Genomic DNA, 55111 nt, shown 5'->3' with positions numbered 1-55111 from the left:
GCCAGCGAAGGGCAGAAAGTCCAGGCACTGGATGGCGGTGCCAACGATTACGTGACCAAACCGTTTGGCATCCAGGAGTTTCTCGCCCGGGTGCGCGCCTTGTTGCGTCAGGCCCCAGTCGGCGAGGCTCAGCAGGCGGCGCTGACGTTTGGCCCGTTGACGGTGGACCTGGCGTATCGCCGGGTGCTGCTCGACGGCAGCGAGGTCGCGTTGACCCGCAAGGAATACGCGGTGCTGGCGCAACTGGCGCGGCATCCTGGACGGGTGATTACGCAGCAGCAATTGCTGAAGGATATCTGGGGGCCGACCCATACCGACGACAGCCATTATTTGCGGATTGTGGTGGGTCATTTGCGGCAGAAACTGGCGGATGATCCGACCCAGCCGCGGTTTATTGTGACCGAAGCCGGGGTTGGGTACCGGTTGCTTGATACATGATCGTTCCCACGCTCTGCGTGGGAATGCAGCCCGGGACGCTCCGCGTCCCAGAAGCGGACGCAGAGCGTCCCATTGAGGCATTCCCACGCAGAGCATGGGAACGATCATCAAACCTCAGGAATCGCGCTCGTTCTCATACCGGTCCAGCGTGTCCCGCGCAATTTCGCGCCCCAGCGCGATCAGCTCCGGCGCCTTGTAAAACTCGAAAAACCGGCACACTCGCTTCGGCACGTTGATCAGGATGTCCGGTGGATACCCGGCAATCTTGTACTGGGCCAACGACGTCTGCATTACCTCGAAACTCTGGTTGATCAGGTCCAGCAAGGACGCCGGTCCGACGTTGTCGATGATGAACGAGCCTGTGGCAGACTTCGGCGCGCCGTCGCGTTCCGGGGCGGCGGCCGGTTGTTGGGCTTCGGGTTCGGCGGATTCGATCCAGGGGTTGATCTCGGCCGCTTCTGCCATCAACGCTTCCTTTTCCAGTAGCAGCAATTGTTCTGCCTGTTTACGCCGGAACGGTAATTTTGACCCCAGGGAATTGATCAAGCTGTCGAAGCGGGTCTTGAACGCGGCGGGGCGCTGGATCACCGGCAGTTGATAGTGGCGCTGGTTGGTGGAGTTGAGGTTGACGGCGATGATCAGGTCGCAATGGCTCGACACCACGGGCACGATCGGCAAAGGGTTGAGGATGCCACCGTCAACCAGCATCCGGTTACCTTGCATCACTGGCGTAAACAGGCTGGGAATCGCCGCCGAGGCGCGCATGGCCTGGTGCAGGCAGCCTTCCTGGAACCAGATTTCCTGCTGGTTGGTCAGATCGGTGGCCACCGCCGTGTAGGGGATGCGCAGGTCCTCGATGTTGATTTCACCGACGATCTTGCGGATCTGCCCGAAGACCTTTTCCCCGCGAATCGCCCCTAGACGAAAACTGACGTCCACCAGGCGCAGGACGTCTAGGTAGTCCAGGCTCTCGATCCAGTTGCGATAATCGTCGAGTTTGCCGGCGGCGTAGATTCCTCCGACCACCGCGCCCATCGAACAACCGGCGATGCAGGCGATGTCATAACCCCGCCGTTCGATCTCTTCGATGACCCCGATATGGGCATAACCCCGTGCTCCACCCGAGCCCAGTACCAGCGCGACACGCTTTTTCATGAATCGCCCTCGTCTGACAAGGTTCAACAATGCACCCATCAAGGGGCGCGCTTCAATCGCCAAGGTCGCTCGATCGGCCGAGGGTGTCGTTTTTTCGACACTGCTGGGCGGCACATGGGTATTCTCACGAGCGCTATAGTTTCCCGAGGCGATCAAAGGCACTTTTCACGCGCCGGACCGTCTTACCTGCACGACTGTTCCCCTGACATGAGGTGTTATTGATGAAAGCCTGGATATGTGTGCCCTTGATCGCTCTGGCGCTGGCCGGTTGCGCGGGCAAAACGGCGTACCGCGATACCTGCGGTAGTCAGATCGATGCCGCCTGGCATGAGCTGGACCTGGCCAAGGCTGAAGGTTTTGCAGGGACTGTCAGTTACTCCAAAGCCTTGTCGCTGCTGACCGGTGCCAAGACCCAGCAGCAGTTTGAAGCCTATGAAGGCTGCGCCAGCAAAGCCGAGAAGGCTCGTTTCTACATTCGCGAGTCGCGCGCCGGTCGTTGAGGCATGATGTAGGCGTCAGCGTCCATTCGATTTCAAGGAGCTAGCGATGTCCGCGATGGTTGACCGATTGGTTGCACAGGTTCTGGGGCTGGAGGTTCGCTTGCTGGCCTGTCAGGCGCGCTTGAGTGCCCGTACCGACCCCGAAGCATTGCACGACCTGCGCACCACGGTTCGCCGTCTACGCAGCCTGTTGCGGCCGTTGGGCGGTCTTCCTGGCGTCGAGCAGGTGGAAGCGGCAGCGTCCCGCGTGGGCGAGCTGACCACGCCGTTGCGTGATCGCGAAGTGCTGGCGGCGTACCTGCTCCAGCACGATCAACCCGAGGCCGCGCAACGGCGCATGGTGCAGATGGCGGAGGCCTACCCGGCGGTGGCGGGCAGTCCCGAGTTGGCGCATTTGTTGATGATCCTTGACGCGTTTCCGCGTTTTTTGCGGGCTTCACAGCGCCAGGGCTTACTCAAGAGTTTGCGCAAACGCATCGAAAAGCGCCTGGCCAAGCAGTGGAAAAAGCTCGACGTCGCACTGCACGATCCCGCGCACGACCGCCATCGCCTGCGACTTCTGATCAAACGCGTGCGCTATGGCATCGAAGCTTATCCCGAGCTTGATCGCCTGCCGAAGGCGGCGTTGCCGCGTCTGAAGTCGGCGCAGGGGGCATTGGGAGATTGGCATGATTGCTTCCAATGGCTGGCCAGGGCCGAACAGGAAGCCGATTTGCGGCCCTGCGTCGCGGCCTGGAAAACCACCATGACCAACGCCGAAGAGCGTGCCGACCGCGTCCTCGACAAACTCAGCGCTACTTGCTTCAAATCCTGAAACCACCTCATTACCCTGTGGGAGCAAGCAGGCTTGCTCCCACAGGAGGGCACGGCCTATCTGTCAGTCAATTTGGCCAGAACAGGCGCTGTGCCGGTCCCGCTGGGTGGTTAAGATCCCATCTTCTTTTTCCACTCTTTGAGGTCCCCATGCGTTTTTCCGATCTGCTCGACGCTGTCCGCAGTCAGCCGCTGGAACTGTCTATTCCGGCCGAATGGGCGCAGGGCCGTGCCAGTTTCGGAGGCCTTGTAGCCGCGTTGCAATACGAAGCCATGCGCGCAAAGGTCCCGGCGGACCGGCCCGTGCGTTCGCTGGCGATCACCTTTGTCGGCCCGGTCGAACCCGAAGTGCCGGTCAGTTTTGAAGTCGACGTGTTGCGCGAGGGCAAAGCCGTCAGCCAGGTGCTCGGTCGTGCGATGCAAAAGGGCCAGGTGGTGACGTTGATCCAGGGCAGCTTCGGTGCCTCGCGTCCTTCCGAAGTCACGGTCGCGGCTGAGCCCGCGCCTGAAATGAAGCACTGGGACGAGTGTCAGGAGCTGCCGTACATCAAGGGCGTGACCCCGGAATTCATGCGGCATCTGGCGATGCGTTGGGCTGTGGGCGGCATGCCGTTCACCGGCAACAAGTCCCGCGAGATGGGCGGTTGGGTGCGCTTGCGTGGGGACGTGAAGGAAGAGGCGGTCAGCGAGTCGCATATCCTGGCATTGGTAGACGCCTGGCCACCGGCGCTGTTGCCGCACCTGAACAAACCCGCGATGGGCAGCACGCTGACTTGGACCATCGAATTTGTCCAGCCGTTGCTGGCGTTGAGCACGCTGGACTGGTGCAAGTACCAGGTTGAAACCGAGTATGCCGTCGACGGCTACGGTCACGCGGCGGCGAAGCTGTGGAGCGCGGACGGTCAGTTGATCGCCATGAGCCGGCAGACGGTAACGATATTCGCCTGATCAGTGGCGACGGTGGCGCTCACGCCAGGCGCGCCACCAGCCACCGCTCAGGAAGAACCGTGGAAAGGTCAGGAACTGCTCGACCAGCAAACGCGATATCGCATCTTTGCGATCACTGAACGGCTCGGAGGCTTGCGCCTCCAGGCTGTGGCCGTGACGTTGCAAACCCAGCGCGGCGAGCAGACCGATGACGCCAACGGCGATGTTGACGAAGCTCAGACTGAACACGCCGGAAACAATCAGCAGAAAGGCCACGATGAACAGCGGCACGGCAATCAGGTGCAGGACCAGGTTGGTCGGGTGCTGGTGATTGCCGGGGTACGCGCGCCATTGCCAGGCGGGAAGGTTGGGGTGACGTTTGCCCATGATGCTGATCCTCGATCCATGTTGAACACATGATTTAAGAATAGGCGGGGCGGTGGCGGGCGGCGAATCGAGGTTGGCTATCGGTGTGATAGGGGGCATGGTCGAGATTGATGTTGACTGAGCTGATGCCTTCGCGGGCAAGCCCGCTCCTACCCGTGATCTTGTGCACAACACACATTCACTGTGGGAGCGAGCTTGCTCGCGATGAGGACTTCAAAGTTTGAGCTGCCCGATAGCCTTGCTCAGTTCCCCCGCCAACGCCGCCAACTCATTGCTGGTGGTCGCCGAATCCACGGTCTGCTGCACCGTGTTTTCGGTCACATCGCGAATACTCACCACCGCCCGATTCATCTCTTCCGCGACCTGACTTTGCTGCTCGGCCGCCACGGCAATCTGCGTATTGCTTTCGCGCATCTGCGCCACTGCGCTGGTGATTTGCCCCAACGCTACACCGGCTTCCTGAGCCTGCTGGACGCAATCGTCGGCCTTGAGCGAGCTTTCCTGCATGAAGTCCACAGCGTCCCGCGTCCCGGCTTGCAATGCAGAAACCATCAGCGTGATTTCATCGGTGGAAGTCTGCACACGCTTGGCCAGGTTACGCACTTCATCGGCGACAACGGCAAAGCCACGCCCCATTTCACCGGCCCGGGCGGCCTCAATCGCGGCATTGAGCGCCAGCAGATTGGTCTGCTCGGCAATGCTGTGAATCACGCTGACCACGCCGTTGATTTTCTGGCTGTCCTCGGCGAGTCGCTGGATCATCTCGGCGGTCTGTTGCACCCCGCTGGACAACCCGGCAATCGATTTCTGCACCCGACTGACCACTTCCTGGCCACTACCGGCCAAGGTGTCAGCGCTCTGCGAGAGGTCGCGGGTGGCGCCAGCGTGCTGGGCGATATGGTAAACGGTGGCGGTCATTTCATTGATCGCCGTGGCGGCCTGATCGGTTTCGCTTTGCTGGCCGAGCATGCCGTGGCGCACCTCGTTCATGCTCGACGCCAGTCGTGCGGCACCGACATCCAGTTGCCGGGCGGTGCTGGCGACGGTGTTGACCACGCGCTGGTAACCGGCCTGCATCGCGTTGAACGCGTTGGCCATCTGCCCGACTTCATCCTTGCCCGCCAGCGGCACGCGCGCCGACAGGTCGCCGGTTTTCTCGACGTGGAGCATGACGTCTTTCAAGGTATTGAGCTGGCTGAGCAGGAAGCGGATCAGCAGCTGCGAAGCGCCAAGCATGGCCAGCATCAGGATGAACACCGCCGCCGCGTAGTTGGAAAAGCGTTCGGCAAACACCTGGCTCAGGCTCGGGCCATAGGCAATCACCGCGACGTGCTGGCCGTCATTGCGGGTAAATACCTCGGCACCGCTCAACGGGTTGTCACCCAGCAGCGGCATTGAATTGATTTCGACCCAGCCATTGGCATCGGCCAGCTCCGGCAGCGGTTGTCCGTTCAGCAACGGCGCCTGGTTGCGACTGAAGGTCAGCAGATGATCGGCCTTGGGCAGCGGTTGCCCCGCAGGCCACGCATTGAGCAAGCGCGCCTGAGCCTGGGCCGACGCTTGAGCGGCATGGCTGCGCGCCTGTTGTTCGAGCTGTACGGCGTACAGCACCAGCAGGAGGGTGGTGAAGAAGGCGACCGCATTGACCGCCCAGAATTTGTATTTCAGCGAGATATTGCTAAGCCAGGCACCCATGGAGGTCTTCTCTGATAGCGGAAACAGCATTGGCAAGGTGCCAGCATTGTGCCGCTATGCAGGGATTCAGAACTTGATGTGGATCAAGGGTCACCACCAATCAAAATGTGGGAGCGAGCCTGCTCGCGATAGCGGTGTATCAGTCGATATCAGCATTGACTGTTTCACCGCTATCGCGAGCAGGCTCGCTCCCACAGGGATTTGCGGTTACTGGGGGATTGAGGGCAGGCCGTAGAACGCCCGTGCGCAGGCAGTCGTGTGAGCGGCCAGGTCCTCCTCCGTTTCCCCACGATGCAACGCCACCTCGCGCAGCACTTCGGTCAGGTATGCCGGTTCATTGCGACCGTTCTTTGGCTTGGGGCGCAAGCTGCGCGGCAGCAAATACGGCGCATCGCTCTCGAGCATCAGGCGCCCGCGCTTGATCTCCTTCACCAATGGATGCAGGTGAGTGCCGCGGCGTTCGTCGCAGATCCAGCCAGTGATGCCGATGTGCAAATCCAGGTCCAGGTAACTGAACAGCGCTTTCTTTTCGCCGGTAAAGCAATGCACCACCGCTGCCGGCAATTGATCACGGTAATCACGCAGCATTTCCAGCAAGCGCTGACTGGCATCGCGCTCGTGGAGGAACACGGGCAATTGCAAATCAACCGCCATCGCCAGGTGTTCTTCGAGGACCTTTTCCTGCTGCGGGCGAGGTGAGAAATCGCGATTGAAATCCAGCCCGCATTCACCCACGGCGACCATGTTGGCCTCCTTGAGCAAACTGCGCAGACGCTGAGCGCTGTCGGCATTCCAGTCGCTGGCCGAATGGGGGTGAATACCCGCGGTGGCAAACAGCCGTTGCGCGGTTTCATCCAGTTGCCGGCACAGTTCCAGCGCCTGTTCACTGCCCTCGACACTGGTGCCGGTCAGTACCAATTGGCAGACCCCGGCGGCATACGCGCGATCGAGTACGGCCTGGTGCTTGTCGTCGAAACTGGGGTTGGTCAGGTTGACGCCGATATCGATGAGTTGCATGGTGCTACCTCGGACCAAAGGCCGGAAAGCATATCAGAGCTGTAGATTTATAAGAAAAGCCAAGAACTACAACGGGTTAAAGCTGTCTGTTGATGCCGCGAGGCCGTCGTGATGGTCAATATGCCATCACTGTGCCAGTCTTTCGCGTCTTGCCAGCGCTCAAAGCGCTCTGTTTCTGTCGTTCGTTTTCAAGAAATTTCTTGAGATCGGCCCAGTATTCTTTCCGGAGAGTGGATGACACGTCCCTCGATTCTGCTGTTGCTGTGCTGTTCGTTGCTGCTGCCGTTGCCGGCGGTTGCACGCCTGGCTGGGCCGTTGCAAGCCGTGCCGGCGGCCAAGGTTCGCGACCTGGCAGACATCCGCAGCAGCCGGGTATTACGCGTGCTGGTCAACCAGAGCCGCAACAGCTCCGGCGAAGTCCAGGGACAAGCCATCGGCGTCGAATATCACCGCTTGCGTGCGTTCGAGCAATACCTCAATAGTCACGCCCGTGACGGTCAGGAAATCACCCTCAAAATAATCCCCAAGTCCAAGGATCAACTGCTCGGCGCGTTGCAGCGTGGGGAAGGGGATCTGGTCGCGCCGGGAGAGCTGCTCGATTTGCAACCGGGCCATGCTGTCAGCAGCAGCGAGCCGATTGCCAGCAACATCCCGTTGGTACTGGTAGGCATCAAGGGTGAGCGCCGCTACACACGGGTCGAACAACTCTCGGGGAAAACCCTGGCATTGCCCACAGGCAGTGCGGCGGGGGACGTGGTCAGTCAGATCAATTCAAAGCTTGCGCTGCACAAACTGGCACCGGTGAAAGTCGAATGGGTCGATCCCAGTCTTGCCGTCGAGGATGTGCTGGAGATGGTCCAGGGCGGGATCTTTCACCTGACGATCGTCGAGCAACCCATAGCCGAACGCTGGGGCAAGATCCTGCCCAAACTGCGAGTGGACAAACAGGTGTCGATCAGTGCCCCCGGCGAAGAGTTCTGGTTTGTCCGCCGCGACGCCTCGATGCTTCGTGCGAGCATCGACCGATTCCTGACCACCTACAAAAAACCGTCGGACCAGGACGCAGCGTTCCTGCGAATCTATCGACGCCTGTATCAAGTGCACTATCCATTGGCCAAGGCTGATCGACAGCGCCTGGAAAAACTTCGCCCGGTGCTGCAAAAGCACGCAGACGCTCAAGGCATGGACTGGCTGAACCTCGCGGCGCTGGCCTTCAAGGAATCGGCGCTGCAACCCGGCACCCGCAGCGGCGGCGGTCCCACCGGGCTGATGCAGATCACTCCGACCGCGGCCCAGCGCGTGGGTGTCAATAACATTCAGGACCTGGACGCCAATGTGCAGGCGGGGGCCAAATACCTGGCGATGATTCGCCGCAAGTTCTTCGCCAGTCCCAAACTCAATGAGCGCGAGCGCATGGCATTTGTGCTGGCGGCCTACAACATAGGGCCCGAAAGGGTCCAGGGCATGCGCGCCGAGGCCCGGCGCCGCGGTTTGAATCCCAATCAGTGGTTCTTCCAGGTCGAACGAATTGCCATGGAGCAGGTGGGAATGGGTCCCGTCAGCTATGTTAATAGCGTGAACAAGTATTTCCTGGCGTTCGATCGTGAGCGGGAGTCGTTGGAGCCCCAGGGGCAGAAACTTGCCTTACGGAAATGATCGACTAAATTGATTGTTATGTCGCAATTATTGCGCTTTTAACATTACATTTATTGATTAATATAGCGGCCAACCACACACACTCACAATGAATGGATGACACAGCATGAGCTCACTGATCAACAAGGTAATGTTCACCCGCGCCAGCTACGGCCTGACCGTCTTGCGCGTCTTCGTCGGCATTATCTTCGCCGCTCACGGTTCACAAAAACTGTTTGGCATGTTCGGTGGCTACGGCATTGCCGGTACCGCGCAATACATGGAAAGCCTTGGCCTGGCACCGGGTCATCTGATGGCGATTCTGTCGGGTGGCACCGAGTTCTTCGGCGGCCTGGCACTGATCATCGGTCTGCTGGTACGTCCGGCAGCGCTGGGGCTGACCTTCCTCTCGCTGGTCGCCATTTTCACCGTGCACATCAGCCACGGTCTGTTCATGTCCAACAACGGTTATGAGTTCGCCCTGGCGCTGCTCGGCGGCAGCATCGCCGTACTGATCGAAGGCGCCGGCAAGCTGTCGGTGGACCGCGCCATCGCTGGCTGACCGCTCTGCCTCAACGAAAAGGCCCGCATTGCGCGGGCCTTTTTTGTTGCGCGTCATTCTTGACACTGTCCGGTCAGCTTCTCTAGGATGCTGCTTATGCGCCGATTTAAACAGCTACTTGCGGGGCGCCAGGTGACTCATCCAGTTGCCGATAGAAGCCTGGAACAGGCTTCGAAATACCGCTAAAGCGCTGGTTCGGTGTTGCCTCTCACCTGCCATGCAGACTTTTGAGGCAGAGATACGACACGATGAATGCACTAAGCCCCGTTGTACGCCCCGCGCCGATTACGGCACACCTTACCCAGCGCAATCCAAAAATCCTGCTTGGCGGTAATCATCAGCCGACACTGTTGCGTTATCTCGATGGCTGGCCACGTCGCACCGGCGGACCTGCCGCGTTTCTGATCCAGTTTGTCGAGGACGGTGAATCACTGGCTCGTTTCGCCAACGACAGTTTTGATCTGGCGGTGATTCAATCGCCCTGCGCCGAGGATGCCTTTGAGGTGATCCAGCAACTGACACGCGTTGCTCGACAAGGTCTGATTACCCGCCGCTAAGCGTCGGGGCGCAGCGACTCACAGGTACTCGATCGCCACGATATACACGCATTGCTCACCGGTCGGTGTCTGGACCCGAACTTCGGCGTCCAGCGCCTTGCCGATCAAGGCGCGTGCCAGCGGCGAGTCGATGCTGATCAAGCCCAGTTTGAGGTCCAGTTCGTCGGGGCCGACGATGCGGTAGCGCGACTCTTTGCCGTCTTCGTCTTCGATGGTCACCCAGGCGCCGAAGTAGACCTTGTTCGGATCGCTGGGCTTCTCGCTGACCACCTTCAACGCTTCAAGCCGCTTGGTGAGAAAGCGCACGCGACTGTCAATTTCGCGCAGCATTTTTTTGCCATAGGTGTATTCAGCGTTCTCGGAGCGATCGCCTTGTGCAGCAGCCTCGCTGACCGATTGCGTGACCTGAGGCCGCCGTACATGCCAGAGTTCATGAAACTCGGCGCGCATCCGCGCTTCACCTTCGGGGGTGATCAGCGCGGTGCCGGCGGTGCGGGGAGGGCGATAACGGCTCATGGCACATTCTTTTGATTGAGAGTGTTTGAGTCTATCAACCCTCGCGCAAGACTGTCAGGGGGCTGGCATTCAGTGCACGACGTGTGCCGAATACGCCAGCACCGCCGATCAGTACCGCACCGATCAGCGGCAGCACCAATAACCACGGATGCGGGTGCCACGGCAGGTCGAAGGCGTAACGGTAAAGCACCAGGCTCACCAGTTCCGATCCCAAGGCCGCCAGCAAACCGCTGACCGCACCCAACAGGCCGAATTCGATCCGCCGCGCCTTGACCAGTAATTGTCGTTCGGCCCCCAATGCTCTGAGCAGTGCGCCTTGACGAATGCGCTCATCGAGCGTCGCCTGCAAGCCGGAGAACAGCACCGCCATCCCCGCCGCCAATACAAACAACAGCACATACTCCACCGCCAGGGTGACCTGGGCGAGGATGCTGCGCAGTTGTTCCAGCAGGGCCTCGACTTGCAGGATGGTCACCGCCGGGAAGCTGCGCGACAGGTCGACAATCTGCTGATCGTGACCCGCCGCCAGATAGAAGCTGGTCAGGTAAGTCGCAGGCAAGTCCTTCAAGGTGCCGGGCTGGAAGATCATGAAGAAGTTGGGTTGGAAGTTGTCCCAGTTGATGTCCCGCAGGCTGGTGACCTTCGCTTCGCGATTGACCCCGCCGACACTGAACACCAGGTGATCGCCGAGCTTGAGCTTCAGGCTTTCGGCGACTTTGCCTTCCACCGACACGCCGGGAATCTCATCGGCAGGCTGTTCGCTCCACCAGTTGCCTGCGGTCAGTTTGTTGCCGGCCGGCAGGTCTGCCGCCCAGGTCAGGCTCAGGTCGCGCTGGATCGCCCGGTCTCCGGCTGAATCCTTGCTGACGATTTGCTGCACCGGTTCGCCATTGATGCTGATCAGGCGTCCCGGCACCACCGGGTACATTGGCGCCGATTGGGCTGAAAGCTGGATCAGGCGATCGGTGAAGGCTTGTTTGTCGGCAGGCAGAATATTCAGTGCGAAATAATTCGGCGCGTTTTTCGGCAATTGGTTTTGCCAGGTGTCCAGCAGTTCACCGCGCAACAATGCAATCAATGTCATCGACAACAGGATCAAGCCGAAGGCCAGGGCTTGTCCGGCGGCTGCCAGCGGATGACGCAGCAACTGGCCCAGCCCCAGGCGCCAAGGCAGTGAAGCGCGCGCCAGCATCCGACGCAGGCTTTGGAGCAGTAGAAGTAGCAGGCCACCGAGCAGCAGCGCGGCAATCACGCCACCTCCGAGCAGGGCGAAAGTCAGCAGCAGATCAAGGCTCAAGCGCCACATGATCAGGCCGAGGGCACCCAGCGCTGCGCCGTAGACCATCCAGGTGCTTGAAGGAATCGGCAGCATGTCTCGACGCAACACGCGCAATGGTGGTACCCGACCAAGCGCCGCCAGCGGTGGCAGGGCGAAACCGGCTAACGCGACCAACCCGGTGCCGATCCCGGCAATGGCCGGAAACAGACCGCCCGGTGGTACGTCGGTCGGCAACAGGTCATGCAGCAACGCAAACAGTCCAAGCTGGGCCAGCCAGCCGAGGAGGGCGCCGCTGACGCTGGCGAGCAGACCGAGTACCGTCAGCTGCAAACTGAACAACACCATGGTGTCCCGTCGCGATAAACCCAGACAACGCAGCAGTGCGCTGGCATCGAATCGGCGTGTGGCAAAGCGCGTCGCCGACAGCGCCACGGCCACACCGGACAGCAGCACCGCGACCAGACTGGCCATGTTCAAGTAACGCTCGGCCTTGCCCAAGGCGCCGCCGATCTGCCGGTTGCCGTCGCGGGCATCCTGAATGCGCTGGTTGGCGGCCAGTCCGGGTTTGATCAGTTGACGATACGTTTCCAGCGCCTCGGGTGTGCCGCGCCAGAGTTCGCGGTAACTGACCCGACTTCCGGGTTGCACCACGCCGGTGGCGGCAAGGTCGCTGAGGTTGATCAGCACTCGAGGTGTGAGGCTGTAGAAATTGCCCGCGCGGTCGGGCTCGTAAGTGAGGACGCGCGTCAGTTTCAGGGTCCGCATGCCGACATCGATGCTGTCACCGATCTTCAAGTTCAGCGCCGTCAGCAGACGCCCTTCGACCCAGGCTTCACCGGGTTTTGGTCCGCCGCCGGATTCTTCCGGGGCAAACGGGGCCGGGGCACTTTTCAGTTCGCCACGCAGCGGATAAATGTCGTCGGCCGCCTTGATGCTGGACAGCTGAATGCCGCTGTCAGTGGCGATGACGCTGGAGAACTCCACCACTTGAGCGTGCTCAAGTCCCAGTTCCATGCCACTTTTGAGCTGTTCGGGGCGAGCGGGAGAACTGCCCTCAAGCAGCAAGTCCGCGCCCAGGAATTCGGTGGCGCGCAACATCATGGCGCCATTCAGGCGGGCGCCAAAGTAACCGATGGCGGTGCTCGCCGCCACGGCGACCACCAAGGCAAAGAACAATACGCGCAACTCCCCGGCGCGGGCATCACGCAGGAGTTGGCGGATGGCAAGACTGAACAGGCGCAGTAGCGGCAGGCGTGCCATCAAGGCTCCAGAGGGGCGACCAGCAGGCCGGCTTCAAGGCGAATCATACGTCGGCAGCGATGTGCCAGGCGTTCGTCGTGGGTCACCAGCACCAGGGTCGTGCCGCGCTCCTGGTTGAGTTCGAATAACAAATCGCTGATGCGCTCGCCGGTGTGGCTGTCGAGGTTGCCGGTGGGTTCATCGGCGAACAGCACATCGGGCTCGGCGGCAAACGCACGGGCAATTGCCACGCGTTGCTGTTCGCCCCCGGAGAGCTGGCGCGGTGAATGGGTCAGGCGTTGCCCCAGGCCAACTCGTTGCAACAGCTCGGTGGCGCGCTCACGGGCGTCTTTGCGGCCGTCGAGTTCGAGCGGCAGCATGACGTTTTCCAGCGCATTGAGACTGTCCAGCAACTGAAATGACTGGAACACAAAACCAACGTGCTCGGCGCGGATGCGCGCACGCTGGTCCTCATCGAGATTGCTCAGGCCTTGCCCGGCGAGGGTGACTTCGCCGCTGCTCGGCAGGTCGAGGCCGGCGAGCAGGCCAAGCAGGGTCGATTTGCCGGAACCGGAGGCGCCAACGATGGCCAGGCTGTCGCCCTTGTTCAGTTCCAGACTGAGTTCGTGCAGGATAGTCAGTTCACCTTCCGCGCTGGGAACCACTTTGCTGAGGTTCTTCGCGGTGAGAATGCTTGCGCCCATGGAGAATCCGATGCGTGTGTGGTTTTTGAGTGCTGGCCTGGCCTTGATGTGCATGGCCCAGAACGCAGCGGCGGGTACTGTCCTGATCGTTGGCGATAGTATCAGCGCCGGTTTCGGACTGGATACCCGCTTGGGGTGGGTCTCGTTGCTCGAGCAACGGCTCAAGCGCGAAGGTTTCGACGATAAAGTGATCAATGCCTCCATCAGCGGCGACACCAGTGCCGGAGGCCAGGCGCGCCTGCCTGCGCTGCTTGCAGAGCATAAACCGGAGCTGGTAATCCTTGAGTTGGGCGGCAACGACGGGCTGCGCGGAATGCCCCCGGCTAATTTGCAACAAAACCTTGCATCGATGATCGACAGCTCCAAAGCGAGCGGTGCGAAGGTGTTGCTGCTGGGCATGCAGTTGCCACCCAACTATGGCAAGCGCTATACCGACGCGTTTGCCGAGGTCTACGGCAAACTGGCCGAGGAAAAAAAGATCCCGCTGGTGCCCTTTTTTCTCGACGGTGTGGGCGGTCATCCAGACCTGATGCAGGCCGACGGATTGCACCCGGCTGCCGGGGCTCAGGACAAGTTGCTGGAAAATGTCTGGCCTACACTGAAACCGCTGCTTTGACGCTTTTCTAGCGGCGGTGTTTCGGCTAAGGTGGCGCCCCCGATTTGGAGCCCCCGATGCCGCGTCCCGCCTGGTCCCTTTTTGCCTACCAACTGATCGAGCCTGACGAACAGCTGGATCTGTTCGCCTGCCAGGAAGTACGGGTACATCTGGTGACCCGTCAGCTGGAACTGGGCGGCTCGGCTGATCGAACCTTGTGCGGCAGCCTGCTGCCCGCGCAACCGCGCTGGTCGAGTGTTGACCGGCGCGTGTTCCAGGACCAGCGCCTGTGCTCGCTGTGCCGGGCCATCCTGGAGTCGCAAAAACGCGGCACCTCGCCAATCTGGCCTGAGTTGCGGTTCGAGCTGTAAAGCATCAAAGATAGCGTGCTATCGGCCAACTCCCCGAAGTTCCGGATGCCGGTGTACAATCCCGTTTTTATACCCTTGTCGATCATGCGAAGGACTTTCCGGATGTTGCCGCGTTTTCCTGCCGTCACCCGCTGCCTGTCTCTTGCCGCCCTTTGCGTGGCGGGTCCGGTAGCCGCATTGGAGCTGCCCCTGCCACCACCTGGTGAAGACATCATCGGTCAGGTGCAGGTCATCAAGGCCAAGTACGAAGACACCTTCGCCGACCTTGGCACCACCTACGACCTGGGCTATCTGGAAATGGTCGCGGCCAACCCGGGCGTCGATCCGTGGTTGCCGGGCGCTGGCACTGAAGTCATCCTGCCAACGCGCTTCATCCTGCCGCCGGGCCCGCGTGAAGGCATCGTCATCAACCTGGCTGAATACCGCCTCTACTACTACCCAAAAGGCCGGAACGTGGTGTACACCTTCCCGCTGGGTATCGGTCGTGAAGGCTGGGGCTCGCCGATCGCCCACACCAGCATCATCGCCAAAACGCCGAACCCGACCTGGACGCCTCCAGCCTCGATCAAGGCCGAACACGCTGCTGACGGTGATCCGCTGCCAAACGTGGTGCCGGCCGGTCCGGACAACCCGTTGGGGCCGTTCAAGTTCACCCTGGGCACACCGGGCTACCTGATCCACGGCTCGAACAAGAAGTTCGGCATCGGCATGCGCACCAGCCACGGCTGCTTCCGCATGTTCAACAACAACGTGCTGGAGATGGCCGGCATGGTGCCGGTGGGTACGTCGGTCCGTATTCTCAATGATCCGTACAAGTTCGGCGTCAGCGGTGGCAAGGTTTACCTTGAGGCGCACACGCCGCTGGACGACAAGGGCAACCCGTCGGTGGTCGACAAGCACACCGCCGTGATCAACGCGATGCTCAAGCGCGAAGACATCACCAACAACTTGCGCATGAACTGGGACGTGGTGCGTGATGTGGTGGCCGCTGAAGATGGCCTGCCGGTGGAGATCGCCGTGCCGAACACTTCGGCGCCGCTGGTGACGAGCGCGCCGCTCGACCCGCTGCAGTAAGGCTTGCACAGAACCCGCCGATGCAGGCTGCGTCGGCGGGTTTTTTATGGCCGGTGCAAAACCACAGGCAATAAAAAAGCCGACCCAAAAATGGGTCGGCTTGATAACAATCCCGAAGGACTATTACTTGCGGCTAGCTTTGTCCAGCATGCGCAGAGCACGCTCGTTAGCTTCGTCAGCAGTCTGTTGTGCTTTTTGAGCAGCAGCCAGAGCTTCATCAGCTTTACGGTAGGCTTCGTCTGCACGAGCCTGGGAGCGAGCTGCTGCGTCTTCAGTAGCGGTCAGACGTGCTTCGGTTTCTTTCGATACACTGCTGCAACCGGTAGCCAGAACTGCGGCCAGAGCCAGAGCAGAGAATTTCAGAACGTTGTTCATCGTGTTCCCCTTCAAGGACTTTCAATTAAGTAGCTGTCTCCTCAGAGTGAGGAAATGGCCGGCGTACATACTACCCATTACTTCTAGTAAGTAAACTGACGTGTAGCAAGAAGCATAAAAAATTGTAGGCGTTGATTCTTTTTCGAGCAACTTTTAACTGCATTGTTTAAAAAATATGCAGCTGGGAAGCCCGATCCTGAGCGAGCCGCCGGGAAAAAGTTTCCGGTACTCGTCGCTGTTTTTCTCATTCTTGGCTAAAGTCTGTCTACATGGATTCGTCCATACTTGTGCGCGGATTTTGTGCAGTGGCTCTCATAATCTTTATCCATCTTGGTGGTGACTTTAAGAGGGCGGGTTCGTCTTAAGTCTCAACATCCGGCAATGTTCAGGCTATCGACCCGGGATACCTTTGGTCGAGCCGCCTCTGCGTCACCCTGAGAGCAGCACCCGTTAACCTGAGCGCGATGACGAGCGTACCTTGAGCATTTCTGCCAATGGTGCCTACTATTTGATACGTGCTCGGTTGCGCGAGATTGGTGCAGCACTTCTCAGTGTCCATTCAGGCACGAGGTGGCGTAGTTGTTCCTTCGCCGGAAAAACATCGGTAAGGTAGGGGTCAGAATTCAAGACCCGCGAGGAGTAGTGATGAGCGAGGCGTTGTCCATCCACCATGACCAGGCTGGTCATCAGTTCGAGACCAATGTGGACGGTCATCGTGCCTACCTGACCTATATGGATCTGGGGAAACAGACCCTGGATATCTATCGTACCTTCGTGCCCAACGCACTGCGGGGCCGTGGCATTGCCGCGGCGTTGACCGAGCAGGCGCTGCAGTACGCTGAGGAAATGGGCTACACCGTCATTCCTTCGTGCTCTTACGTCGAGCGCTACATGGAACGTCACCAGCGCCATGCCGCCAAACTGAGTCAGTGATTTTCAGTAAAACGAACGCACACAAAAACGCCGGGGCAAGCCCGGCGTTTTTGTGTGCGGCGAAAGGCGATCAGGTGCGATCGCGTTTGGGCAGCACGTCCTTGAGCTTGGCGTGCATGCTGCGCAAGGTGGTTTCAGTGGCAGACCAATCGATGCAGGCATCGGTGATCGACACGCCGTATTGCAAGTCGGCGAGGTCTTTGGGAATGGCCTGGCAGCCCCAGTTCAGATGACTTTCGACCATCAGGCCGATAATCGACTTGTTGCCTTCGAGGATCTGGTTGGCAACGTTTTCCATCACCAGCGGTTGCAGGGCCGGGTCCTTGTTGGAGTTGGCGTGGCTGCAATCGACCATGATGTTCGGCTTGATCTTCGCCTTGTTCAGCGCTTGCTCGCAGAGCGCGACGCTGACCGAATCGTAATTCGGCTTGCCGTTGCCGCCGCGCAATACAACGTGACCGTAGGCATTGCCTTTGGTGGTGACGATCGATACGCCACCTTCCTGGTTGATGCCCAGGAAACGGTGCGGGCTCGACACTGACTGCAGGGCGTTGATCGCCACGGTCAGGCCGCCATCGGTGCCGTTCTTGAAGCCGACGGCCGAGGACAGGCCGGAAGCCATTTCACGGTGCGTCTGGGATTCGGTGGTGCGAGCGCCGATGGCCGACCAGCTGATCAGGTCCTGCAAGTATTGCGGGGAGATCGGGTCCAGGGCTTCGGTCGCAGTGGGCAGGCCCATCTCGGCCAGGTCCAGCAGCAATTGGCGACCGATGTGCAGACCGTCCTGAATCTTGAACGAGTCGTCCAGGTACGGATCGTTGATCAAGCCTTTCCAGCCGACGGTGGTGCGTGGCTTCTCGAAATACACGCGCATGACCAGATACAACGTATCGGACACTTCGGCGGCAAGCGCCTTCAGGCGCTCGGCGTATTCGTGGGCCGCCTTGATGTCATGGATCGAGCAAGGCCCGATGACAACGAACAGGCGGTGGTCGGTGCCATCAAGAATGTTGCGAATGACTTCGCGACCCTTGGTGACGGTGCGCAGGGCAGCGTCGCTCAGAGGGATATCACGCTTGAGCTGATCGGGAGTGATCAGGGTCTCGTTGGAGGCGACGTTTAGGTCGTTGATCGGTAAATCAGCCATCGTTTACTCGTCAGGTCACGGGTGCCGGCCGCCAGCGAACCCGCGCGGCGGAGCACAGCAAATTAAGCGCGTCGGGGAGCCGAACCTTAGCGCGTTAGGCGCCTGCTCGACAATGGGCAGACACCGGTTTAGGGGGCATTCTCACGAATTGTGAACGCCACCTAATCCAGCACAGCCTGGGCAAAGGCTCTGCGAACCGTGTCGTGAGAGAACTCGTCGGCATGCTGCTGGACCCATTCGAGGGCCAAGGCCTGGGTTTCCTGCAGGTCATTATGCGAGTCATGCTGGCGACAGTAGCGTTCGATCTGGCACACCTGCTCTCCCATCCGGGCGCTGAACATCATCTGCTCGTCAACGAACGCGATGCCCACCAGATAGCCGCGCTTTCGGCGCAAGCACCAGGCCACATAGCCCAGAAAACGCAAATCGGGATTGAGGGTCGGCATGCGAACTTCAAGCGCCGTACCGTGGCGCCACGCGCGGTGGTAATTGCAAGCCATGCCGCCCAGGCTGATAGTGTGCAGCTGTTGCCGAGAAATACACTCAGGTTTGAGTAACGTTAATTCAACAGGCACATCGTCAGGATGAGGAATAAAACGTCCCATGAGCACGGACTCCATGTGTCGGCCATCTGACATTGTTCTCCCCAGTATAGTGGTCGAATGGGATCTGACTGATTTCGATGCCGACCAACGGCTGCTGGCATCAAGCGGTGTTTCGCTGGTGGTTTTCACCAGCGTTGGCTGCGCCTCCTGCCGGTTTGCACGAGAGCAATTGCCAAGACTTGATCTGGCGATCGACCGGCTGTGCTGGATCGATGCCGGGGACAATGGCGGGTTGGTCGAGCGTTATCAGGTTTTTCATTTGCCGGCGCTGTTTGTGGTGCGCGACGGCGAGTTCTTCGGGCCAGTACAGTCGCGCCTGACCGGCATCGGGCTCAATGAGGCCGTAGGGCAGGCGCTCAATCGAATTGCAGAGGAGTTGCCATGATGGGGGCAGTTGCCAAGCCGACAATCGGTATTATCGGAACCGGCGCGATCGGCGGGTTCTACGGGGTGATGTTGGCGCGTGCCGGTTTTGATGTGCACTTCCTGTTGCGCAGTGAATTCGCCGCGGTGGCCGAGCGCGGTTTGCAACTCGACAGTGCCGTGCATGGGGCGCTGACGCTGAATCCGGTTCAGGCCTACTCGTCGGCTGAAGACATGCCCGCCTGCGACTGGTTGCTGGTCGGCGCAAAAACCACCAGCAACGCGGACCTGGCGCCCGCCATCATTCAGGCTGCGGCCCCGAATGCCAAGGTCCTGCTGCTGCAGAATGGCCTGGACGTCGAAGACAGCTTGCGCGAGTTGCTTCCCGATTCGCTGCACTTGCTGGGCGGCCTGTGCCTGATCTGCGTGCATCGCGAAGGCCCGGGCGTGATCACCCATCAGGCGCTCGGTGCGGTCAACATCGGCTATCACAGTGGTCCGGCAATCGACGATCAGGCGCGCATGGTGATTGTAGATGAGGGCGCGGGGTTGTTTCGTACAGCCGGCATCGACTCCCAGGCCATGCCGAACCTGCACCAGGCACGATGGCAGAAACTGGTCTGGAATATCCCCTACAACGGGCTGTCGGTATTGCTCGGGGCGAGTACCGCACCGTTGATGGCCGACATCGATAGCCGGGAACTGATCAAGGCATTGATGGCCGAAGTGGTGCAGGGCGCAAAGGCCTGCGGGCACGAAATGCCGGCCGGTTATGCTGATTATCTGTTCATGATGACTGAAAAAATGCCCGACTATTGGCCGAGCATGCACCACGATTTTCTGCACAAGCGGCCACTGGAACTGCAAGCGATCTATGCGAGGCCGCTGGCGGTCGCTCAAGCGGCGGGGTGCGAGTTGCCACGAATCGAAGCCTTGTATCGCAGTTTGAGTTTTATCGATCGACGCAACAGGTGAGTCGATCAACCTGAGGGGGAAGGGCATGGCAAAGACTATCGACGACAAACTGGTGCTGGCGATTTCTTCACGGGCACTGTTCGACCTGAGCGAAAGCCACAAGGTCTATCTGTCGAGCGGCGTCGAGGCCTACCGGCAATATCAGATTGAACACGAGGACGAGATCCTCGAACCCGGCGATGCTTTTCCGCTGGTGGAAAAACTCCTGAGCCTGAATACCCGCCTCGGCCGCGCCCGGGTCGAGGTGATCCTGGTGTCGCGCAACAGCGCCGACACCGGCCTGCGGGTGTTCAACTCGATCCATCACTATGGCCTGGCGATTTCCCGGGCGGCGTTTGTCGGTGGGCGCAGTCCTTATCCTTACCTCAAGGCATTCGGCTGTGATCTCTTTTTGTCGACCCATGCCGAAGATGTGCGCAGTGCTTTGGACGCCGGCTTCGCCGCCGCGACTATTTTGTCGGGCGGTGCCAGCCGCGCGGCCAGCGATGAACTGCGCATTGCCTTTGACGGTGACGCGGTGCTGTTTTCCGACGAGTCGGAACGGGTCTATCAGTCCGGTGGGCTGGAAGCGTTTCAGGCCAGCGAGCGCGAATCGGCCCGCGAACCGCTGCGGGGTGGCCCGTTCAAAGGCTTCCTCGCCGCCCTCAATCTGTTGCAGCGCGAGTTCCCCGATGACGCGTGTCCGATCCGCACCGCCCTGGTGACGGCGCGGTCGGCACCGGCCCACGAACGGGTGATCCGCACCTTGCGTGAGTGGGATATTCGTCTGGACGAGTCGCTGTTTCTTGGCGGCCTGACCAAGTCGGCATTCCTCGAAGCCTTTGCCGCTGACGTGTTTTTCGATGACCAGGCGGGCCATTGCGAACTGGCCCGTGAAGTGGTTGCCACTGGTCACGTGCCCCACGGCATAAGCAATGAACAAAAAGTTTAAGCCCACTGTTCAATGTGTTACGTCAGACGTCGTACTCGCCACGGCGCTGCTAAGCTGAATCAAATCTCCGCCATATTGGCACGAGGAGGTCATATGATTCGTTCGATGCTGTATGCCACTGACCTCGGTCTGTACGCACCGTTGGTGATGCAGCATGCCTTGGCACTGGCGCAAACCTTCAATGCCGACCTGTATGTGGTGCATGCGGTTGAGCCGATGGGGTTGTTTGCCGAATCAGTACTTCAGAGCTACCTCGATGAGCAGGCCTTGAACGAGTTTCACAGCCAGGGACTGAACACGGTGATTGCCAATATCGAGCAGCGGGTGCTCGAAAGCTTTCGCGAAGAGTTGGGGGATGAAGGGGAACTGGACCTGGCGCGGATTCAAGCGGTGCGGGTGCTGCAGGGCGATCCGTCGCAGGTGATTCTCGACCAGGCGCAGAAACTCTCCGTGGATTTGTTGATCGTAGGTAGTCATAGCCATCGTGCTGGCGCGGAAACGCCTCTGGGCAGGACCGCTGCGCGGGTGTTGCAACTGTCTCCGGTGCCGGTGTACCTGGTGCCGCTGGTAGAGCGTCGCCGCAAAGGGGATCGCTAAAGCAAGAATAGTGGCAGTTTGATGAAAAAGTTCTAGATTTATTCTTCAAACCATTAATATAGTTATATACCGTCGCTGATGCCCGTGGCGTCTACCTGCTTTGAGGGATTCATATGAAGCTTCAACAACTGCGCTACATCTGGGAAGTGGCGCACCACGACCTCAACGTTTCCGCTACCGCCCAAAGCCTTTACACCTCGCAACCGGGCATCAGTAAACAGATCCGTCTGCTGGAAGACGAACTCGGCGTTGAAGTATTTGCCCGCAGCGGCAAGCACCTGACCCGCGTCACCCCGGCCGGCGAGCGCATCATCACCACCGCTGGCGAGATCCTGCGCAAGGTTGAAAGCATCAAGCAGATTGCCCAGGAGTTCTCCAACGAGAAGAAAGGCACCCTGTCGATCGCCACCACGCACACCCAGGCGCGTTACGCGTTGCCACCGGTGATCAGCAATTTCATCAAGCAATACCCGGACGTTGCCCTGCACATGCACCAGGGTTCACCGATGCAGATCGCTGAAATGGCGGCTGACGGTACGGTGGATTTTGCCATTGCCACCGAAGCGCTGGAGCTGTTCGGTGACCTGGTGATGATGCCGTGCTATCGCTGGAACCGCTGCGTGGTCGTGCCTCAGGGCCACCCGTTGACCAAGTTGTCGAAGCTGACCCTCGAAGCCCTGGCCGAATACCCGATCGTGACCTACGTGTTCGGTTTCACCGGTCGTTCGAAACTCGACGAAGCGTTCAGCCACCGCGGCCTGACGCCGAAAGTGGTGTTCACCGCCGCCGACGCCGACGTCATCAAGACGTACGTGCGCTTGGGTCTGGGCGTGGGCATCGTGGCGAAAATGGCGGTCGATGCCAAACTCGACAGCGACCTTGTCATGCTCGATGCCAGCGATCTGTTCGAATCCAGCATCACCAAAATCGGTTTCCGTCGCGGCACTTTCCTGCGTGGTTTCATGTGCGACTTCATCGAGAAGTTTGCACCGCACCTGACTCGTGAAGTCATGGCCAAGGCCATTCAGTGCCACAACAAACAGGAACTGGAAGAGCTGTTCGACGGCGTCGAATTGCCGGTCCATTAATCCTGCTTAAACAACCTCGGTAACAGCAAACTGTTGCCGAGCGCCTGCCACCAGAATCTCCACCTCGTCCCCTTCGAACTTGCCCAGCAGGCTTTTGCCCAGCGGTGAGCGAGGGGTGATGACGGTAATCATCTGCCCCACCAGATCGACCTTCAAACCCGCCGCATCGGGGGCCAGGAACAACCATTGTTCACGACCCTTTTCGTCTTCCAGACCCAGCAGGGCGCCCACTTCGATCCCGCGTTGTTCGTCATACGGACGCAGGGTCAGGTTCTGGCAAAGCGCGAGTGACTGCCTGATTTCTTCCACCCGTTTAGCCTGTCCAGCCGCCAGATAAGAAGCTTCCAGGCCCAAGGTGTCGTACTTGTTTTCGGCAATGTTTTCTTCGTGGGTCGCGGTTTCGTACGCGGTTTGCGCGGCACGCTCGGCGATGTCGAGATCGATGCGCAGCTTGGCGAGAATCAGTTGGTGGACAGAGTGTTTATTCATGATCAGTCGCAGAATTGCAGGACGTTGGCGCGGCTTTTTTCGCTCGGCGCGGTCTGGTCCTGTTGCAGCCAGAACTGGCATTTCGGATTGGACAGATTGCGGCTGCTGCTGCGGGCCTGATCCATTCGTTGCTGCTGCTCATTCTTGCGCAGGTTCTCTTCGTATTGTTGGAATATCGGGCTTTGCGGCGGGATGTCCGGCACCTGGCGCGCCGCTTCCGGCGGTTTGGCCAATTGCTCCACCACAGCAGCCACGGGCGCGAGTTGCTCGCTGAACAGCAGGCGCGAGGCGAGCCAGCAGGTCAACGCGATGGCGATGAACCCCAGCCATACGCCGAGGGCAATGCTGCCGCTGAGCTGCAACGCATTGAGCTGGACTGGCAACGGGCGGCGCGGGTTGGGACGGTAGGGCATGGCTGCCTCCTGGCGGGTGTTCGCGGGGGAATGGCGATTGTCGCACGAAGATTAATCGCCGTCGGCTCTTCTGCACGAGGTAATTTATGCGGACAATCGGCGCCTTTGCCAACGGGAGCCTGGAATGCCTCAAGTGAACAACCGCTGGCGCTGGGATATTTTTTGCACCGTGGTCGACAACTTTGGCGACATCGGCGTGACCTGGCGCCTGGCCCGACAGCTCGTGACCGAGCATTCGATCGCGGTACGTTTGTGGGTCGATGATCTGCGAGCCTTCGAACAGATCTGTCCAGAAATCGAAAGAGCAGCTTCGCAGCAGTGGCAGCAGGGAGTGGAGGTGCGTCATTGGCCAACCGACTGGCTACCCACCGAAGCGGCGGATGTGGTGATCGCCGCGTTTGCCTGTCAATTGCCAAGCCTCTACATGGACGCGATGGCTGCGCGGGAAAAGCCGCCGCTGTGGATGAACCTCGATTACCTGAGCGCCGAGGACTGGGTGGTCGGCTGCCACGGTTTGCCATCTGTGAAGTACAAGAGCGTGCAGAAATACTTCTTCTTCCCAGGCTTTCAAAAAGGCACCGGTGGGTTGCTGCGTGAAAGCGGTCTGCTTGAGCGACGTAGGCAATTTCAGCAAAACCCTGAAGCTCAGCGTGAATTCCTTCACGGCCTGGGGATTGATCGTGCGTCAAACGCTCAACTGATCTCGCTGTTCGCCTACGAGAATGCCGGGCTGGCCAGTTGGCTCGATACGATGGCCGCTGATTCGACGCCCACGCATCTGCTGGTGCCTGAAGGCCGGATCCTGGGGGATGTCGAACGCTGGCTGGGCGTTGATGGGTTAGCGGCCGGCGCGGTGCATGTTCGCCAAGCCTTGACCGTCCAGGTGTTGCCGTTCGTCCGGCAGGATCAATACGACCACCTGCTGTGGTGCTGTGATTTCAACGCCGTGCGCGGCGAAGATTCCTTTGTCCGCGCACAATGGGCCGGTCGGCCGCTGCTCTGGCATATCTATCGGCAGGACGAAGACATTCACCTGGATAAGCTCGATGCCTTCCTCGCGCTATACGTCAAAGGCCTGTCCGAGCCTGCCCGCGAGGCGATCAGCGGTCTTTGGCGAACGTGGAATGCAGGTCATGATATGTCTGACCACTGGCTAGCGACCCGTAAACACTGGCCCGAGCTGCAAAAACATGCCGAGGCGTGGTGTCTGGAACAGGCCTTGCAGGCTGATCTTGCCGCAGCGCTGGTACAGTTTTATGTAAATTGGATATGATACGCGGCCTAGATTTTTGTAAATCCCATCCAAATTCGGATATTCGCAATGAAAACTGGTAAAGAACTGAAACCCGGTACCGTGATCCGTCTCGAAAACGATCCTTGGCTGGTTCAGAAAGCTGAATTCACCAAATCCGGTCGTAACAGCGCGATCATGAAGACCAAGCTGAAAAACCTGCTGACCGGTTACAAGACCGAAATCGTTTACAGCGCCGACGACAAACTGGACGACGTAATCCTCGACCGCAAAGAAGCGACCCTGTCCTTCATCAGCGGCGACACCTACACGTTCATGGACACCACCGACTACACCATGTACGAACTGAACGCTGAAGACATCGAAGCCGTTCTGCCTTTCGTTGAAGAAGGCATGACCGATGTTTGCGAAGCGATCTTCTTCGAAGAGCGTCTGGTTTCCGTAGAACTGCCGACCACCATCGTGCGTCAGGTTGACTACACCGAAGGTTCCGCTCGCGGTGACACTTCCGGCAAGGTAATGAAGCCTGCCAAACTGAAGAACGGTACCGAGCTGTCGGTTGCTGACTTCATCGAAATCGGCGACATGATCGAGATCGATACCCGCGAAGGCGGTTCCTACAAAGGCCGTGCTAAATAAGCACCGCTTCAGGAATGAAAAAGCCCGACCATTGAGTCGGGCTTTTTTATGCCTGCCAGAAACACGCAGACCTCAATTCTTCAGGTGTTGCTTGAGCTCTTCGCAGACTTGGCTGAACACGCCAGTGCTTAGACGGTAACGTGCAGGCGTACATCGACGTTGCCGCGAGTTGCGTTCGAGTACGGGCAGACCTGGTGAGCAGCTTCGACCAGGCTTTGCGCGTCGGCTTGTTCAAGCCCCGGCAGGCTGATGTGCAAATCGATGTCCAGACCGAAGCCACCAGGGATTTGGCCGATGCCGACATGGGCGGTGATCGAAGCGTCGTTCGGGATGCTGCGTTTGGTCTGGCTGGCGACGAATTTCAGTGCGCCGATGAAGCAGGCGGAGTAACCGGCTGCGAACAGTTGTTCAGGGTTGGTTGCTGCGCCGCCGGCACCGCCGAGTTCTTTCGGGGTGGCGAGTTTGACGTCGAGGATGTTGTCGCTGGAAACCGCACGACCGTCACGGCCACCGGTGGAAGTTGCGATTGCGGTGTAGAGAGTTTGCATGGTGTGAGCCTCGTTCGGGTTTGAGTGTTCTGCGCTAAATGTTTGCGCGCTAAGTAAGTGCGAGGTGAATGTATCGCGCTAATATTTAGCGCGCAAGATAAATTTTTAAAAAAGTTTTGGCTTTCAGGCGGGTCTTGGTTGGGAGTGCCGAGATAGAGCTGTCGCAGCAAGATTTCGGCGAATGGTTTTTTTAAGTGGCGCGGGGGCAGAGAGGGCACCGCAAAACAAATGTGGGAGCGAGCCTGCTCGCGATTAGCGGTTTGTCAGTCAACATCAATGCTGAATGACAGACCGATAATCGCGAGCAGGCTCGCTCCCACAGGGGAATTATGGTGGTTTTAGAATCAGAGGCTGTCTTGCAGATTGCTGCGCAGGTCTTGAAGCTCCGCTTGCAGCTTCTGCAGATGCTCCAGCGTCTGTCCGCTGGCAGCGAGGATGCATTGGGGAATGCTGCGTGCCTTGTCGCGCAACGCGCGTCCTTGTTCGGTGAGTTCAACAATCACCACCCGTTCGTCTTCGCGGCTGCGGGTGCGGGTCAGCAGGCCTTCGACTTCCAGACGCTTGAGCAGAGGCGTCAGTGAGCCGGGATCGGTCAGCAGCTGCGAGCTGATTTCACCGACGGTCAATCCGTCTTTCTGCCACAACACCATCATCGCCAGGTATTGCGGATAGGTCAGGCCCAGCGCCTGCAATAGCGGCTTGTAGACCTTGGTCATCAGCAGCGAAGTGGAATGCAGGGCGAAGCAGATCTGGTTATCCAGCAGCAGCTGTTCGTAGTTGTCAGGGGTGTTGCGCTCGGTGTCCATTTCAAAACCTTGATCAGTGATCGTCATGAATCTAGCGGGCGAATCTTTAATGCGCCAGATAATTCTGGACTAGTGGCGATCCAGATTGTTCTGCAGCGCCAAATCCCATGGCGGGATGGGGCTGAACCGCGTCTTCAGGTATTCCAGCAACAAGCGACTGCGTGAATTGGGTTGTTGCGCCAGGCGCAGGGCATAGATCCCTGTGGTTTCCGGCGGTGGCAGACCGTTCTCGCAGAACAGCGGCAGCAATTCACCGCGTACCAGGTATTCGCTGGCCAGCCAGGTCGGCAAATGCGCGACACCCAACCCGGCCAGCGCACCGCAAACCAGTGCCTCGGCATTGTTTGCGCTCATGCGGATGCGTGCCGGGCGGTGCAAGTGCAGGTGTCCGTCCCGTGCAAAACGCCAGGCGAACGGCGGGGCGAGGCCGTCCCAGTCGAGGCCGTCGTGTTCGCTCAGTTGTGCGGGGTCGGTGGGCACTCCACGCCGTTTCAGGTAGTCGGGGCTGGCGCAGGCAACACGCACCATGCTCGCCAGCGGCGTGGCCACCAGTCGGGTGTCGGCCAATTGACCGGCGCGCAGCACCAGATCGACCTTGCCAAGGTTAAGACCCTGCATGTCGACAAAACTGTCGATCAGATGCAGTTGCACGTCGAGTCCGGGGTAAAGCATGAGGAAGTCAGCAATCACCGGCGCCAGATGCCGTCGGCCAAACGCCGCTGGGGCATCTATTCTGATCAAGCCTTCCGGCGCGCTGCTCAAGGACACCGCTTCAGCGCGGGCCAGACGCAACTCAGCCACAATCCGCCGCGCCCGATCAGCAAATGCCAGGCCCGCAGGCGTGGCCCGCACCGCGTGAGTGCTGCGAATAAACAGCGCGCTGCCCACGGCGTTTTCCAGACTGTCGATACGTCGCGCCACCGCCGAAGGTGTCAGCGGATGGCGCCGGGATGCGGCGGAAAAGCTGCCGGTTTCCAGCACATCAAGAAACAGGCCAAGCTGTTCGGTCAATAGATTGGGGTTCATCGTCAGTCAGTGCTTATGCGAAGTTGGCACAGCCATTGTGCGTTGCTGTGCGTTTCCCCGCCAGCATCGACTGCGTAGGATGGGCGGCCTGACAAAAGGAAAATCGCTTGTGATTGAGATCTTCATGTACCTGGCCTTCGGCGCAGCGTTAGGAACCCTGGGCGGCATCTTCGGCATTGGCGGCGGCTTGATCGCGATACCATTGCTGGGTGTGCTGTTCGGTCTGGATCAACAGATCGCCCAAGGCACGGCTCTGGTGATGGTGGTGCCCAATGTGATGCTGGCGCTGTGGCGTTATCACCAGCGCAATCGCATCGAAATGCGTCATGCGCTGCCGTTGGCCGCGATGGGTTTCTGCTTTGCCTGGCTCGGTTCGATCTGGGCCGTGGGGATCGACGCACAAACCATGCGAATCGGCTTTGTCGCCTTCCTGATCGTCCTGTCGGCTTACAACCTTGTGCGCATGTTTACCGCCAACGCGCCGGCCTCTGCACAGATGCGCTATTCCTGGCCATGGTTGGGAGTCCTGGGTGCGGCATCCGGCACCATGGGCGGATTGTTTGGGGTTGGCGGTGCCGTGGTGGCAACGCCGGTGTTGACCAGTCTGTTCGGCACCACCCAGGTGGTGGCTCAGGGGTTATCGCTGGCATTGGCGCTGCCCAGCACCGGCGTCACGCTGGTGACTTATGCGGTGCACCATCAGGTGGACTGGCTAATCGGCCTGCCCTTGGCGGCCGGTGGCTTGATGAGCATCAGTTGGGGCGTGAGAATTGCCCACGCCATGCCGGAGCGATTGCTGCGCGGGTTGTTCTGCGGGTTCCTGGTGCTGTGCGCGGTCATGCTCGCGTTTAAAGTTTGAAGCCTTCGACGATATGCTCGGCCAGACACTCGGTGATCGGTGACGGGTTGTGCAGGTTGCGCACCAGCATGATGCAGGCTTCCGGCAACAGCGGCAGCTCTTCGGCGGCACCGAGAATGCGCATGTCCGGCGTGATCAGGCTTTCCAGTTGCGCGGTGACGGCCAGACCGGCGCTGACCACGGCCATCAACGCCGACAGACTCGAACTGTTATAGGCGATGCGGTAATCGCGCCCCATCGCGTCCAGCGCATTACACGCCCACAGCCTGCAGAAACAATCACTGTTGAACATCGCCAGCGGCAACGGCGTCTGCTCATGGGCGCTGAAGCATTGGGCTTCGGCCCAGACAAAACGCTCCTTGCGCAACAACTGGCCAATTTCGGTGCCAGGCTCCCGAGTGATGATCGACAGATCGAGGTCCTGACGCTGGAGCAACTGCTTGGTTGATTCGCAGTGAACTTCGATCTGGATCAGCGGATAGATCTTGGCAAAGCGCGACAGAATTCCTGGCAGGAAGCGCATCACATAATCATCCGGCGTGCCGATGCGCACCGTGCCGACCATGTGCGGCTCGCGCAGGGTATTGAAGACTTCGCTGTGGAGTTTGAGGATGCGCCGCGCATAGCCCAGCAGCACCTGGCCTTCCGCCGTCAGCTTGACCTGACGCCCGTCGCGCTCGAACAACTGGCGCTGCAATACGTCCTCTTCCAGGCGCTTCATCTGCATGCTGACCGCGGACTGCGTGCGGTTGACCAGTTCACCGGCACGGGTAAATCCGCCTTGGTCGGCGATGGCGACAAAGGTGCGCAGTACATCGGTATCGATACTGGGGTACGCCGACATCCATCAATCTCCGAGATGGTTACCATCAGAAACATTCGTTGGATTGATCTTAGCGCTCGGGCGAGACTTGAGCCATCCCCAACGGAGGACATCAAGATGAAAGGTCATAACGAACATGTAACGGAAGAAAAACTCTCAATCCACGCGGTATCCGATCTGCTGCACAAGTTTAGTCGCTGGTACGAGCTTCATCGTGAGCGTGAACTGCTGGCGAGCTTGAGCGACGAAGCATTGAAAGACATCGGCGTGAGTCGTGCGGATGTAGAGCATGAATCGGTCAGACCGTTCTGGGACGATCCGATGCATAAATGATGAGCCCATCGCTACTCAAACCCCTTCCCGGTGAGGTAGGTTGCGAGCAGACAAGGAGATGCTCATGCCCGCAACAGTGTCCTTTACCCTCAAACAGGCTCGACGTCTGGCGCTGGCCGCCCAAGGGTTCAACGGGCGGCAACCGCCGGCGGCGATCAAACCGGTTCAGCTCAACCGGCTGATCGAACGACTGGGCATTGTGCAGATCGATTCGGTCAATGCTTTGGTTCGTTCGCACTACCTTCCTCTGTTTTCCCGTCTTGGTAATTACTCACCCGATTTGCTCGACCAGGCTGCCTGGAGTCAGGGCCGGCGACGCACGTTGTTCGAGTATTGGGGCCACGAAGCCTCATTGCTGCCCTTGTCGATGTATCCCCTGATGCGCTGGCGCATGCAGCGTGCTACCCGCGGCGAAGACATCTATCAGCAACTGGCGCGATTCGGGCGTGAGCAGCAAGGCACAATTCGTCGGGTCCTGGCTTCGGTCGAGGAGCTCGGTGCCTTGGGCGCAGGAAGCCTGTCGACCCGTCAAGAGCGGGCAGGGCCGTGGTGGGATTGGAGTGCTGAGAAGCATGCACTGGAATGGTTATTCGCCACCGGTGAAGTCACCGTCGCCGGCAGGCGTGGCTTCGAGCGTCTTTATGACCTGCCGGAGCGGGTGATTCCTTCGGCAATACTGCAACAACCGATACTCAGTGAGGCCGAGGCCCAGCGCGGGCTGTTGTTGCACGCCGCGACGGCATTGGGTGTCGGTACGGAAAAGGACCTGCGCGATTATTTTCGCCTGAACCCGGCGGACAGTCGGCTGCGGTTGGCGGAACTGGTGGAAGCGGGTGAGTTGCAGGCCTGTGAGGTGCAGGGCTGGCGCCAACCGGCGTACTGCCTGCCCGAGCCGAAAGTGCCGCGCAAAGTCGAGACCAGCGCGTTGCTGTCACCTTTTGATTCGCTTATCTGGGAGCGCAGTCGAACCGAGCGTTTGTTCGATTTTCGTTACCGGCTGGAGATCTATACGCCTCAGGACAAGCGGGTCTACGGCTATTACGTGTTGCCGTTTTTGCATCATGAACGGATAGCCGCGCGGGTTGACCTGCGCGCCGAGCGAGCGTTGAGCCGATTGGCCGTGCATGCCGTGCATGAGGAAGAGCCAGGGCTGGACGAGGCCGGGATGCTGGCGTTGGCGGTCAATCTGCGGCAGATGGCGGATTGGTTGGGGCTGGAGCGGATTCAGTTGAATTGTCAGCGCGAGAGTGCGGCGCGGTTGCGGGTGGCATTGGCTCGGATCGGTGGTGACTGACCTCGTTCCATCGTCGGAATGCCGGCATTCCGACGATGGAAGCGATGCGGTTTAGCGTCGAACCTGCTTCAAGGTCTCGGCAATAAGAAACGCCAACTCCAGCGACTGATCGGCATTCATCCGCGGATCACAATGAGTGTGATACCGGTCCGACAGCCCGTCTTCAGTAATCGGCCGCGCGCCGCCAATGCACTCGGTTACGTTCTGCCCGGTCATCTCGATGTGGATACCGCCGGCATAACTGCCTTCCGCTTCGTGAACCTGGAAGAACTGTTTCACCTCGCCGAGGATCTGCGCGAAGTCGCGGGTCTTGTAGCCGCTGCTGGCCTTGATGGTATTGCCGTGCATCGGATCCGAACTCCAGAGCACCTGCTTGCCTTCGCGCTGTACGGCTCGGATCAGTTGCGGCAAATGATCGCCGACCTTGTTCGCACCCATCCGCGCGATCAGGTTCAAGCGACCTGGATCGTTGTCCGGGTTGAGCGCATCGATCAGGCGAATCAGGTCATCAGGATTCATGCTCGGGCCGACCTTGACCCCAATCGGGTTGTTCACCCCACGCAGGAATTCGACGTGGGCACCGTCAAGCTGGCGGGTGCGGTCGCCGATCCACAGCATGTGCGCCGAGCAATCGTAATAATCGTTGGTCAGGCTGTCGCGGCGCACGAAGGCTTCTTCGTAGTTCAGCAGCAAGGCTTCGTGGGCGGTGAAGAAACTGGTCTCGCGCAATTGTGGCGAGCTGTCCATGCCGCAAGCGCGCATGAAGGCCAGGGTTTCATCGATGCGATCGGCCAGATGGCTGTATTTTTCAGCCAGCGCCGAGTTGGCGATGAAATCCAGGTTCCACTTGTGTACCTGATGCAGATCGGCAAACCCGCCCTGGGCGAAGGCCCGCAGCAGGTTCAGGGTTGCGGTGGACTGGTGATAAGACTGCAGCAAGCGTTCCGGATCCGGTACGCGGCTTTTTTCGTCGAAGCCGATGCCGTTGACGATGTCGCCACGGTAGGCGGGCAGGGTGACGCCGTCGATGGTTTCGTCGTTGGACGAGCGCGGCTTGGCGAACTGACCGGCCATGCGCCCGACCTTGACCACCGGGCAACCGGCGGCGAAGGTCATGACGATCGCCATTTGCAGCAGCACTTTGAAGGTGTCGCGAATTTTCGCGGCGGAAAACTCGGCGAAGCTCTCGGCGCAGTCGCCACCTTGCAGCAGAAACGCGCGGCCTTGGGTCACTTCGGCAAACTGACGGCGCAACTCCCGAGCCTCACCGGCAAACACCAGCGGCGGGTAACTGGCCAGGGTTTGCTCGACCTGCTGCAAATGCGCGGCGTCAGGATAGTGGGGTTGTTGCTGGATCGGCAGGGCGCGCCAGCTGTCAGGACTCCAGGGTTGGCTCATCATGTTCTCTAGGTTTTTCCGCTCGGACGTCCATGTTATCAGCAAATTAGTGCGTGACCTGTTCCAGTCGCTTCGCGGACAATCGCGCCTTTGCCGCTACATGTTGCGGTTTATCGCGTTGCCGGGCCGGCAACGATCAGGAGACGAAATGACTGAGGAGCGCGTCGAGCATCTGCTCGCCGAGGTACAGGATGAGTTCGGCGTGATTCGCGTGCTGGAAGTGGCCGATTACCGGTTTCTGGAGTTCGGTGATGCCATCGAGCAGAGCTGCGTATTCACCGCCGATCCAAGCTGGCTCGAATACGATTACACGCGGGCAATGCTGATTGGCGCGCTGTGTCACGAACACCCGGAAAGCGCTTTATTTCTGGGCTTGGGAGCTGGAACGCTGACTCAGGCGTGCCTCAAGTTTCTGCCGCTCGAAGACGTCGAAGCCATCGAGCTGCGCCCGGACGTGCCGCGCCTGGCCATCGAATACCTTGGCCTGGATGACGATCCGCGTCTTTACATTCGCGTCGGCGATGCGCTGGAGCTGCTGGAGACGGCAGAGCCGGCGGACCTGATTTTTGTCGACCTTTACACCGATGTCGGCCCGGGTGTCGGGCATCTGGCATGGGGTTTTCTGGAAAACTGTCAGAAACGCCTGAATCCGGGTGGCTGGCTGGTGATCAATCAATGGGCCACCGACGACGGCAAACCATTAGGCGCGGCGCTGTTTCGCGGGCTCTATCACCGCCATTACTGGGAGCTGCCGGTGAAGGAGGGCAATGTGATTTTGTTGGTGCCTTCGGAGCTGGACCAGGAGCTGGACATGGATGGGCTGATTGCCCGGGCTGAAGGGTTGGCGCCGCGGTTGGGCTATTCGTTGCAGTCGTTGATCAAGGCGATTCGTCCGGCGACATAAGTCGGTGTCTGTGATGGCCCCATCGTCGGAGCGCCGCCCGGAGCAAGCTCGCTCCCACAGGGGATCTTTTTAATACACAGATATTGTGTTCACTGAAGATCCCTGTGGGAGCGAGCTTGCTCCGGGCGGCGCTCCGACGATGACTTACTTCCGGTCAGCGCATTCCTCAGACTCCTTTGAAGACGCCCGGCCGCTTTTCGATCATCGACCGCACACCTTCCTTGGCATCCTCGCTTGCCAACAGCTTCTTCACCATCGGCGGTAACGCCTGCGCCGCCACGGTTTCCCCTTCGTAACGAGCCTGGCGCGCAGACATCAACGTCGCCTGAACCCCCAGCGGCGCCTGCCGGGCAATGCGCTCAGCCAATTCAATTGCCCGCGGCAGCAGATCCTCGCTGGCCATGACTTCCTGCACCAACCCCAGGTGCAGTGCATCGTGGGCATCGAACTCATCGCCGGTCAGCAGCCAGCGCATGGCATTGCCCCAGCCGGCGACTTGATGCAAGCGCAAGGTGGCACCACCGAAGGGAAAGATCCCGCGCTGCACTTCTTTCTGGGCAAAACGGGTGTTGCTGGCGCAGAGATTGATGTCTGCGGCCAGCATCAGCTCGATACCGATAGTCAGGCAGTAGCCTTGGGCGGCGACAATCACTGGTTTGCTGACCCTGGGCCCGGCAAACACGCCCCACGGGTCGCAACCTCCGGGCGGCGCCTGCCAGCCTTCGGCCAGGGCCGCGCTGGCACTGACCAGATCGAGCCCGGCGGTGAAATGCTCGCCATGACCGAACACCACGGCCACACGCGCCTCGCTGTCAGCCTCGAACTCACCATAGGCCAGGCTCAGTTCATTAAGCAGGTCGAGATCGAACGCGTTGCGCTTGGCCACCCGATCCAGGCCGATCATCAGGACATGACCGTGTCGCTCGCGGGTTACACGACTGGAGCCGGACTGATTCATGAAGCTTTTCCTCGGGGCGCAAAGGAGAGGTCAGACCGAAGGTCTGCATCGCAAGGGTGAACCGTTTTAGCGTCATCGTCAGCAGGGCCGGGCCTTTGAAAAATAGACCGTTGCACAAATATCCGCAAAGCCTGTGACACAACGGTGAATCCGTCAGTTTTCCGACAAATAATGCTCCCTTTTTGGGCGAATTCCGGTATAGTGCGCGCCGGCCTTTAACCGGGCCGCGTTTAGGTAGCGCAATTCCCCGAAGTCAGCTTCGGCTGCACGTCCGCACAGCGGACTCTCCCTTGACGAATCTTTTTCATTCATTCGTTTTCGCAAATCCCCGCCGACAAAGCAGCCAGGGCGACTCTTGAGTCTTACACGGCATGCGCAGCTTTGGAGCATGGGTCTTTGCGGATGCACTTAGAGGCAGACCCATGACCCAGGAAACCGGCGGCTTCGCCGCTTTTAATCTTAATCCGAATATTCTTGCAGCCGTCATCGCGACTGGCTACGAAGAGCCTTCGGCTATTCAGCAGCAATCGATCCCGATCATCATGGCCGGTCACGACATGATTGGTCAGGCGCAAACCGGTACGGGTAAAACCGCTGCGTTCGCCCTGCCGATCCTGCATCGCATCGATCCTGCAAAGCGCGAGCCGCAAGCCCTGATCCTGGCGCCAACCCGTGAGTTGGCGCTGCAAGTAGCAACCGCTTTCGAAACCTACGCCAAGCAAATGCCGGGCGTTACCGTTGTGGCCGTTTACGGCGGCGCCCCGATGGGCCCACAACTGAAAGCAATCCGTAATGGCGCACAGATCGTTGTCGCTACTCCGGGCCGTCTGTGCGACCACCTGCGTCGCGACGAAAAAGTCCTGTCGACCGTGAACCACCTGGTTCTGGACGAAGCGGACGAAATGCTCAAACTGGGTTTCATGGACGACCTCGAAGTCATCTTCAAGGCTCTGCCTCCAACCCGTCAGACCGTATTGTTCTCGGCCACCTTGCCGCAGTCGATCCGTGCCATTGCCGAACGCCATCTGCGCGATCCGCAACACGTGAAGATCCAGACCAAGACTCAGACCGTTACCGCGATCGAACAGGCTCACCTGTTGGTTCACGCTGACCAGAAGACCTCGGCTGTATTGAGCCTGCTGGAAGTGGAAGACTTCGACGCCCTGATCATGTTCGTGCGCACCAAGCAAGCGACCCTGGACCTGGCCAGTGCCCTGGAAGCCAAAGGCTACAAAGCCGCTGCGCTGAACGGTGACATTGCCCAGAACCAACGTGAGCGCGTGATCGAATCCCTCAAGGATGGCCGTCTGGACATCGTTGTGGCGACTGACGTTGCTGCTCGTGGCCTGGACGTTCCGCGTATCACTCACGTGTTCAACGTGGATATGCCTTACGACCCGGAATCCTACGTCCACCGTATCGGCCGTACTGGCCGTGCCGGTCGCGAAGGTCGTGCGCTGTTGCTGGTGACTCCACGTGAGCGCCGCATGCTGCAAGTGATCGAGCGTGTAACCGGTCAAAAGGTTGCCGAAGTTCGCCTGCCGGACGCCCAAGCTGTTCTCGATGCTCGCATCAAGAAACTGACCAACAGCCTGTCGCCGCTGGTCGCTGATGCCGAATCGACTCACGGTGAGCTGCTGGATCGCTTGACTGCTGACATCGGTTGCACCCCGCGTGCACTGGCTGCTGCTCTGCTGCGCAAGGCAACCAACGCTCAGGCGTTGACCCTGGCTGCAATCGAGAAAGAACGTCCACTGGTGCCGAACAACGCACCGCGTGGCGATCGTCCAGAGCGTACCGGTGATCGTCCGGACCGTGGTGATCGTGAGCGTCGTGCTCCGGTTCCATTGGCCGAAGGTCGTGCCCGTTGCCGTACCGCGCTGGGTGCGCGTGATGGTATCGCCGCCAAGAACCTGCTGGGCGCTATCCTCAATGAGGGTGGCCTGGCACGTGAAGCGATCGGTCGCATCCAGGTGCGTGACAGCTTCAGCCTCGTCGAGCTGCCGGAAGATGGTCTGGAGCGTCTGCTGACCAAGCTGAAGGACACTCGCGTTGCCGGTAAGCAGTTGAAGCTGCGTCGTTATCGCGAAGATTGATCCGCTCTCGGGCTGATTGATCGCACATAAAAAATCCCCGACTGGTTCGGGGATTTTTTTTGCCTGGCCTACCGGTTAGCCAAACCGATAGATATCCATACCCAGCGCGCCCATCGTGAAGCCTTGATGGGCAATGCTGAACGCTCCTCCGGCACCCCGGGCAAAGTACAACGGCAGTAAATGCTCATCGCTGGGATGATTGCGCACAGCGTTCGGTGCCTGCTGACGATAGTCGTGCAGCGCCGCTTCATCGTTGGTCGCGAGTTTTTCAATCATCCAGTCACGAAACGACTTGGCCCATGGCTCCACGCTTTCCGGGCCGGCATGCCAGTCCAGTTCGCGCAGGTTGTGGGTGATGCTGCCGGAACCGATCAACAGCACGCCGTGTTCGCGCAGGCTGGCCAACGCATGACCGACACGGGTTTGCAGGGCCGGGCCGCCACGGGTTGGCAGCGACACTTGCACCACCGGAATGTCGGCCTGCGGGTACATCAATGACAGCGGCACCCAGACGCCGTGATCGAACGGCCGCTTGGGGTCAATCCGCACCGGCAATTCAGCGGCCTTCAATAACTCGACAACCTCTGCCGCCAGTTGCGGATGACCGGGCGCGGGGTATTGCACCTCGAACAAGGCCTTTGGGAAGCCACCGAAGTCATGCCAGGTGTCGGGCTGCGGGTTGCCGCTGACCAGCAGCTCGTTGCTTTCCCAGTGCGCGGATACAATCACGATGGCCCTGGGCTTGGGCATTTGTGCAGCCAGACGCGCAAGAGCCGGACCGCTGGCACCCGGTTCCAGTGCCAACATCGGCGAGCCATGGGATATGTACAGGCTGGGGAACATGAAAGAGCTCCTGAGGGGTAAGATGGCACCATCTTCAGTCAGATCATTGATCTAAATCTAATATAAGTTTTAGAGTCTTTTGATCGAATTTTCGGGATTAATTATGCAGCCGGAGTTTTGGCACAAGCGGTGGACGTCGAATCAGATCGGCTTTCACCTGCCGCAAGTGAATCCATATCTGCAACGGTACTGGCCGCAGTTGGACCTGGAAGAGGGCGCGCGCGTACTGGTGCCTTTGTGTGGCAAAAGCCTGGACCTGCTGTGGCTGGCGAAATGCGGCCACGAGGTGCTGGGGGTCGAGTTGTCGGAAAAAGCCGTGGAAGATTTTTTTCACGAGCATCAGTTTGACCCGGACGTCAGCGACCAAGGCCCTTTCACTGTCTATCGCGCGGGCTCGGTCGAAATCTGGTGCGGTGATTTCTTCGCGTTGACGGCTGGCGATGTTGCCGATTGCAGTGCGTTGTACGACCGCGCTGCGTTGATAGCCTTGCCACCGAAGATGCGTGAGCAATACGCCGAACACCTGAAGCGGATTTTGCCGAAGGATTCGCTGGGTCTGTTGATCACCCTGGATTACGATCAGGCGCAAATGGAAGGGCCGCCATTTGCCGTGCTGGATGACGAAGTGCAGCGGCTATTCGGCTCATCGTGGACGTTGAAGATCCTGGAGGATCAGGACGTGCTGAGTGAGAACGGGAAGTTCATCGAGAATGGCCTCACGCGGCTGGAAGAGCGGGTGTACCGGGTGTCCTGCTAATAGGTTGGCAGCCCTTTCGCGGGCGAGCCCGCTCCCACTTTAGACCGTGTCCGTTTGAACGACTCGGTCAACTGTGGGAGCGGGCTTGCCCGCGAAGGAGCCCTGAAGAGCACCACACCTATCAGCAGACAAAAAAAGGCCCGCATCACTGCGGGCCTTTTCTGTTGGTGCGGAGCCGATCAGCCCCGACGACGCAACGCATCAATACGCTCTTCCAACGGCGGGTGGCTCATGAACATACGAGCGAACCCTTGTTTGATGCCGCCATTGATGCCAAAGGCGTTCAAGGTGTCCGGCATGTGCACCGGCAGACCCTGTTCCGCCCGCAGGCGTTGCAGGGCACCAATCATTGCACTGGTGCCGGCCAGGCGTGCACCGGCGTCGTCAGCACGGAACTCGCGTTTGCGCGAGAACCACATGACGATGGTACTGGCCAGAATGCCCAGGACCAGTTCGGCAAAGATGGTCGCCACGTAATAAGCGATGCCCTGGCCTTCTTCGTTCTTGAAGATCACCTTGTCGACGAAGTTGCCGATGATCCGGGCGAAGAACATCACGAAGGTGTTCACCACACCCTGGATCAATGCCAGGGTCACCATGTCGCCATTGGCCACGTGGCCGATTTCGTGGGCCAGAACGGCCTTTACTTCATCCGGCGTGAATCGTTCGAGCAAGCCCTGGCTGACCGCGACCAGTGCGTCGTTCTTGTTCCAGCCCGTGGCGAACGCATTCGCCTCGTACGCCGGGAAAATCCCGACTTCGGGCATCTTGATCCCTGCTTCGCGGGACAGTTGCTCGACGGTCTGCAGCAGCCATTGCTCATGACGGGTGCGTGGCTGGCTGATGATTTGGGTGCTGGTGCTCATCTTCGCCATCCACTTGGAGATGAACAGCGAGAACAACGAGCCTGCGAAACCAAAGACCGCACAGAAAATCAGCAGCTGATTGAGGTTGAGATCAACCCCGTTGGCCGCCATGAACCCGTTGAAGCCGAAAAGGCTCAGGGTGATGCTGGCAATCAGCACGACCGCCAGGTTAGTGGCCAAAAACAGCAGGATGCGCATCATGGTTGTAGAAATCTCCTCATGCTAAAGATGTAGCGTACTGCGGGGTATATAAGGTGCTGCACCGGGCTATTCAACCGGGTGACTATTTCAAACTGTGTCCTACGGCAACAGTCTAGCTGCATGCAGGGCATTTCCGAGGTTGATGCGCGATGCGTTTGTCAGCCGATTCGCTTCCCGGACCCCGTCGTTATTAGGCGCGGCCACGCAACGTGGCAAGAGCCATCGTTGGCAGCGATGATGTCAGGCGGGGCGAAGAGATATGTTGCTGAATCAATCACCGTGCGACATTCGTAGGCGTCGCACGGTAACAGGCAGTTTATTGGCGATAGGATTTGAGGAAGTTGCCGATCCGGCCGATGGCCATGTCCAGATCATCGACCCGGGGCAGGGTCACGACGCGGAAGTGGTCCGGCCAAGGCCAATTGAACGCCGTGCCTTGTACCACCAGCAGCTTCTCGGAAAGCAGCAGGTCGAGCACGAACTTTTCATCGTTGTGAATCGGGCAGACTTTCGGGTCGATCCGCGGAAACGCATACAGCGCCCCCATCGGCTTGACGCAGCTCACGCCCGGAATGTCGTTAAGCAGTTCCCAGGTACGATTGCGTTGTTCGAGCAGGCGACCTTGTGGCAGCACCAGGTCGTTGATGCTTTGATAACCACCCAGGGCGGTCTGGATCGCGTGTTGGCTCGGCACGTTGGCACACAGGCGCATGTTGGCCAGCATGTCGATGCCTTCAATGTAGCTCTGTGCGTGGTGTTTCGGACCGGAAATGGCGATCCAGCCGGAGCGGAATCCGGCCACGCGATAGGACTTGGACAGGCCGTTGAAGGTCAGGCACAACAGGTCCGGCGCCAGGGAAGCGGTGCAGATGTGCACGGCATCGTCGTACAGGATCTTGTCGTAGATTTCGTCGGAAAACACCACCAGGTTGTGCTGGCGCGCCAGTTCGAGCATGCCCAGCAACACTTCCCTGGAGTACACCGCGCCCGTCGGGTTGTTCGGGTTGATGATCACCAGCGCCTTGGTGTTCGGGGTGATTTTGGCCTTGATGTCAGCCAGGTCCGGCCACCAGTTGGCCTGCTCGTCGCACAGGTAGTGCACCGGGTTGCCGCCAGACAGGCTGACAGCGGCGGTCCACAGCGGGTAGTCCGGGGCCGGCACGAGTACTTCGTCGCCATTGTTCAGCAATGCCTGCATCGACATCACGATCAGCTCGGAAACGCCGTTGCCCAGGTAGATGTCTTCAATGCCGACGCCTTCGACCTGCTTTTGCTGGTAATACTGCATGACGGCTTTGCGCGCGCTGAACAGACCCTTGGAATCGCTGTAGCCCTGGGCCGTCGGCAGATTGCGGATCACGTCCTGAAGGATTTCATCCGGCGCTTCGAAACCAAAAGGCGCAGGGTTGCCGATGTTCAGCTTGAGGATGCGATGGCCTTCCTCTTCCAGGCGTTTGGCGTGCTTGAGCACTGGGCCGCGAATGTCATAGCAGACGTTGGCGAGCTTGTTCGATTTGCTGACCTGCATGGCGATGTGTTCCCGAAAATGAACGATCCAGGCGTCGTATGAACGACCGTACTGGGAATCCTGCGTCTTCACACAGGTCTGACGCCTTGAGTCGCGGCACTCATAATCCGTTTGAATGCGCGTGGCGTGGCTGCCAGACTGGCGTTTGACGAGGCGCAATCATACGTGCCGCCTGATCCGTGGAAAAGGTACAGATCGGGCTTTTTCAGCTGCTGAGGTGTGACGATGGAAAAGTTGGAAAAAACCCTGGAAGAATGGAAGGCAATGCTCGACCCGGAGCAATACAACGTTTGCCGCCTCAAGGGCACCGAACGTCCGTTCTCCGGTAAATACAACGGCACCAAGACCGACGGTGTGTACCACTGCATCTGCTGCAACGAGCCGTTGTTCGACTCCAAGACCAAGTTTGACTCCGGCTGCGGCTGGCCGAGCTTTTACGCTCCGATCGGTGACAGTGCGATGGTCGAGATCCGTGACGTCAGCCACGGCATGATCCGCACCGAAGTGGTCTGCGCCAAATGTGATGCGCACCTGGGTCACGTGTTTCCGGACGGCCCGCCTCCGACCGGCCTGCGTTATTGCATCAACTCGGTGTGCCTGGACCTGGTGCCGCGCGAGTAAGAACCCGGGAGCGATCCATTGATCGCTCATCGGATTATTAAATTGCACACAATTCAATTGCTCGCTATGTTTAGCCCATCTTCCCTCATTCAGAGTCCGGACCATGAGCGACAACCTGCTGAGTATCCCTTGCACCACCATCACGGGTGAGCAAAAGACCCTGGCCGATTACGCCGGCAAAGCCGTGCTGGTGGTCAACACCGCCAGCAAATGCGGATTCACCCCTCAGTACAAAGGCCTCGAAGAGCTGTGGCAGACCTATAAGGATCAAGGCCTGGTGGTCCTCGGCTTTCCGTGCAATCAGTTCGGCAAGCAAGAGCCTGGCAATGAAGGGGCGATCTCCGAGTTTTGCGAGCTGAATTTCGGTGTCAGTTTCCCGCTGTTCAAAAAGATCGAAGTCAACGGCGCCGGGGCTCACCCGCTGTTTGTGCAGTTGAAAAAGCGCGCACCGGGCGTACTCGGTTCCCAAGGCATCAAGTGGAACTTCACCAAGTTCCTGATCGGCAAGGACGGTCAGTTGGTCAAGCGCTTCGCCCCCGCGACCAAGCCGCAGGACCTTAGCCGCGAGATCGAAGCCCTGCTCAAATGAACACGTTGTCAGTCGATTCGCTCAAGCTCGACAGTCAGCTGTGTTTCAAGCTGTACGCCGCGTCGCGGGCGGTGATCCGTGCCTACAAGCCCATGCTCGATCAACTCGGCCTGACCTATCCGCAGTACCTGGCGATGCTGGTGTTGTGGGAATGGCAGGAAGCGGCACCAGAACAGCCGACGGTCAAGGCGCTGGGTGAGCGTCTGGCGCTGGACTCCGGCACCCTGACGCCGCTGCTCAAGCGTCTTGAGCAGCTGCAACTGGTGCAACGCCAGCGTTCGGCGCGCGATGAGCGCGAAGTGCACTTGAGCCTGTCGCCAGCTGGCAAGGCATTGCGCGATCAGGTCGGGCCGCTCAAGGCTCGCCTGTTGTGTGACAGCGGCGTGGATCTGGATCGCCTGAACGATCTGCGCGACGGCCTCGATCACTTGTTGGGGCAAATCAAAGCACTGTCGTAGTCGGTATCCACAAGTCGAGCAGGGTGGCCAGTTCTTCCCGGCGGAAGGGCTTGGCCAGGTAGTCGCTCATGCCCGCCGCGCGGCAGCGTTCGCGTTCCTCCGACATGGCGTTGGCGGTCAGGGCGACGATGGGCAATTGTGGCCAGCGCCCACTGCGACGGATTTGCCGACTGGCTTCATAGCCGTCCATCACCGGCATGTTGCAGTCCATCAACACCAGGTCAAATTCACTTTGCTCGAGCTGATCCAGCGCTTCGGCGCCATGAGCGGCGACGATCACCTCGCAACCGAGCTTTCCAAGCATGCCCTTCGCCACCAGTTGATTGACCGGGTTGTCTTCCACCAACAGGACGCGCCCGCGTTTCAGGGCGGTGAGTGCTTCGACCCGGGCGCCGTTGATCAGGTTGGTTTCAGGCTGCAAAATCCGCCGCAATGTCTGGTAAAGCGCATTGCGCGCCAGAGGACGCGCCTGCTGTTGCAAGGGCGCCAGGGCGCTCGCTTGTTCGCTGGGCATGAAGTTGCCGTAGGCGGTCACCAGCAGAATCGGGGCGTCCAGAGTAGGACGCAGGCGGAACAGGCATTCGGGGCAGTCGGTAATCAGCACGTCGCAGTTCAGGCCGATCAACGAGTCATCAATGGAGCGCTGTTGATAGTCGAGTCCCCAGCCGGGCAACAGTTTTTTCAACAGTTCGGCCAAGCCGCTGCTGGCGGCCGTGATCGCGATGACCTTGCCGGGCAAAGGTATCGGCGGCATGGCCCGGGTGTGTGAGGGCAACGGCAGGTCAGCGCAGAACTGGCTGCCAAAGCCTGCTTCAGAGCTGATGGTCAGACGCCCCTGCATGGCTTCGCAGAGGTTGTAGGTCAGCGCCAGACCCAGCCCGGTGCCGCCGAACTGGCGGGTGATGCCAGCACCGGCCTGAGTGAAGGGCTGGAAAATCTTGACCTGGGCATCCTGGGCAATCCCGATCCCGGTGTCGCAGACTTCAATGCGTACGCCGTCCTCGAACGTGGAAAGACGCACGTCGACGCGACCGAAGCGGGTGAACTTGAGGGCGTTGGACAACAGGTTGCTGACGATCTGCCGGACCCGGGTCGGATCCCCTAGAACCAGCGCCGGAAAGTGCGGATCGATCAGGCAGGTCAGCTCGACGCTCGGCGCGGCGTTCTGCGACAGCAGGTTGGCGGTGTCTTCGATCAGCGAGCCGAGGTCGAAGGGGATGTGTTCGAGTTCGAGTTGACCGGCATCGAACTTCGACAGGTCGAGGATATCGTTGAGCAGTTCCACCAGGACTTTGCCCGAGTCATGGGCAATGGACAGTTGTTGCTGTTGCTCGGCATTGAGCGGGCCGTCGAGCGATAGCGCGATCATGCCCAGCAGGCCGTTGAGCGGCGTGCGAATTTCATGGCTCATGTTCGCCAGGAACGCCGCACGCGCTTCGGCCATGTCCAGCGCGGTGCTGCGGGCGATTTCCAGCTCCTGATTGGATTGACTGAGCCTGGCGTTGATCGCCTTGAGCTCGGCGGTGCGGGCCGAGACGATGTTTTCCAGTTGCCCTAAATAGTCGGTGAGGCGATTTTCGGCGTTGCGTCGTTGCTGAATCTCGGTGGCAATGTTTTCGAACTGTTGATTGGCCACTTTGACCAGAACGCCGATTTCATCGTTGGCGTGTCCGGCCGGGCATTCCAGTGAAGTAGGCTCTGCGCTACGCGGATCGCGACCACTGAGTTCACGGATGACCCGCACCAGTGGCTTGGTCAGCATGACGTAGAACAATGCGAGCAAAATGCCGGTCAGGATCAGGCTGCGGGCGAAGCCGTTGAGCAATGTCACCTCGGCGCGGCGCAGGAAGCGGCTGCCAAAGGCGTACGTATCGACTTGCAGCTGCAAGGTGCCCAATGATTCGTTCGGCAAGTGGTCGAGGTAGAGGCGGTCTTCAAATTGGCGGTTGGCGCCGAACAGGAAGTCGCTGATCATCCGGTAATTGTTTTGCATGGCCGGTCGTTTGACGCTGGCCAGCACGGTACTGTTGTTGTCGGTCAGTTTCGCGTTGATGATCGCTGGCGAGCGCAGCAGGCCCATGGTCAGTTCCTGGGCGAGTTCAGCGTCGATGTTGTAAGCGATACGCGAGGCCGGGTTATGGCTGATTTCCAGCAAAGACAGTATTTCGCGGTTGATGGAAGCGTCTTCGCTGGCATAATCGATGCCAATTTGCAGCAGGCTGAGCAGCGTGCCCAGAATGAATCCGACAAGCACAGTAAGCCTGGCTTGCTTGTATGACAGCCGCTGGGTGAACTTGATATCCATGGGGTGTTGAACCACTTCCGTTTCCCTTCGCTGCTCAAGCATAGTCGATCATGCATCGATACCGATGTTCTCGCGAGCCCTTGCACAACAAGGGAAGCGCCGGACACCGAACGCTGTGTTTCTTCGCTGTAATGCCATCATCACTGTGAACGTGCCCGAGGAGAAGACGTGGATTCCCGATTGAATGCTTTTCTTGAACGCGCCGATGCCGTTCTGGCCCGTATCGAGCCACTGTTGCCCGCGCCTCGGCAAACCATCGACTGGACGCATTGCCTGGCCGCACGCTGGCAGCGCGAGGGTCGCAGCGGTTTTCTGTTGCCACTGCAAGTGAGCCTCGACACGCGCTTGTCCGACCTGATCGGTGTCGACCGCCAAGTGGAACAACTGGGGCGCAATACCCAACAGTTCCTCGACGGCATGCCCGCCAACCACGCGTTGCTGTGGGGCTCGCGCGGCACCGGTAAATCGTCGCTGGTGCGCGCCTTGCTGGCCGAGCACGCCCACGCCGGCTTGCGTTTGATCGAGATCGAGCGCGATCACCTGGCGGATCTGCCGCGAGTGGTCGAGCAGATTGCCAGGTTGCCCCAGCGGTTTGTGCTGTTTTGCGACGACCTGTCGTTCGAGTCGGGCGAGGGCGACTATCGCGTGCTCAAGAGCGTGCTCGATGGCTCGCTTGAACAGGCGCCGGATAACGTTTTGCTGTACGCCACCTCCAACCGTCGCCACCTGGTGCCGGAAAAGGAAAGCGATAACGAAAACTGGAAAAGGGTCGACGGCGAACTGCATCCCAGCGAGGCGGTGGAAGACAAGATCGCGCTGTCGGACCGTTTTGGATTGTGGCTGTCGTTCTATCCATTTACTCAAGAGCATTTCCTCAACGTCGTCGAACACTGGATCGGGCAGTTGGCCGATAAAACGGGCCTGGCGTGGCAGCGTGACGAACAACTGGACATCCTCGCGGTGCGCTGGGCCACCGGCCGAGGCAATCGCAACGGACGTTGCGCGTATCAATTTGCCCGTTATTGGGTCGGGCTGAAGTTGTTGGAGCAAAAAGCATGATCGATTTACAGAAGAGCGGCCAAGGCCTGGATGGTTACGGCATGTTGTGGGCGCAGTTGGAGTCGTTGCTGGCCGACGAGCGTGATTTTATCGCCAACGCGGCGCAGTTCTCGGCGTTTCTGTTCAACCAGCTCGATGACCTGAACTGGGCCGGTTTCTACCTCAATCGCAACGATGAGCTGGTGCTGGGGCCGTTTCAGGGACAGATCGCCTGTGTACGGATTCCGTTCGGTCGTGGCGTGTGCGGAACCGCAGCGTCCACGTTGCAGACCCAGCGTGTTGAAGACGTGCACGCATTTGCCGGGCACATCGCTTGCGACAGCGCCTCCAATAGCGAACTCGTCGTGCCGCTGGTCAAGGACGGTCGCTTGATCGGCGTGCTGGACCTGGACAGCCCGAAGCTGGCGCGTTTTACCGTTGAAGATCAGGCCGGTATCGAGCAACTGGCGGCGATTTTTCTGCGTCTGACCGAGTGTTGATCATCCCTTCAAGCCTGCCTTGAGCAGCAGGCTTGAAGGGTCGACCGTATCGATTTGTTGCGGGTCTAGAAAGCGCTCGGCGTACTGCTTATAGATGCCGGCGTTGACGAATAATCCAAACAACTCCGGATCGATATGGGCGTCTCGGCACATGGTGGCCATGATGCCCAGCGCTTCGCTCAGGGTCTTGGCCTTCTTGTAGGGCCGATCGGCTGCGGTCAGCGCCTCGAAAATATCGGCAATCGCCATCATCCGCGCCGGCAGGCTCATTTCTTCACGCTTCAACTGTTTGGGATAACCGGTGCCGTCCATTTTCTCGTGGTGGCCGCCGGCTATTTCCGCGACATTCTGGAGGTGGCCAGGGAAGGGCAGGTGGCTGAGCATCAGGATCGTCTGCACCATGTGGTGGTTGATGATATAGCGCTCCTCGCGGGTCAGCGTGCCTCGGGTGATGCTCAGGTTATAGAGCTCGCCCCGGTTGTATTTGTAAGGCGGTACATCCAGTTTGAAACCCCATGGGTTGTCCGGCGGAATCAGTTCGCTTTCGGCGCGTTCGAACAGGTGCTCGGGTTTGTCCGCCAACAAGGGCTCACTGACAGGCAAGGTCGGCGCCGGGGTTCGTGCCTGGCGACGATTTTCTTCCCAGGACACGCCCAGGCGGTCATCCAGGGTTCGGGTCCAGGTCCGTTGGGCAATGCTGCGCAGGCGTTGCAGATCTGCTTCGGCCATGGCCTCGCCGCCCAGATTACAGCGGGCGACAAAGGCGAAATCATCATCGAGCCCAGCCAGGGTGGTATTGCGAAGTTCAGCCAGAGGCTGCTCGTCACCGCCTAAGGCGACGGCCTGCCAATAGGCGATCCAGGCATCGCGCTTGAGGACTTCGAAGCGGGTACGAACTTCGTGAATGCGGTCGTTCAGGGTTTCCAGTTTGGTGGCCTTGTCGACCACGTACTCTGGCGTGGTGACCTTGCCGCAGTCGTGTAGCCAGGCTGCAATGTGCAGCGCTTCCCATTCATCTTCAGTGGGTTGATAGCCGCTGAAAGCCGGCTCCTGACTGGCAGCGGCAGCTTGGGCAAGCATCAGCGTCAGTGCCGGCACTCGTTGGCAATGACCGCCGGTGTAGGGGCTCTTGGCATCGATCGCGCCCGCCAGCAACTGAATGAACGAATCCAGCAGCTGTTTCTGTTTGGCTTGCAGACGCTGACTCTCAATGCTCACGGCCGCTGCGCCGGAAACAGCCTGGAGAAACGCAATCCGATCCGGTTGTAGCTTGTCCAGGTCACGTTGCGTGCCGCTGTCGGCCAACAGCAGGATCAGCAAGCCAACGGTTTCGTTATGTCGATTGTGCAAACGGATGCCGATCAGGTGAACCCGGGGGTACTCCAGCGCGAGCAAGACTTTTTGCAGATCCCCCGCCTGTTCGAAACCCAGGCTGGTCACGACATTGTCGGCACTCGACAATGACTGCATCCACTGAGGGCTCAGCGGGTCGTGAAGGTCGTGACCTTGAACAGCGAACGATGGCAATGCCTGTGACGTGTCGTTGATGACCAGGCCAAGGGGCTCCATGCGATCGCTATCACGCTCGCGCAGGTAAATGAGACCCGCCTGGGCTTGCCCGATCTTCACCGTTTCAAATAGCACCCGTTGCAGCAAGGGCTCGAAACGGGTCTCGGCGCTGAGGCTGTCGGTTATCTGGAAAAAACTCCCCAGGGTGTCCTTCATCCGCGCCATCGACACGCTCAGTTGGTCGACCTCAAGCACCGGCGAACGACGGCCGACCGGAAAATTGAAATTGAAACTGCGAACCGCGTCGGCTTCCTGCACCAGCGCATGCAGAGGCTTGACCAGGATTCTTGAAGTCAGCCATCCCACTGGAAGGCACAACAGCAATGTCGTCAGGGTAATCAGCGCACCTTGCCAGCGCATGCGGTAGGCATCGGCGAGCAGTTCGTCCTCTGGCACCAGCAGCGCCAATTGCAGTCCCTGTGGCCCGCCTTCCTGCATGCTGCTACGCGCCACGATCCATTGACGTCCAGCGGCATTCAGGCGATTGCCGGCCGGTGGACGGGCGAGCAGGGCACTGAGAGCAGGGCTCAGGTCGGCTGCCTTGTTCAGGCGGGCCGTCTGGTCGTCGATGATCAGTTTGCTGCTGTCGGGGTAGGCAATCGCATTGCCCTGGGCATCGAACAGTACGATTTCGGTATGGGGGGTGACCACGTGCTTGGCCAGGGTTGCCGATAATTCGGCCAGTGTCAGGTCGGCACCGATCACGGCGTCTTCGCCACTGCGCCGGGCCAGGGTGGTGCCGATGTTGTGGGTGGAGAAAAAAATGTAGGGTTCGGTGGTGATCTGGCCCTCGTCGCCGCGCGCGCTGGAAAACCAGGCCCGAGTGCGCGGATCGAAAGTTTCGTCGGGATTGTCCTGACGGCTGAGCAAGTTCAGGGATTGATCAAAAAACAACGATTGCGAATGGGGCTGACCACTGCTGGCATCGTGATCGATGCTCCAGACTTGATACGCCGCGGTATCCGGCGCATTCAAGGCAGTTTTGAGGGCCGTGGTTCGCAGGGGACGAACCATGAAAAAGTCGCCGTCGCTGTAGCCCAGATACAACGATGCCAGATTGGGATTGTCATTGAGCGATTGGCTGAACGGCTTGAGTAAAGCCAGGCGCTGTTCCAGAGCCGGTGCCTGAGTCGCCGGGTAGTCCACCAGCAGGCTTAGCAGATGGCGAATGGGTTCATAGGTGCCTTGCAGGTCCAGGCGGACATCCTGCTCGATGCGGTCAAAGAGCTTTTCGCTGCTGGAAAGAATGATCTGAGTGGTTTGCCCGTAGTTGAAAATGCCCAGCACCACACCGGTCAGCAACAGCAGGAAGGTGAACATCACACTGATGTGAACGTGCAGGGGAAACCGACGTTCGGGGCGCAGTGGGCTGGGCATTGCGGTCTCTCCATGATGTTTAACACACTGCTCAGCGTCCAAGCATAGTTAAGGCTCCACCATTCTGCCTTTGCCGTTTTGCGCTATTTGTTGCCGCAACGCATGCTCCAGTTCGTGCATGGCACGCTCCATGGCTTTGACGCAGTGCGCCACTTCCTCGGGGTGGAACGCAGTGTGGCAGGCGGTTTCGAGCGCCTCGCAGCTGTCGATCAATCGGCAGGCCTGGACGATGCGCGCGGCACCCTTGATTTTATGGGCAACGTCGATGAATGACTGTCGGCCTTGTGAAGGGGCCAAGGCTTGCAATTCTTGCCGGTCCAGGCGGTTGCTGTTCAGTAGCTCGGACAACAATCGCTGGTCCAGGATCGGATTGCCCCCCGTCAACAGGTGCAGACCTTCCAGGCTGAAGGCCGGATCGCGGACCGTCGGTGCCCGACCTTCGACCCATTGACTCAAGGCGGTCAGGCTGAGGGGTTTGAACAGGCAGTCGTCCATCCCGGCGTGTTTGCAGCGTTGAATTTCCTCCAGTTGTGCGTTGGCGGTGAATCCCAACACGGTGCATGGCCTGGCCTGGGTTTGTTGTTCGTGTTGGCGAATGGCGCGAGCCAGTTCGTATCCATTCATAAGGGGCATGTTGCAGTCGGCGATCACCAGGTCAAAAGCTCCATCCTTCCACGCTTGCAGCCCCGCCTCGCCATCCGGTGCGGCGCTGAAGCGATGCCCCAGGAACTCCAATTGCTGGCACATGAGCAAGCGGTTGGCGGGGTGATCGTCGACCACCAGGACGTTCAAAGCAGCTTGGGTGGTGTGGATCTGTGGGTCAGCGGTTTCGGGCGTCTCAATGGTCGGCAACGTTGCAAGGTGCAACGAGACCTGGACCTGCGTCCCGACACCGCTCTGGCTGCTCAACTGCAGGCTGCCGCCCATCATCTCGCACAGATTGCGACTGATCACCAGACCCAGTCCCGCACCGCCCCTGGCCGATTGCCCCGAGTCATTGGCTTGGGCGAAAGGCTCGAACAGACGCTGTTGATCCTGTTCGCTGATCCCGACCCCGCTGTCTTGAACCTGCAACTGCAGCAGAACCCTGTCGTCATCGGTGGGATGCAACTCGACCACAATCCTGACCTGACCCTGCTCGGTAAACTTGATGGCGTTGCTCACCAGGTTGGACAGCACCTGCTTGAAGCGCATCGGGTCCAGCAGGACGTCGCTTGGCGGGTTCACAGGATCGAAGTCCAGCAGCAGGACCAGATTTTTCTGGCGCGCCAGGCCGTCGAAGATCCGCACCACCGATATCACCGTTTCACTGAGGTTGACGCGTTCCGGGCTCAGGCTCAAACGCCCGGATTCGATCCGCGCAATATCAAGAATGTCCCCGATCAGCTCCAGCAATTCTTTGGCCGAGTGATAGGCGACCTCGATGGCCGGACGATCGCAGTGGTTGTGATCGATGCGCTTGAGGGTGAGCTCAAGCATGCCGATAATCGCGTTCATCGGTGTGCGGATCTCATGACTCATGGTGGCCAGAAAGGTACTTTTGGCGCGGCTGGCCTCATCTGCACGCTCTTTTGCAGCGCGCAGATCATCGAACAGTTGGCGTCGGTCGCTGATATCGATCCAGCCGCCGATAACGCCTTGAACCTCGCCGGTAGAGTCTCGGTAGGGAAGAATCCAATGATAAATCGTCAGCATGCGGTCACCGATGTGCAGTGGCCGGTCCAGAATCAGCGGTCTGCCTTCAGCTACGACGCGCTGGTAATCCGCTTGATACGCTTGCGCTTCGGAGGCGTTGCTCATGCTGCCCTGCATGACATTCTTGGCCATCACGTCTTCGCGTTTCACGCCAAACGTTTCCAGGTAACTGTCGTTGCAGCTTTGCAGCAGGCCTTGGCGATCACGCACGTAGATCGGATGAGGTGTGCCATTGACCAGCGATCGCATGAATTCGAGTTGATCGTTCAGCGCCAGTTCGGCGGCTTGGCGCTGACGGATCTGGCGACGCATGTAAGCATTCCAGGTGACGGAAATCAGTAGCAGCACACCGACGCCGATAACAATCTGATAGAACACTCGATGATAGTTGCGCCAGGTTTGCGAGACCGACGAGTATCCTCGCCAGCGGCTGTTGATAATGCCCAGTTCTTCCGGCGTGATGCTCAGCAGCGCCTTGTCGAGGATCGAGTTCAACTCGTTGGCGTCGTGCCTGGTCGCCAGGGAGAACGCGGCTTGCTGGGTGCCAATGGTGGTGCTGATCTGGAGGGTGTTTTCGAAGATTCTGGAGGAGATGAAATAGTTGGCGATCACCAATGAATTCACGGCACCTTCAGCCTGGCCCTCGGCAAGCATTTCCACGGCACTGAAGGCGTCCGGGGTTTCTATCAGATGGATACCGGGGAAGTCGCGACGAAGGTAATCCACCAGGGGATTGCCTTGGGCAATCGCCAGGCGTTTGCCTGACAGTTGCATCAGCGTGGTCGGGCTGCCGGCCGCCTTGCGAGTCAGCAGGACAACCGAATTTTCCAGATAGGGGCGGCTGAAGTTCAGCTCCGTTTCCCGTTGCGTGCTTGGCAGCAGGGCGGCGATGAGGTCGGCCCGATGGCTGCTGACCTGCTCGATCATCTCGTCATCGTTGCGGCTGCGATGGATCTCGAAGCGCAAACCGGTGCGCAACCTGATCAGCTCGAGCAAGTCTGCCGTAACGCCTCGAAAGTTGGCGTCGCTGTCGAAAAAAGTCAGCGGTGCGTACGCCTCGTTGACCACGACCCGCACCACAGGATGTAGCGCGAGCCAGCGCTCTTCGCGGTGGGTGAGTTGCAACTTCTGATCGGTGAGGAGGATGTCACTGCCGGCACTCCAGCGTTTGGCGATGTTTTCCCGTTCATTGGCGGGGATGGCTTTGAGTATCGCGTTGATGATCTCAAGCAGTTGCGGATTGTTTTTGTGCACGGCAAAGCTGAATCCATGGGCCTCGTGTTTACCGAAGTTGGCCATGCGGATGTTGTTCAGATAACCCTTGTTGATCATGTAGTGGGTTGAAATCGTATCGCCGAGAAACACATCGGCCTGGCCGAAAGCTACCGCGTTGATTGCATTCTGATAGGAGGGGTAGGCGGTGATGATCGCCTTGGGATACAAGGCTTTGACTTCTTCCAGCGGTAGATAGTGATACACCATGCTCAGCCGCAGCCCGGCAAGGCCATCGCTCAAGGATCGGGTCTCTCCTACACGTGTCACCAGAACCGGTTGATCCACTGCATAGGGTGTGGACAGCACAATATCGGCATTGCGAGCCTCAAAACCGTTGGCGCTACCGAGCAGGTCGACCTCGCCTTTTTCCAGTGCCTCGATCGCATCTCCCCGGGACGTGTAACGCTGAACCTTGACGGGTAACCCGGTGGTCTGGCCCAAGATGCCCGCGTAGTCGGCGGTAAAGCCTTCATAATCGCAGCCACTGACGGTCAGGTCGAAAGGAGGGTAATCGGGGGCAGACGTGCCCAGAATCAATTCACGCTTGTTGTTGACCCATTGCTGTTGGGAGTTATCCAGTTGGACTTCCATGTTCCTGATCATTGAACGACTGAGCAAGGTGTAGGCCTTGCTGGCGGTCGGTGCAGCGGGCGCTGAAGTGCTCAGGCATAAACCCACCGTCATCAATAGTAAATAATCCTTTAAACGACTGGGCATCCGGTCTCTCACACTAATGCGTTGCGTTTTGCCATATCAATGAGTTCAACGAGCGATTTGGCTTTGAGTTTTTGCATGAGGCGTTTTTTGTAGGTGCTGACCGTCTTGTTGCTCAGGAACATGCCCTTGGCAATTTCCTTGTTGGTGCGGCCTTGGGCAAAAAGTTGCAACACCATGAGTTCCCGGTCGTTGACTGATTTGAATAACTCAAGGTCGGTATATCGAATGTCATCACTTCGAACTGGATTCAAGGCCTGGCTGGGGAAATAGTTGTAACCCGATAGTACCGCTTTGATTGCACTCACCAGTTCACTGAGGTCCTCTTGTTTGCAAACATACCCTGACGCGCCGGATTGCATGCAGCGAATACCGAAGAGTGTCGGGCATTGTGCTGTTAACACTAATGTTTTGAGGGGGGTACTCATGGCGTTGAATCGGGAGAGAACTTCCAGCCCATCCAGCTTGGGAATGCTGATGTCGAGAATGACCAGGTCGGGCATGCATTCACGCACCATCTGCATGGCATCGACCCCATTGTCCGTTTCGCCGACAACTTTGTAACCTTCGTGTTCGAGCAACATTCGGACCGCAAGACGGATGACGGGGTGATCGTCGACAATAAAAACGGAGTTCATAATCAGATCCCATACGAGCTCAAATAAAGCGCGCACCTTAGCTCAGATAGTTGAGGGGACGCATGAACTGACTGGGCGATAGCAGCAATATAGGACAAATCCTACAAAGGAAGAAGAATGAGACTACGTATCAACTAGGTTGTGCATGAGGACTAGTGAAAGTGTTGTAGGTTTGCTCGCGTAACTGAAGTGCTGAGTTAGTCGTTTTATAGTTGGCGGTTACTGCCTGTATTTGTTGGTGTGGTTTTACAGTGAGGCCAAGGTCAACAAGTTTCTAAAGTCTGATTGTTTCAATGGCTTTATCAAGTAGCCCAATAACGGTAATCCGTGTTCACAGGCTACTCTTTTAAGTTCGTCCAGCTCAATGGACGTCAGGCTACTCAACAGTATCGCTTGCCTGATCATTCCCCGCCGACTCGCCAGTTCGATCAACTCCAGGCCGGGCAGGTCAGGCAGGCATTGATCGCACAGGAGAATGTCGAAGGGTTGCGATGCATTGAACATCTGCTGCAAGGCGGATTCGGCGCTGTCAGTGGCGGTGAGTTGGGTGAAGCCGTAACTCTCAAGCAGATATTGGGTCGCCCTGAGCTGAAAGGGATGGTCTTCCACCAGCAGGATGCGCCAATCGTGTTTAAACATAGAATTTTTCATGCTTCAACTGTCGGGCAGAGAGGGCGACCATTATTTCGCGATTCGCCTGCGCAATCGATCAGTCAGCTCTGCACAGGGTGTAGGGCAATTCGTTTGACGTTGAAGTGCGGGTGATTGTCGATCAGCCGTCGCCAGTCGGGACGGCTGATCGAAAGGTTTTCACCCGTGGCTGGCGCGACCGGTCATTTCCAGTGCCATTTCACTGGCATAGCTGTCGGTCATGCCGGCAATGAAATCGATCATTCTCAGGAACGAGTTGTGTAAAGGACCGTGAGGGTCGGGCGCATTGTTGCCCAGCAGGTCAAGGATGCGGCGGCTTTTAAAGGACGGCGTCCGCCCGTTGTGTTGTTCCAGTGCAGCACCACAGAACGCGTTGAGCAGGATTTCGAGCGTGGTGTAAGCGCCGATTTCATGCAGCGTCTTGCGCTTGTCCTGGAAGATTTTTTTGCGCGCCATGTCTTTGGCATTCAAGACGCAGCGTTTGGCCGGACCGTGCATGTGTTCCACCAGGTCGCCGGTCAGCGTGCCGGCCAGCAGCGCGTCCTGTTGCTCGACGAAAGCCCGGGCTGCGGCATTCGTCAGGTGCTCGATGGCTTTGCCCCGCAGGATTGCCAATTTGCGACGACGCGAATCCAGTGGTCCCAATTGGCGATAGGTTTGCGGAAGATCGTCGCCCACCAGATCAAGCAGCAGCGACTCGACCTCGGCGTACTCCAGCAGATCCATCTCCAGACCGTCCTCCAGATCGATCAGCGCGTAACAGATGTCATCGGCAGCTTCCATCAAGTACACCAGCGGATGTCGCGCCCAGCGTTGTTCCTCCAGTTGGGGGAGACCGAGTTTCTGAGCGATTTGCTCCAACAGTCCAAGTTCGCTCTGATAGCAGCCGAATTTGTGCTTTTTGTAGCCCAGTGAGTCGGCATGTTTTGCCGTCCATGGGTACTTCAAGTAAGTGCCCAGGGTGGCGTATGTCAGTCGGGTGCCGCCGTCGAACTGGTGGTATTCCAGCTGGGTGAGCACCCGAAAACCTTGGGCGTTGCCTTCGAAATTAAGGAAGTCGTCGCGTTCGACCTCGCTCATGGCGTCCAGCCAGCCCCGGCCAGCGGCCTGTTGGAACCAGTGACGAATCGCGTCTTCGCCGGAATGGCCGAAGGGCGGATTGCCGATGTC

The 55111-nt window shown here is 59.1% G+C and carries 56 protein-coding genes (2 of these 56 cut by a window edge); 29 read left to right on the top strand and 27 right to left on the bottom strand.

Annotation, left to right across the window (positions count from 1 at the left end):
- A protein-coding gene (locus ACM6I0_RS24970) for a response regulator (protein WP_414923620.1) crosses the window boundary here: on the top strand, window positions 1-438 show its 3' portion. Its footprint begins 252 nt before the window's first position; the window shows 438 of its 690 coding nt (coding positions 253-690); the start codon falls outside the window, past its left edge; its stop codon occupies window positions 436-438.
- A 114-nt stretch (window positions 439-552) separates the two neighbouring features.
- On the opposite strand, the gene ACM6I0_RS24965 is transcribed toward ACM6I0_RS24970, so the two are convergent.
- Window positions 553-1593 carry a patatin-like phospholipase family protein gene (locus tag ACM6I0_RS24965; protein ID WP_259152413.1) on the bottom strand — a complete coding sequence of 347 codons (1041 nt, stop codon included), beginning with the start codon at window positions 1591-1593 and terminating at the stop codon, window positions 553-555.
- Between the two features lie 221 nt (window positions 1594-1814).
- Between ACM6I0_RS24965 and ACM6I0_RS24960 the strand changes: the two genes are divergently transcribed.
- The 3 genes from ACM6I0_RS24960 to ACM6I0_RS24950 all read left to right on the top strand — a co-directional run bounded on the left by ACM6I0_RS24960 (window position 1815) and on the right by ACM6I0_RS24950 (window position 3854).
- Window positions 1815-2093 carry a hypothetical protein gene (locus ACM6I0_RS24960; protein WP_090186485.1) on the top strand — a complete coding sequence of 93 codons (279 nt, stop codon included), beginning with the start codon at window positions 1815-1817 and terminating at the stop codon, window positions 2091-2093.
- Between the two features lie 46 nt (window positions 2094-2139).
- Complete coding sequence (locus ACM6I0_RS24955) at window positions 2140-2907, top strand: CHAD domain-containing protein (protein ID WP_285430529.1); 768 nt, start codon at window positions 2140-2142, stop codon at window positions 2905-2907.
- Between the two features lie 149 nt (window positions 2908-3056).
- A complete protein-coding gene (locus tag ACM6I0_RS24950) occupies window positions 3057-3854 on the top strand; it encodes an acyl-CoA thioesterase (protein WP_414923534.1) in 798 nt (265 codons plus the stop codon).
- Here ACM6I0_RS24950 and ACM6I0_RS24945 read toward each other — a convergent pair whose 3' ends face one another.
- The 3 genes from ACM6I0_RS24945 to ACM6I0_RS24935 all read right to left on the bottom strand — a co-directional run bounded on the left by ACM6I0_RS24945 (window position 3855) and on the right by ACM6I0_RS24935 (window position 6932).
- Window positions 3855-4220: a terminase gene (locus tag ACM6I0_RS24945; protein ID WP_285430531.1), complete on the bottom strand. Its 366-nt coding sequence runs from the start codon at window positions 4218-4220 to the stop codon at window positions 3855-3857.
- A 213-nt stretch (window positions 4221-4433) separates the two neighbouring features.
- Window positions 4434-5915, bottom strand: coding sequence for a methyl-accepting chemotaxis protein (locus ACM6I0_RS24940; protein ID WP_414923533.1), 1482 nt, complete (start codon window positions 5913-5915; stop codon window positions 4434-4436).
- 207 nt (window positions 5916-6122) lie between these two features.
- A complete protein-coding gene (locus tag ACM6I0_RS24935; RefSeq protein ID WP_285430533.1) occupies window positions 6123-6932 on the bottom strand; it encodes a TatD family hydrolase in 810 nt (269 codons plus the stop codon).
- 234 nt (window positions 6933-7166) lie between these two features.
- On the opposite strand from ACM6I0_RS24935, the gene ACM6I0_RS24930 reads away from it, so the two are divergent.
- From ACM6I0_RS24930 to ACM6I0_RS24920, 3 genes are all read left to right on the top strand, one after another.
- Window positions 7167-8588, top strand: a complete 1422-nt coding sequence (locus ACM6I0_RS24930) for a transglycosylase SLT domain-containing protein (protein WP_285430534.1) — start codon at window positions 7167-7169, stop codon at window positions 8586-8588.
- Between the two features lie 106 nt (window positions 8589-8694).
- Window positions 8695-9129 carry a DoxX family protein gene (locus ACM6I0_RS24925; RefSeq protein WP_285430535.1) on the top strand — a complete coding sequence of 145 codons (435 nt, stop codon included), beginning with the start codon at window positions 8695-8697 and terminating at the stop codon, window positions 9127-9129.
- A gap of 248 nt (window positions 9130-9377) precedes the next feature.
- Window positions 9378-9686, top strand: coding sequence for a class I SAM-dependent methyltransferase (locus ACM6I0_RS24920; protein WP_285430536.1), 309 nt, complete (start codon window positions 9378-9380; stop codon window positions 9684-9686).
- An 18-nt stretch (window positions 9687-9704) separates the two neighbouring features.
- Here ACM6I0_RS24920 and greB read toward each other — a convergent pair whose 3' ends face one another.
- The 3 genes from greB to ACM6I0_RS24905 are packed head-to-tail and all read right to left on the bottom strand — an operon-like array spanning window position 9705 to window position 13424.
- Window positions 9705-10202, bottom strand: a complete 498-nt coding sequence (gene greB, locus ACM6I0_RS24915) for a transcription elongation factor GreB (RefSeq protein ID WP_033057207.1) — start codon at window positions 10200-10202, stop codon at window positions 9705-9707.
- Between the two features lie 34 nt (window positions 10203-10236).
- Window positions 10237-12741, bottom strand: coding sequence for an ABC transporter permease (locus tag ACM6I0_RS24910; protein WP_414923532.1), 2505 nt, complete (start codon window positions 12739-12741; stop codon window positions 10237-10239).
- Window positions 12741-13424, bottom strand: coding sequence for an ABC transporter ATP-binding protein (locus ACM6I0_RS24905; protein WP_285430538.1), 684 nt, complete (start codon window positions 13422-13424; stop codon window positions 12741-12743). Before ACM6I0_RS24905 ends, ACM6I0_RS24910 begins: the two co-directional genes overlap by 1 nt.
- A gap of 10 nt (window positions 13425-13434) precedes the next feature.
- Between ACM6I0_RS24905 and ACM6I0_RS24900 the strand changes: the two genes are divergently transcribed.
- The 3 genes from ACM6I0_RS24900 to ACM6I0_RS24890 all read left to right on the top strand — a co-directional run bounded on the left by ACM6I0_RS24900 (window position 13435) and on the right by ACM6I0_RS24890 (window position 15464).
- Window positions 13435-14040: an arylesterase gene (locus tag ACM6I0_RS24900; protein WP_414923531.1), complete on the top strand. Its 606-nt coding sequence runs from the start codon at window positions 13435-13437 to the stop codon at window positions 14038-14040.
- A 56-nt stretch (window positions 14041-14096) separates the two neighbouring features.
- Entirely contained in the window at window positions 14097-14390 is a 294-nt protein-coding gene (locus ACM6I0_RS24895; protein ID WP_003226812.1) for a hypothetical protein, read from the top strand.
- A gap of 102 nt (window positions 14391-14492) precedes the next feature.
- Window positions 14493-15464, top strand: coding sequence for a L,D-transpeptidase family protein (locus ACM6I0_RS24890; protein ID WP_285430539.1), 972 nt, complete (start codon window positions 14493-14495; stop codon window positions 15462-15464).
- Between the two features lie 123 nt (window positions 15465-15587).
- Here ACM6I0_RS24890 and oprI read toward each other — a convergent pair whose 3' ends face one another.
- A complete protein-coding gene (oprI, locus tag ACM6I0_RS24885; protein WP_002553018.1) occupies window positions 15588-15839 on the bottom strand; it encodes an outer membrane lipoprotei OprI in 252 nt (83 codons plus the stop codon).
- A 645-nt stretch (window positions 15840-16484) separates the two neighbouring features.
- Between oprI and ACM6I0_RS24880 the strand changes: the two genes are divergently transcribed.
- Window positions 16485-16772 carry a GNAT family N-acetyltransferase gene (locus tag ACM6I0_RS24880; protein WP_020800382.1) on the top strand — a complete coding sequence of 96 codons (288 nt, stop codon included), beginning with the start codon at window positions 16485-16487 and terminating at the stop codon, window positions 16770-16772.
- 70 nt (window positions 16773-16842) lie between these two features.
- On the opposite strand, the gene ACM6I0_RS24875 is transcribed toward ACM6I0_RS24880, so the two are convergent.
- Window positions 16843-17919 carry a 3-deoxy-7-phosphoheptulonate synthase gene (locus ACM6I0_RS24875; protein ID WP_090186452.1) on the bottom strand — a complete coding sequence of 359 codons (1077 nt, stop codon included), beginning with the start codon at window positions 17917-17919 and terminating at the stop codon, window positions 16843-16845.
- Between the two features lie 161 nt (window positions 17920-18080).
- Window positions 18081-18524 (bottom strand): PilZ domain-containing protein, encoded by a 444-nt coding sequence (locus tag ACM6I0_RS24870; protein ID WP_090186450.1) that lies wholly within the window; start codon window positions 18522-18524, stop codon window positions 18081-18083.
- Between ACM6I0_RS24870 and ACM6I0_RS24865 the strand changes: the two genes are divergently transcribed.
- The 5 genes from ACM6I0_RS24865 to cysB all read left to right on the top strand — a co-directional run bounded on the left by ACM6I0_RS24865 (window position 18523) and on the right by cysB (window position 22478).
- Window positions 18523-18909 (top strand): thioredoxin family protein, encoded by a 387-nt coding sequence (locus tag ACM6I0_RS24865; RefSeq protein WP_285430541.1) that lies wholly within the window; start codon window positions 18523-18525, stop codon window positions 18907-18909. The two genes, ACM6I0_RS24870 and ACM6I0_RS24865, sit on opposite strands and share 2 nt — an antisense overlap.
- Window positions 18906-19862, top strand: a complete 957-nt coding sequence (locus ACM6I0_RS24860; protein WP_414923530.1) for a putative 2-dehydropantoate 2-reductase — start codon at window positions 18906-18908, stop codon at window positions 19860-19862. Before ACM6I0_RS24865 ends, ACM6I0_RS24860 begins: the two co-directional genes overlap by 4 nt.
- A gap of 25 nt (window positions 19863-19887) precedes the next feature.
- Window positions 19888-20793, top strand: coding sequence for a 5'-nucleotidase (locus tag ACM6I0_RS24855; RefSeq protein ID WP_222587871.1), 906 nt, complete (start codon window positions 19888-19890; stop codon window positions 20791-20793).
- Between the two features lie 93 nt (window positions 20794-20886).
- Window positions 20887-21390, top strand: coding sequence for a universal stress protein (locus tag ACM6I0_RS24850; protein WP_285430543.1), 504 nt, complete (start codon window positions 20887-20889; stop codon window positions 21388-21390).
- 113 nt (window positions 21391-21503) lie between these two features.
- Window positions 21504-22478 (top strand): HTH-type transcriptional regulator CysB, encoded by a 975-nt coding sequence (cysB, locus tag ACM6I0_RS24845; protein ID WP_008148549.1) that lies wholly within the window; start codon window positions 21504-21506, stop codon window positions 22476-22478.
- 6 nt (window positions 22479-22484) lie between these two features.
- Here the strand turns inward: cysB and ACM6I0_RS24840 are convergent, their stop codons facing one another.
- Window positions 22485-22967, bottom strand: coding sequence for a GreA/GreB family elongation factor (locus ACM6I0_RS24840; RefSeq protein ID WP_414923529.1), 483 nt, complete (start codon window positions 22965-22967; stop codon window positions 22485-22487).
- A gap of 2 nt (window positions 22968-22969) precedes the next feature.
- Window positions 22970-23380 carry a hypothetical protein gene (locus tag ACM6I0_RS24835; RefSeq protein ID WP_414923528.1) on the bottom strand — a complete coding sequence of 137 codons (411 nt, stop codon included), beginning with the start codon at window positions 23378-23380 and terminating at the stop codon, window positions 22970-22972.
- A gap of 124 nt (window positions 23381-23504) precedes the next feature.
- On the opposite strand from ACM6I0_RS24835, the gene earP reads away from it, so the two are divergent.
- A complete protein-coding gene (gene earP, locus ACM6I0_RS24830; RefSeq protein ID WP_414923527.1) occupies window positions 23505-24653 on the top strand; it encodes an elongation factor P maturation arginine rhamnosyltransferase EarP in 1149 nt (382 codons plus the stop codon).
- A 48-nt stretch (window positions 24654-24701) separates the two neighbouring features.
- Window positions 24702-25271: an elongation factor P gene (locus ACM6I0_RS24825; RefSeq protein ID WP_007943632.1), complete on the top strand. Its 570-nt coding sequence runs from the start codon at window positions 24702-24704 to the stop codon at window positions 25269-25271.
- A 128-nt stretch (window positions 25272-25399) separates the two neighbouring features.
- Here the strand turns inward: ACM6I0_RS24825 and ACM6I0_RS24820 are convergent, their stop codons facing one another.
- From ACM6I0_RS24820 to ACM6I0_RS24810, 3 genes are all read right to left on the bottom strand, one after another.
- Window positions 25400-25819: an organic hydroperoxide resistance protein gene (locus tag ACM6I0_RS24820; RefSeq protein ID WP_010461312.1), complete on the bottom strand. Its 420-nt coding sequence runs from the start codon at window positions 25817-25819 to the stop codon at window positions 25400-25402.
- Window positions 25820-26163: 344 nt separating this feature from the next.
- Window positions 26164-26625, bottom strand: a complete 462-nt coding sequence (locus tag ACM6I0_RS24815) for a MarR family winged helix-turn-helix transcriptional regulator (protein ID WP_285430551.1) — start codon at window positions 26623-26625, stop codon at window positions 26164-26166.
- A gap of 69 nt (window positions 26626-26694) precedes the next feature.
- Window positions 26695-27651 carry a LysR family transcriptional regulator gene (locus ACM6I0_RS24810; protein WP_414923526.1) on the bottom strand — a complete coding sequence of 319 codons (957 nt, stop codon included), beginning with the start codon at window positions 27649-27651 and terminating at the stop codon, window positions 26695-26697.
- A 124-nt stretch (window positions 27652-27775) separates the two neighbouring features.
- On the opposite strand from ACM6I0_RS24810, the gene ACM6I0_RS24805 reads away from it, so the two are divergent.
- On the top strand, window positions 27776-28510 hold the full coding sequence (locus ACM6I0_RS24805; protein WP_414923619.1) for a sulfite exporter TauE/SafE family protein: 735 nt from the start codon (window positions 27776-27778) through the stop codon (window positions 28508-28510).
- Here the strand turns inward: ACM6I0_RS24805 and ACM6I0_RS24800 are convergent.
- Window positions 28500-29354, bottom strand: a complete 855-nt coding sequence (locus tag ACM6I0_RS24800) for a LysR family transcriptional regulator (RefSeq protein ID WP_208669309.1) — start codon at window positions 29352-29354, stop codon at window positions 28500-28502. The genes ACM6I0_RS24805 and ACM6I0_RS24800 overlap by 11 nt on opposite strands.
- 96 nt (window positions 29355-29450) lie before the next feature.
- Between ACM6I0_RS24800 and ACM6I0_RS24795 the strand changes: the two genes are divergently transcribed.
- Window positions 29451-29666, top strand: a complete 216-nt coding sequence (locus tag ACM6I0_RS24795) for a DUF1127 domain-containing protein (RefSeq protein ID WP_285430557.1) — start codon at window positions 29451-29453, stop codon at window positions 29664-29666.
- 64 nt (window positions 29667-29730) lie between these two features.
- Entirely contained in the window at window positions 29731-30960 is a 1230-nt protein-coding gene (locus ACM6I0_RS24790; protein ID WP_414923525.1) for a winged helix-turn-helix domain-containing protein, read from the top strand.
- Window positions 30961-31011: 51 nt separating this feature from the next.
- On the opposite strand, the gene ACM6I0_RS24785 is transcribed toward ACM6I0_RS24790, so the two are convergent.
- Window positions 31012-32358, bottom strand: coding sequence for a class II 3-deoxy-7-phosphoheptulonate synthase (locus tag ACM6I0_RS24785; RefSeq protein ID WP_414923524.1), 1347 nt, complete (start codon window positions 32356-32358; stop codon window positions 31012-31014).
- Between the two features lie 148 nt (window positions 32359-32506).
- Here ACM6I0_RS24785 and ACM6I0_RS24780 point away from each other — a divergent pair, with 148 nt between their 5' ends.
- A complete protein-coding gene (locus ACM6I0_RS24780) occupies window positions 32507-33262 on the top strand; it encodes a spermidine synthase (RefSeq protein ID WP_285430563.1) in 756 nt (251 codons plus the stop codon).
- Window positions 33263-33428: 166 nt separating this feature from the next.
- Here ACM6I0_RS24780 and ACM6I0_RS24775 read toward each other — a convergent pair whose 3' ends face one another.
- Window positions 33429-34220 (bottom strand): crotonase/enoyl-CoA hydratase family protein, encoded by a 792-nt coding sequence (locus tag ACM6I0_RS24775; protein ID WP_414923523.1) that lies wholly within the window; start codon window positions 34218-34220, stop codon window positions 33429-33431.
- A gap of 422 nt (window positions 34221-34642) precedes the next feature.
- Between ACM6I0_RS24775 and ACM6I0_RS24770 the strand changes: the two genes are divergently transcribed.
- Entirely contained in the window at window positions 34643-36316 is a 1674-nt protein-coding gene (locus ACM6I0_RS24770; RefSeq protein WP_059403638.1) for a DEAD/DEAH box helicase, read from the top strand.
- Between the two features lie 75 nt (window positions 36317-36391).
- Here the strand turns inward: ACM6I0_RS24770 and ACM6I0_RS24765 are convergent, their stop codons facing one another.
- A complete protein-coding gene (locus ACM6I0_RS24765) occupies window positions 36392-37159 on the bottom strand; it encodes a DODA-type extradiol aromatic ring-opening family dioxygenase (RefSeq protein WP_414923522.1) in 768 nt (255 codons plus the stop codon).
- Window positions 37160-37262: 103 nt separating this feature from the next.
- On the opposite strand from ACM6I0_RS24765, the gene ACM6I0_RS24760 reads away from it, so the two are divergent.
- Window positions 37263-37916, top strand: a complete 654-nt coding sequence (locus tag ACM6I0_RS24760; protein ID WP_414923521.1) for a thiopurine S-methyltransferase — start codon at window positions 37263-37265, stop codon at window positions 37914-37916.
- A 179-nt stretch (window positions 37917-38095) separates the two neighbouring features.
- On the opposite strand, the gene htpX is transcribed toward ACM6I0_RS24760, so the two are convergent.
- Window positions 38096-38983 carry a protease HtpX gene (htpX, locus tag ACM6I0_RS24755; RefSeq protein WP_285430574.1) on the bottom strand — a complete coding sequence of 296 codons (888 nt, stop codon included), beginning with the start codon at window positions 38981-38983 and terminating at the stop codon, window positions 38096-38098.
- 316 nt (window positions 38984-39299) lie between these two features.
- Window positions 39300-40511: a pyridoxal phosphate-dependent aminotransferase gene (locus tag ACM6I0_RS24750; protein WP_090188845.1), complete on the bottom strand. Its 1212-nt coding sequence runs from the start codon at window positions 40509-40511 to the stop codon at window positions 39300-39302.
- A 225-nt stretch (window positions 40512-40736) separates the two neighbouring features.
- Between ACM6I0_RS24750 and msrB the strand changes: the two genes are divergently transcribed.
- The 3 genes from msrB (at window position 40737) to ACM6I0_RS24735 (ending at window position 42179) form a co-directional block, all read left to right on the top strand.
- Window positions 40737-41132, top strand: coding sequence for a peptide-methionine (R)-S-oxide reductase MsrB (msrB, locus tag ACM6I0_RS24745; protein WP_223519212.1), 396 nt, complete (start codon window positions 40737-40739; stop codon window positions 41130-41132).
- Between the two features lie 103 nt (window positions 41133-41235).
- A complete protein-coding gene (locus tag ACM6I0_RS24740; RefSeq protein ID WP_090186405.1) occupies window positions 41236-41721 on the top strand; it encodes a glutathione peroxidase in 486 nt (161 codons plus the stop codon).
- Window positions 41718-42179: a MarR family winged helix-turn-helix transcriptional regulator gene (locus ACM6I0_RS24735; protein ID WP_038982224.1), complete on the top strand. Its 462-nt coding sequence runs from the start codon at window positions 41718-41720 to the stop codon at window positions 42177-42179. Before ACM6I0_RS24740 ends, ACM6I0_RS24735 begins: the two co-directional genes overlap by 4 nt.
- Here the strand turns inward: ACM6I0_RS24735 and ACM6I0_RS24730 are convergent.
- On the bottom strand, window positions 42163-44484 hold the full coding sequence (locus tag ACM6I0_RS24730) for a response regulator (protein WP_414923520.1): 2322 nt from the start codon (window positions 44482-44484) through the stop codon (window positions 42163-42165). The genes ACM6I0_RS24735 and ACM6I0_RS24730 overlap by 17 nt on opposite strands.
- 168 nt (window positions 44485-44652) lie before the next feature.
- On the opposite strand from ACM6I0_RS24730, the gene ACM6I0_RS24725 reads away from it, so the two are divergent.
- Both ACM6I0_RS24725 and ACM6I0_RS24720 read left to right on the top strand, forming a co-directional pair.
- Window positions 44653-45543 carry an ATP-binding protein gene (locus ACM6I0_RS24725; protein WP_414923519.1) on the top strand — a complete coding sequence of 297 codons (891 nt, stop codon included), beginning with the start codon at window positions 44653-44655 and terminating at the stop codon, window positions 45541-45543.
- A complete protein-coding gene (locus ACM6I0_RS24720) occupies window positions 45540-46022 on the top strand; it encodes a GAF domain-containing protein (RefSeq protein WP_285430582.1) in 483 nt (160 codons plus the stop codon). Before ACM6I0_RS24725 ends, ACM6I0_RS24720 begins: the two co-directional genes overlap by 4 nt.
- Here the strand turns inward: ACM6I0_RS24720 and ACM6I0_RS24715 are convergent, their stop codons facing one another.
- The 5 genes from ACM6I0_RS24715 to ACM6I0_RS24695 all read right to left on the bottom strand — a co-directional run.
- Window positions 46023-48968: an HD domain-containing phosphohydrolase gene (locus tag ACM6I0_RS24715; RefSeq protein ID WP_414923518.1), complete on the bottom strand. Its 2946-nt coding sequence runs from the start codon at window positions 48966-48968 to the stop codon at window positions 46023-46025.
- A gap of 48 nt (window positions 48969-49016) precedes the next feature.
- Entirely contained in the window at window positions 49017-52655 is a 3639-nt protein-coding gene (locus tag ACM6I0_RS24710; RefSeq protein ID WP_414923517.1) for a transporter substrate-binding domain-containing protein, read from the bottom strand.
- 8 nt (window positions 52656-52663) lie between these two features.
- Window positions 52664-53290: a response regulator transcription factor gene (locus tag ACM6I0_RS24705; protein ID WP_285430588.1), complete on the bottom strand. Its 627-nt coding sequence runs from the start codon at window positions 53288-53290 to the stop codon at window positions 52664-52666.
- Between the two features lie 246 nt (window positions 53291-53536).
- Window positions 53537-53941 (bottom strand): response regulator, encoded by a 405-nt coding sequence (locus ACM6I0_RS24700; protein ID WP_414923516.1) that lies wholly within the window; start codon window positions 53939-53941, stop codon window positions 53537-53539.
- Window positions 53942-54100: 159 nt separating this feature from the next.
- Window positions 54101-55111: the 3' portion of a deoxyguanosinetriphosphate triphosphohydrolase gene (locus ACM6I0_RS24695; RefSeq protein WP_285430592.1), read on the bottom strand. The gene runs 321 nt beyond the window's last position; the window shows 1011 of its 1332 coding nt (coding positions 322-1332); the start codon falls outside the window, past its right edge; it ends in the stop codon at window positions 54101-54103.

Origin of the sequence: Pseudomonas sp. IT-P294, assembly GCF_949767865.1 — a bacterium.
Taxonomy (GTDB): Bacteria; Pseudomonadota; Gammaproteobacteria; order Pseudomonadales; family Pseudomonadaceae; genus Aquipseudomonas.
Note: the sequence above shows the minus strand (reverse complement) of the source record. Positions and strands in the feature narration are given on the sequence as shown.

Bases quoted from the DNA above. Each gene is read 5' to 3' on its own strand.
- ACM6I0_RS24930 (WP_285430534.1), top strand. From the start codon at position 7,167: ATGACACGTCCCTCGATTCTGCTGTTGCTGTGCTGTTCGTTGCTGCTG.
- earP (WP_414923527.1), top strand. From the start codon at position 23,505: ATGCCTCAAGTGAACAACCGCTGGCGCTGGGATATTTTTTGCACCGTG.
- ACM6I0_RS24790 (WP_414923525.1), top strand. From the start codon at position 29,731: ATGCCCGCAACAGTGTCCTTTACCCTCAAACAGGCTCGACGTCTGGCG.
- ACM6I0_RS24805 (WP_414923619.1), top strand. From the start codon at position 27,776: ATGTACCTGGCCTTCGGCGCAGCGTTAGGAACCCTGGGCGGCATCTTC.
- ACM6I0_RS24750 (WP_090188845.1), bottom strand. From the start codon at position 40,511: ATGCAGGTCAGCAAATCGAACAAGCTCGCCAACGTCTGCTATGACATT.
- ACM6I0_RS24770 (WP_059403638.1), top strand. From the start codon at position 34,643: ATGACCCAGGAAACCGGCGGCTTCGCCGCTTTTAATCTTAATCCGAAT.
- ACM6I0_RS24835 (WP_414923528.1), bottom strand. From the start codon at position 23,380: ATGCCCTACCGTCCCAACCCGCGCCGCCCGTTGCCAGTCCAGCTCAAT.
- ACM6I0_RS24730 (WP_414923520.1), bottom strand. From the start codon at position 44,484: ATGGATATCAAGTTCACCCAGCGGCTGTCATACAAGCAAGCCAGGCTT.
- ACM6I0_RS24875 (WP_090186452.1), bottom strand. From the start codon at position 17,919: ATGGCTGATTTACCGATCAACGACCTAAACGTCGCCTCCAACGAGACC.
- ACM6I0_RS24825 (WP_007943632.1), top strand. From the start codon at position 24,702: ATGAAAACTGGTAAAGAACTGAAACCCGGTACCGTGATCCGTCTCGAA.
- ACM6I0_RS24870 (WP_090186450.1), bottom strand. From the start codon at position 18,524: ATGGGACGTTTTATTCCTCATCCTGACGATGTGCCTGTTGAATTAACG.
- ACM6I0_RS24820 (WP_010461312.1), bottom strand. From the start codon at position 25,819: ATGCAAACTCTCTACACCGCAATCGCAACTTCCACCGGTGGCCGTGAC.
- ACM6I0_RS24850 (WP_285430543.1), top strand. From the start codon at position 20,887: ATGATTCGTTCGATGCTGTATGCCACTGACCTCGGTCTGTACGCACCG.
- ACM6I0_RS24785 (WP_414923524.1), bottom strand. From the start codon at position 32,358: ATGAGCCAACCCTGGAGTCCTGACAGCTGGCGCGCCCTGCCGATCCAG.
- ACM6I0_RS24760 (WP_414923521.1), top strand. From the start codon at position 37,263: ATGCAGCCGGAGTTTTGGCACAAGCGGTGGACGTCGAATCAGATCGGC.
- ACM6I0_RS24765 (WP_414923522.1), bottom strand. From the start codon at position 37,159: ATGTTCCCCAGCCTGTACATATCCCATGGCTCGCCGATGTTGGCACTG.
- ACM6I0_RS24955 (WP_285430529.1), top strand. From the start codon at position 2,140: ATGTCCGCGATGGTTGACCGATTGGTTGCACAGGTTCTGGGGCTGGAG.
- ACM6I0_RS24840 (WP_414923529.1), bottom strand. From the start codon at position 22,967: ATGAATAAACACTCTGTCCACCAACTGATTCTCGCCAAGCTGCGCATC.
- ACM6I0_RS24925 (WP_285430535.1), top strand. From the start codon at position 8,695: ATGAGCTCACTGATCAACAAGGTAATGTTCACCCGCGCCAGCTACGGC.
- ACM6I0_RS24860 (WP_414923530.1), top strand. From the start codon at position 18,906: ATGATGGGGGCAGTTGCCAAGCCGACAATCGGTATTATCGGAACCGGC.
- ACM6I0_RS24855 (WP_222587871.1), top strand. From the start codon at position 19,888: ATGGCAAAGACTATCGACGACAAACTGGTGCTGGCGATTTCTTCACGG.
- ACM6I0_RS24935 (WP_285430533.1), bottom strand. From the start codon at position 6,932: ATGCAACTCATCGATATCGGCGTCAACCTGACCAACCCCAGTTTCGAC.
- ACM6I0_RS24960 (WP_090186485.1), top strand. From the start codon at position 1,815: ATGAAAGCCTGGATATGTGTGCCCTTGATCGCTCTGGCGCTGGCCGGT.
- ACM6I0_RS24740 (WP_090186405.1), top strand. From the start codon at position 41,236: ATGAGCGACAACCTGCTGAGTATCCCTTGCACCACCATCACGGGTGAG.
- ACM6I0_RS24705 (WP_285430588.1), bottom strand. From the start codon at position 53,290: ATGAACTCCGTTTTTATTGTCGACGATCACCCCGTCATCCGTCTTGCG.
- ACM6I0_RS24775 (WP_414923523.1), bottom strand. From the start codon at position 34,220: ATGAATCAGTCCGGCTCCAGTCGTGTAACCCGCGAGCGACACGGTCAT.
- ACM6I0_RS24890 (WP_285430539.1), top strand. From the start codon at position 14,493: ATGTTGCCGCGTTTTCCTGCCGTCACCCGCTGCCTGTCTCTTGCCGCC.
- ACM6I0_RS24950 (WP_414923534.1), top strand. From the start codon at position 3,057: ATGCGTTTTTCCGATCTGCTCGACGCTGTCCGCAGTCAGCCGCTGGAA.
- greB (WP_033057207.1), bottom strand. From the start codon at position 10,202: ATGAGCCGTTATCGCCCTCCCCGCACCGCCGGCACCGCGCTGATCACC.
- ACM6I0_RS24720 (WP_285430582.1), top strand. From the start codon at position 45,540: ATGATCGATTTACAGAAGAGCGGCCAAGGCCTGGATGGTTACGGCATG.
- ACM6I0_RS24815 (WP_285430551.1), bottom strand. From the start codon at position 26,625: ATGGACACCGAGCGCAACACCCCTGACAACTACGAACAGCTGCTGCTG.
- ACM6I0_RS24940 (WP_414923533.1), bottom strand. From the start codon at position 5,915: ATGGGTGCCTGGCTTAGCAATATCTCGCTGAAATACAAATTCTGGGCG.
- ACM6I0_RS24710 (WP_414923517.1), bottom strand. From the start codon at position 52,655: ATGCCCAGTCGTTTAAAGGATTATTTACTATTGATGACGGTGGGTTTA.
- ACM6I0_RS24795 (WP_285430557.1), top strand. From the start codon at position 29,451: ATGAAAGGTCATAACGAACATGTAACGGAAGAAAAACTCTCAATCCAC.
- ACM6I0_RS24735 (WP_038982224.1), top strand. From the start codon at position 41,718: ATGAACACGTTGTCAGTCGATTCGCTCAAGCTCGACAGTCAGCTGTGT.
- ACM6I0_RS24780 (WP_285430563.1), top strand. From the start codon at position 32,507: ATGACTGAGGAGCGCGTCGAGCATCTGCTCGCCGAGGTACAGGATGAG.
- ACM6I0_RS24895 (WP_003226812.1), top strand. From the start codon at position 14,097: ATGCCGCGTCCCGCCTGGTCCCTTTTTGCCTACCAACTGATCGAGCCT.
- oprI (WP_002553018.1), bottom strand. From the start codon at position 15,839: ATGAACAACGTTCTGAAATTCTCTGCTCTGGCTCTGGCCGCAGTTCTG.
- ACM6I0_RS24965 (WP_259152413.1), bottom strand. From the start codon at position 1,593: ATGAAAAAGCGTGTCGCGCTGGTACTGGGCTCGGGTGGAGCACGGGGT.
- ACM6I0_RS24920 (WP_285430536.1), top strand. From the start codon at position 9,378: ATGAATGCACTAAGCCCCGTTGTACGCCCCGCGCCGATTACGGCACAC.
- htpX (WP_285430574.1), bottom strand. From the start codon at position 38,983: ATGATGCGCATCCTGCTGTTTTTGGCCACTAACCTGGCGGTCGTGCTG.
- cysB (WP_008148549.1), top strand. From the start codon at position 21,504: ATGAAGCTTCAACAACTGCGCTACATCTGGGAAGTGGCGCACCACGAC.
- ACM6I0_RS24900 (WP_414923531.1), top strand. From the start codon at position 13,435: ATGCGTGTGTGGTTTTTGAGTGCTGGCCTGGCCTTGATGTGCATGGCC.
- ACM6I0_RS24700 (WP_414923516.1), bottom strand. From the start codon at position 53,941: ATGAAAAATTCTATGTTTAAACACGATTGGCGCATCCTGCTGGTGGAA.
- ACM6I0_RS24800 (WP_208669309.1), bottom strand. From the start codon at position 29,354: ATGTCGGCGTACCCCAGTATCGATACCGATGTACTGCGCACCTTTGTC.
- ACM6I0_RS24945 (WP_285430531.1), bottom strand. From the start codon at position 4,220: ATGGGCAAACGTCACCCCAACCTTCCCGCCTGGCAATGGCGCGCGTAC.
- ACM6I0_RS24910 (WP_414923532.1), bottom strand. From the start codon at position 12,741: ATGGCACGCCTGCCGCTACTGCGCCTGTTCAGTCTTGCCATCCGCCAA.
- ACM6I0_RS24865 (WP_285430541.1), top strand. From the start codon at position 18,523: ATGAGCACGGACTCCATGTGTCGGCCATCTGACATTGTTCTCCCCAGT.
- ACM6I0_RS24715 (WP_414923518.1), bottom strand. From the start codon at position 48,968: ATGCCCAGCCCACTGCGCCCCGAACGTCGGTTTCCCCTGCACGTTCAC.
- ACM6I0_RS24905 (WP_285430538.1), bottom strand. From the start codon at position 13,424: ATGGGCGCAAGCATTCTCACCGCGAAGAACCTCAGCAAAGTGGTTCCC.
- ACM6I0_RS24880 (WP_020800382.1), top strand. From the start codon at position 16,485: ATGAGCGAGGCGTTGTCCATCCACCATGACCAGGCTGGTCATCAGTTC.
- ACM6I0_RS24810 (WP_414923526.1), bottom strand. From the start codon at position 27,651: ATGAACCCCAATCTATTGACCGAACAGCTTGGCCTGTTTCTTGATGTG.
- msrB (WP_223519212.1), top strand. From the start codon at position 40,737: ATGGAAAAGTTGGAAAAAACCCTGGAAGAATGGAAGGCAATGCTCGAC.